The sequence below is a fragment of the Mesorhizobium sp. B2-3-14 genome (assembly GCF_006442175.1).
GTDB classification, from domain to species: domain Bacteria; phylum Pseudomonadota; class Alphaproteobacteria; order Rhizobiales; family Rhizobiaceae; genus Mesorhizobium; species Mesorhizobium australicum.
This window is the reverse complement of sequence record NZ_VFVP01000005.1, coordinates 55870-110525: the sequence shown is the minus strand read 5'-3', so window position 1 is coordinate 110525 and position 54656 is coordinate 55870. Positions and strand designations below refer to the sequence as shown.

Genomic DNA, 54656 nt, shown 5'->3' with positions numbered 1-54656 from the left:
GATCAGGCGTTGGATGAGCGAATGATTTTCCACTGGAACCCGCGACATGGTTGAGACGGGCCGCGAGCTCCACCGCATCGGGTGGCATGCCACGGCGCAGGAAGATATCTGGCGCCGTGCGAAAAACGCGCGGCGCCGGGGGATCGCGGATTATTTGCCGGACAGGATCTTGTCGTAGACCGCCGCAGTGTCCTTCTCATAGAGCGCGCCGGTGATGACGTTGAAGCCCGGAGGAATGCCGCTGGCCGCCATGTTGGCGAGCGACAGCGCCACATAGCTGGTCGCCTGCGGATCCTGCCACTGGCCGGCATTGACATAGCCGTTCAGCACTTCCTGGGTGGTGTCGAGCGAGTTGCCCCAGCCGACGACCGGGATTTCGCCCGGCTTGACGCCGACCTGGTCGAACACGCGCTTGATCGAACCGGTTACGAGGTCGCCCAGGCCGATGATGGCGTTAACCTTGCCCTTGTGGGCGGTGAGGTAGTCTACCATGCGGTTGATCACCTCGGCCTGGTCGAGTGTCGCTTCGGTCACTTCATAGGTGATGCCGAGCGGGCCGAAGACGCTCTTGATGCCTTCTTCTTCCTGCACGCCGTAGGTGGCGCCGGGGATCTCGACCGGCATCCAGACGAAGTCGCCCTTCTTCACCAGGCCCTTGTCGACCAGATACTGCGCCCAGTGCTTGCCGAAAGTGACGTTGTCACCGCCGACATAGGCGTTGAAATTGGCCTTGGGATCGGGCGTGTTGAAGTTGATGATCGGGACGTTGGCCGCGCGCGCTTCCTTGACGATCTCGACCAGGCTGCCCGGATCGGGGCTGGTGGTGACGATGCCGTCGGCCTTGGCCGAGAGGGCGGCACGGACCGCCTCCTGCTGCGAGGCGACGTCGCCATTGTGGAACGACGTGTTGACGGTGTTGCCGGTGTCCTTGGCCCATTGCTTGGCGCCGGCGAGGAAGTAGGTCCAGACCGGGTCGGCCGGCCCGCCATGTGAAATCCAGTAGAACGTCTTGGCCTGCGCGGCTGCCGGAATGACCGTCAGCGCGATCAGCAGGCCGTAGAGCACAAGTCTTAGTCTCGTCAGCATTTGATTTCCTCCCGATTGAAGATGATCCGTCCCTTGTTCCGGCTTCAGCCGGATTGCGTCTTTTTGCCAGCGCCGCTCGGATACCTAAGAGCATTCCCTTTTTCGGCGAATGGCAAGCCTCCATCTGCAGATGTAGTGGGCGCCTGACGCGGCGCCATCAGCGACCCCATCAGATCGCATCAGTCGGGCTGATTTTTCCCGGGCAGTCGGATGATTGTCGCCGAGAGCTCAGCCGGGCGGACTATCCCGATCACGTCTAGGCGGTCTCTGAGGGCGAAAGCCCCCAAAGAGCCGCTTAGAGCAGGCCGGCCTTGGCCAGGTCGCGCATCAAATGGCTGGCGCCGTAGGTCCAGTGCGGGCAATCGGGCGACAGCCGCACGCGGTTGACCAGCGCGCCGAATTTCTCCGACGAGATGGTGACGATGTCGCCGACCTTGTGCGTGAAACCCTTGCCCTTTTCGCCGCGATCCTTCGACGGCACGAACATGGTGCCGAGATAGAGCGCCAGCCCGTCCGGATACTGGTGATGCGGGCCCATGGCCGCGGCAACCAGCTCCTCCGGCGAGCGGCTGATCTCGGCCATCGAGCTTGCCCCCTCCAGCGAAAACCCGTCCTCGCCCTCGACCTTCAGGCGCACGACGGCCTGCTTCACGTCGGCGATGGAGAACGTGTCGTCGAACAGCCGGATGAAGGGGCCAAGCGAGGCCGAGGCGTTGTTGTCCTTGGCCTTGCCGAGCAGCAGCGCCGAACGGCCCTCGACGTCGCGCAGATTGACGTCGTTGCCGATGGTGGCGCCGACGATCCTGCCGCTCGAGGCGGCGATCATGGCGATCTCCGGCTCCGGATTGTTCCAGGTCGAAACCGGATGCAGGCCGACATCGGCGCCGAAGCCGACCGAGGCCATCGGCTGGCACTTGGTGAAGATCTCGGCATCGGGGCCGATGCCCACTTCCAGATATTGTGACCAGGCGCCGCGCGAAATCAGCTTGGCCTTGATCTCCATCGCCTCTGGCGAACCGGGCTTGAGCTTCGAAAGATCATGGCCGATCAGGCCCGCAATGTCGGCGCGGATGGCGTCGGCCTTCTCGGCCGAGCCACGCGCCTGTTCCTCGATCACCCGTTCGAGCAGGCTGACCACGAAGGTGACGCCGGAAGCCTTGATCGCCTGCAGGTCGACCGGCGACAGCAGAAAGGGTTTTGCCCGATCGCGCGTGGCTTCGAAACTGTTGGCCGCGATGGCGTCGAGTGAACCGATCGGCTTGCCCCTGGCCGAGCGCACATGGCCGGCCGGGTCGGCCAATTCGCAGACGTCACGCACGGTGGGCGCCGCGCTGGATGTGATGTCGAAGACGGTGCCGTCGCGCACCGTGACGACCAGGGGGTGCGAGGCATCGCCGCTCCTGGCGCGGCCGACAAACAAGCCTTCAGCGGGCAGATGTGTCGGGTTGGTCATGAGTTGGGTTCCTCGTTGAATCGAAAATGCTGGCCCGGTCGGCGCGGCACTTTCGCCGGATTCCATTCAAAGGTCTATCCCATCCAAGCAGTAGAGCGGTGGCCGCGAATATGCCGACTGGGTCATCCACGATGTCCGGATGTCAAGGACATCACCGGGCTTAGGGTCCGGTTACTCGAACTTGACTCAGAGAATTGTTCGTGTTTTGTTCTGGGTGCCAGAACAGAACGGAGGCGTTCCTTGGCGAGCGTATAGGGAATGTACCAAGGCGAACTAGATTTCGGAATTCCAGAACCGCCAAGGCGGCCCAAAAAACCGGATCGTGTCTTCTTCGGCGTGTTTCTGCAGGCAGGGGATTATTCTCGGTTTGCTGATTGTCAAAGCCGACTATGCCACAAATTTGGCATAGCCGGCTCACCGCTGATACCGGAGCGTTTTCATGTCAGCCAGCAGCATGTCGGGGACTACAAGCGGCTGCGGTCGAAAATCATCTTTGCGGCCACCCGATCGGGGCAGCGCGTCATGATGCCTGCTTTTGAGATCACCTTTCGCCACGCCAGGAGCTTTCCTGGCCGCCCGGCGACAAGAGGCCGACCGGCCAAGCATCCCTTCGTGCTTGTGGCCGATGACGGCCCGGTTTGTGAACTGAGCGGGAATCTCTGCGCCGAAATGCTGCGTGAAGGCCTGAAGGCATCAGACGGGTTCGTCCCTCATCTGACCCTTGCCTATGACCAGAAACTTATCCCACAACTGCCGATCGAGCCGATCAGCTTCGTGGCGCGGGAGTTCATTCTCGTGCACAGCCTGCGCGGGCTGACGCAATATGACTTCCTGGAACGTTGGCCGCTGATTGCGATGTAACGAAGGGGCCGCTGGTTCGCGCGACACCCCATCCTGACAGGGTCATGTCAGCTATCGACCTGTCCGCGATGGCAGGTCCGCAAGCGGTTCCCTACTTGCAATGCGTCTGAACAGGAGGAACAAAAATGACCGTCACGGAAATCGCCAAGGAGTTCACCGAACTTCTCAAACAGGGCAACAACGAAGGTGCTGCCGAAAAATACAATGCCGACGATATCATCAGCTACGAAGCGATGGAGGGACCGATGGCCGTCAGTCACGGCAAGGAGGCCCTCAGGCAGAAAAGCCAGTGGTGGCAAGAGAACCACGAAGTGCATGGCGGCTCGGTCGAGGGCCCTTATGTCAACGGCGATCAATTCGCGGTGCGCTTCACCTTTGACATAACGCCCAAGGCCACCGGCGAGCGTGTCACCATGGATGAGGTTGGCCTGTACACGGTCAAGAACGGCAAGATCACCGAAGAGCGCTTTTACTACTGAGGCCGGAAATCGGGTCTTCCCAGCTTTGCTCTCTTTGCGGCAAGGTTGAAAATGTGCACGGCGGCCAGAGCGATCCTCTGGCCGCTGGGAGCGTTCAAATCGTCTTCACATACCGCGCAAGTTGATCGGCCACCGTGCCCCAGCCGTCGAAGAAACCCATCTCTTCATGGTTGTCGCGGGTGGCTTGGTCACGGTGAATGGCTGTGGCGGCATAGCGCGTACCCTGGCCATCCTGATGGAGCGAAATGACCGCGGTGATGAAAGGCTCGCCCGAGGGTCGATAGCCGGGCAGCAGCGCATCCGTCCACACCAGCCGCTCGTTGGGCACGATTTCCAGATAGCAGCAGTGGCGGTCACTGACCTCCTTGCCGTCGGGCGACTGCATGCGTGTCCGAAACAGGCCGCCCGGCCTGAGGTCGATCTCGCAGTCGGTGATCAGCCACGGCTTCGGCGTGAACCACTGCCTGACATGCTCAGGTGTCGTCCAGGCTCGCCAAAGCAATTCGCGCGGCGCATCGATTACGCGCTCCAGCGTCAGGTCCAGTCTGGGATCCGGCTTGAACGGATAGCTCATTTTTCTGTCTCCTTGAGGGTCATGACATAGGCATCGAACCGGTCGAGGCGGCGTTCCCAAACTGTACGCTGTTCGGCCAGCCAGCTTTCGGCGAGCTTCAACGGTTCAGGCGCAAGCTCGTAAGTCCTGACCCGTCCGGTCTTTTGCGAACGAACCAGCCCGCAGCCTTCGAGAATCTTGAGATGGTCGATGAAGGATGGCAGGGCCATCTCGAAAGGCTGGGCCAGTTCGCTGACCGAAGCAGGGCTCCTGTTCAGCCGCTCGACCACGCGCCGTCGCGTCGGGTCGGCAAGCGCGCGAAAAATGCCGTCGATCGGCGGGAGGCTTGGATTTGCACTCTGGAGGCTGGTCATCGATCGGTCCCGGGTCGTCAAAAAGCGATTAGAAACACTTAGGTAATTGCCTTAGTGTTGGCAAGCGCCAAATTTCCGGCAACGCTGACCAAGCTGCTGGCCAAGCGGGAAGGGCGGTTTTAGGCTGCGAAACGGATTCGACTGTCAGCCCAAGGGAAGAGCACTTTGACGATCACCATGTACGGCATCACCAATTGCGACACGATCAAGAAGGCGCGCGTCTGGCTGGAGAGCCATGACCTTCCCTATCGTTTCCACGACTATCGGGCCGAAGGGATCGAGGCTGGCAAGCTGAATGGCTGGGCCGGCAAGGTCGGTTGGGAAAAGCTGCTCAACAAGGGCAGCACGACGTTTCGCGAATTGCCGGAGGCGGACAAGCAAGGCCTCGACGAGAAGAAGGCGAAAGCGCTCATGCTGGCCAAGCCGACGATGATCAAGCGGCCGGTCTTGGAGATCGGCGATCGGGTGGTGGTTGGCTTCAAGCCGGAGGTTTATGAGCAGACGGTGGGGAAGTAGGCGGAAGCGTCGCGACGTCCGATCTCCACCCTCGTGGGGGAGATGTCCGGCAGGACAGAGGGGGGGCGCTGTCCCGCCTGCTTGCGAAGGTCCGAGCGCCTCAACCCGCGCTCAAATACTCCGCCAGCGCCACCGCATTATTGTGCGCCTCATCATGCGCGCCGTAGAGCAGCGTTACCTTGCCCTCGCCAAGCAAGCCGCGCAGCTGCGCAACCGCCTCACCATTCCCGTCGAGCTCAGCCCCGTACCGCTTCCGAAATTCCGCCCAACGTGCCGGCTCGTGCCCGAACCACTTCCGCAGGTCGTCGCTCGGCGCGATCTCCTTCAGCCACAGTGCCAGCGCGGCATGCTCCCTGCTGACGCCGCGCGGCCAGATGCGATCAACCAACACCCGCTGCCCGTCATCGGCAGCGGGCGGCTCGTAAATCCGCTTGACCATCAGGTCGAAAGCCATTCGACCTCCCTACGCCGAACCCCTCAGGCCCACTCGCCTTTGCGCATCACCGGCACGCGGCTGCCATCCTTGGCGACGCCGTCAATGTCGATCTTGTCCGACCCGATCATCCAGTCGATATGGATGAAGCTCTTGTTGCCGCCGCGCGCCGCGATTTCGTCCTGGCTGAGCGAGGCGCCGTCGACGAAGCATTTCGAATAGCATTGGCCGAGCGCGATGTGGCAGGCGGCGTTTTCGTCGAACAGCGTGTTGAAGAACAACAGGCCGCTGGCCGAGATCGGCGAGGAATGCGGCACCAGCGCCACTTCGCCCAGACGACGCGCGCCCTCGTCGGTTTCGAGCACCTTCTTCAGCACGTCCTCACCTTTCGACGCCTTGGCCTCGACGATCCTGCCGCCCTCGAAGCGCACCGAGATGTCGTCGATCAGCGTGCCTTGGTAGGACAGCGGCTTGGTCGAGGAGACATGGCCCTCGACGCGCCGCGCATGCGGAGTTGTGAAAACTTCCTCGGTCGGGATGTTGGGATTGCAGGTGATGCCGTTCTTGGCGGTCGAGGCGCCGCCCATCCACTCATGGCCATCCGCCAGCCCGACCGTCAGGTCGGTGCCCGGTCCAGCGAAATGCAGGGCATGGAAATCATGGCCGTTGAGCCATTCGGTGCGGCCGCGCAGCGCCGCATTGTGCGCCGTCCAGTTGCCGATCGGGTCTTCCACATCCACCCGCGAGGCGGCGAAGATGGCGTCGGCGAGCTTCGCGACCGCCACGTCGTCGGCATCGCCGGGGAAAACCTGCCTGGCCCAGGCCAGATCCGGATAGGCGACGATGTTCCAGTTGATGTCGAAGCCGGTGATCTTCTCCAGCGCCGGCTGGTAGGCCATCGAATTGGCCTTGTTGGCGCGCGCCACCTTCGCCGGATCCTGCGCCGACAGGAGCGACGGATCCTCGCCGCGCACGGCAAGCCGGGCTGCGTTGTTGGAGAAGGCCTTAGCCATGCCTTCGTAGAGCCAGCCGGCGGCATGGTCGAAGCCAGCATCGGCGCCGAAGCGGTAGCGCGCCAGCGTCATCTCGTCATCGTTGAAGATCGGCGTCACCAGCCCGGCACCGGCCTTGTAGGCGTGTTCGACGATGCGCCTGGTCAGCGGCAGGGCCGCGATCGACGATGTCAGCACCAGGTCCTGTCCGGGCTGCAATTGCAGCCCCACCTTGATGGCGACTTCCGCCAGCCTGTCGAGCTTCACCGGGTCGATCGTTGCGGAAACGCCGCGCGAATGTGTGGTCATGATCCTGCCTGTCGTCTTGGGATGTTTGATTGAACATAGACCGGTGCCGCGGTGCTTTCCACCGTGATCGTGCCGCTGGGCTCCGCGACCGACGATCCGAACCGCGCCATCGTCGCCGCGATCTCTTCCTTGATCCAGATCATGAAGTCCCGGACCTTGCGGCTCTCGGCCTTGGTGGCGGAGGTCACCAGCCAGTAGCCGAGGCCGCTCTGGGCGCGAATTCCGAACGGCGCCACCAGGCGCCCGTCGGCCAGCGCATCGGCCGTCAGCAATTGCCAGCCGAGCATCACGCCATGGCCGGCGATCGCCGATTCCAGGCACAGCATCGGGTCGGTGAAGCTCGCGCCTTTCTGGAAGGTAACGGGTTGAACGCCGGCGGCCGCGAACCAGCTCTCCCAGTTGATCATCGCCCGCTCGTCGGTGATGGCGCAGGTCTGGGCGAGGTCGCAGATCGACGTTAGTTTTCTGGCAATCCCGGGCGCGCAGACCGGGAAGACTTCCTGCGCCAAAAGCAGCTCCGCCTTTCCACCCGGCCATTTGCCGTCGCCAAGCCGGATGGCAATGTCGACGTCCGAGTGATCGAGATTGGCCAGCCGCACTGAAGCGTCGATACGCAGCAGCACGTTGGGATGCCGGTCGAAGTGCCGCGACAGCCGTGGCAGCAGCCATTTGGAGGCAAAGGCCGGTGCCGCCGAAACGACCAATGTGCACTGGCTGGCTTCGTCGGCCAGTGCCACGGCCTGGGCAAGCTCGCGAAATCCAGTGCCAAGGCGGGCCGCGAAGACGGCGCCGAATTCGGTCAGGACGAGGCCGCTGGTCGTGCGCTCGAACAGTGCCTGGCCGAGCTGTTTTTCGGTGCGGCTGATCTGCTGGCTGACGGCGCTGACGGAAACATTGAGTTCGCCGGCGGCGGCGGCGAGCGAGCCGAGACGGGCGACGGTTTCCACGGCGCGAAGGCCGTTGAGATGAACGCGGTTGAGCATGGCCATTTGAGATTTTCTAAACCGATCCGGCCGAAATCTCAATTGAAACGGATATCGAAACGGCAGACCTTATGGGTGGAAACAGGCCCATGGAGCCGGAAATGCTGAGCATGTTGCTGAAGGCCCTGGTCGCGGCCACTTCGCCGGATGACACGGACTGCGACTTCGATACGCTGAGTTGGCTGACCGATCCGCTTGCCCATCCCGCGCTGGGTGTAATGTCGGAGCGCGAACTCGGTGATGTGCCGTTCCGGTTGACGGCGCGCCGGACCGCGTATGAGGCCGTTTCACCGAGCGCCGGTTTCGGCGATCGCTGCTGAGCGCGCGATCGCGATCAGGGCACTGGCCCAACACGAGGCGGATTGTTTCACCCGCTCGCACATCTATTGTGCACTGCAATGACTTCGCCCCAATCGACAGCGCTGCGTTACGCCTTCGCCGGCATGATCGCCATGGCCGTCGCCATGGGCATCGGCCGCTTCGTCTACACGCCGATCCTGCCTGGCATGATGGAGGAACTGCATCTGTCGCCGGCCAATGCCGGCTGGATCGCCTCGGCGAATTATCTAGGCTATCTCGTTGGCGCGTTGGCGGCGGCGGGCAGCTGGGCACATGGACGCGAGCGTTTGCTGATGCTGGGCGCCCTCGGTGCCAGCGCCGTGCTGGCCGCCTCGATGGGGCTGACCGACGCTATGGCCGCCTTCGTCGCCATTCGTTTTCTGGCCGGTCTGGCGAGCGCTTTCGTCATGGTGTTCATGGCCAGCATCGTTTTCAGCCATATCGCGGCCGCCGGGCGCGGCGACCTGCAGGCCTGGCATTTCGGCGGCGTCGGCCTCGGCATAGCGATATCGGCGGCGATGATGACGGTGCTGGTCACCGAGCATGCCGGCTGGGCGCAGGGCTGGCTGTGGTCGGGGGCGATTTCGGCTGGCGGCTTCGTCGCCGTGGCGCTGCTGGTGAACCAGGGTCCGCTCATCAATGGCGAGGTCGGCCGTGAACCGGCGCTGCCGAAAGATCGGTCGCTGATGAAGGTGATCGTCGCCTATGGCCTGTTCGGTTTTGGCTATGTGGTGACGGCGACCTTCCTCGTGGCCATCGTGCGCCAAGGCGGCGGCAGCCGCGTCTTCGAGGCCATGGTGTGGATGGTTGCCGGCCTTGCCGGTTTCCCTTCGGTCTGGCTGTGGCAGAAGATAGCGGCGCGGATCGGGCTTTATGCCGCCTATGCCTTGGGATGCTTCGTCGAAGTTGTCGGCGTTACCGCGAGCGTCGCCACCGGCGGGCGCATGGGGCCGCTGCTTGGTGGCGTGCTGCTCGGCGGCACGTTCATTGCCATCACGGCACTTGGCCTGCAGGCCGCCAGGCAGCAGGCCCCAGCGTCGCCCCGGCGCATCTTTGCCCTGATGACCGCCTCCTTCGGTCTTGGCCAGATCATCGGCCCGATCGCCGCCGGACTTTTGGCGCAGGCATCGGGCGATTTCTTCCTCGCCTCGATCGTCGCCGCGGCCGTCCTGGTCGTCTCCGGCGCCGTCACATGGTCGGCTGCGCCAAAATCGCCATGATTTGTGGTCTTGCTCTGCACCGGCATCGGGCAGGCATTTTCTTTCCCCCTAATGTGTGACCTTATGCCGGCTCAAACCTGCTGATTTGCGCATCGATCGAGGAATTCGCCACAGTGTTCGTATCCTTCTTCCCGCAGCCGAAGCTGTTCTTCTCTTCGGCCGCCATCTGGAGCCTTGCGGCGATCCTGTTCTGGTTTTTCGGCGGGGAGCAATTGGGGGCGGTTTTCGGCATGCCGCCTGCTGCTCCCGGAGCGCCACCCATCATCGGCATCGCCATTCTCGTATCGAAGCCATTCCTCTGGTTTTATATCTACTTCACGCTTTGCGTGGCCATCTTCTACGCGTTCTGGAGTTGGTATTCGCCGCACCCATGGCAGCGCTGGTCGATCCTGATGACGGCGGTCATCCTGTTCTTCATCTATTTCAACGTGCAGGTCAGCGTCGCCGTCAACGCGTGGTACGGCCCGTTCTTCGACTATGTACAGGGGCTGATGTCGGGGACCGGAAAGTCGACGAACGCCGAGTTCTACACCGGATTGGCCGACTTCTCATGGCTGGCCCTGGTCGGCATGAACGTGCAGGTGGTCAACGCCTTTATCGTCAGCCATTGGATCTTCCGCTGGCGCACAGCCATGAACAACTACTTTATCGAGAACTGGAGCAGGCTGCGCCATATCGAGGGCGCTTCGCAGCGCATCCAGGAAGATACGATGCGGTTCTCGCAGATCATGGAGGATCTCGGTTCCAGCTTTGTCCAGTCGATCATGACCCTGATCGCCTTCCTGCCGGTGATGATCCAGTTGCAGGCCCACATCAGCGAACTGCCGATCATCGGCGCGATCCCGCAGCCATTGGTGGTCGCGGCACTTGCCTGGTGTCTGTTCGGCACGATCTCGGTGATGATTGCCGGCATGAAGCTTCCCGGCCTGCAGTTCCGAAACCAGCGCGTCGAAGCCGCTTACCGCAAGGAGCTGGTCTATGGCGAGGATCATGCGGACAGGGCGCAACCCGCCACCACCGCCGAGCTGTTCGCCAATGTCCGGCACAATTATTTCCGGCTCTATTTCCACTACATCTATTTCAACGTCGTCCGGTACACCTACCTTCAGGCCGACAACATTTTCTCGCTGCTGATCCTGGGCCCGTCGCTGGTCGCGCACAAGATAACGTTCGGCGCGCTGAATCAGATATCGAACGCGTTCGGCAAGGTGACGGGTTCGCTGCAGTTCCTGCTTACCTCATGGTCGACCATCGTCGAGCTGCAATCGGTGCACAAACGCCTGCGCGCCTTCGAGGCGACGCTGCAAGGCGAGCCGTTGCCCGATATCGACCAGCGCTATCTGGCAAGGCAGGGGGCCGGGGATCCGGCCTAGGGATGCTCTGACGAAACGCCGGTTGGCGGCTCAGCCGCCAGCCGGCGCCTGCTTCTGGCCGCCATCCTGCCGCGAGATGTAATCTCGAAAGCTGATGCACTCGACATCTGATTTGACGCAGACTTCGCCGGCAAAACGCTCCAGCGCATTCCAGTAGGCGCCGTCATTCATCAGCGTGAAGTGGAAGCCGAGTTCCAGCGGAAGGCGCTTGCCCCGATATTGCGCGTCGAAGGCGGCGCGAAACGCCTGATAGGTCCGGTCCGCGAACTCGCCGGCGTTGCTCGGCCGCTCGAAGCCGCCGGAATGGCGGACGTACAGATTGTAGTCCATGGCGATCACCGGCCGTGATTTCGGCCCTTCGGGAATCTGCGGCAGGGAAAAGCGGGTGACGCCGCCAACGGTCGGCGGCAGGGCAGGACCCATTGAAACGCCGCTGGCGTCGAACCGATAACCGGCTGTCGGGAGTGCCTCGTAAAGCGCTTTGCCAGTCGACAGATACGGCGCCCGGAAACCCGCCACCGCATGCCGCGCGAATTCCCGCCAGCCCTCGGGTTCGGGCGCAATGCCGTTGATCGCATAGGCGTTCTCAAAAATGTGCTCGAAAGAGGCGAACTCTTTCAGCCAGTCTGCCTTGCTCCAGTCCTTGCCGTCGAAATGACCGCAAGCGTGGCTGGCAATGTCGTGACCCTCATGGGCGGCGAGGCCGATCTGTTCCAGCCGCTCGGCCACGTCCTGCCTGGAGGCGGCAAAGCCGATGTTGGATTTGCCCGCCGTCTTGCCAGGCGCGGTGTATTGGCCGCGTGTCTCGGGCGACAGCAGGAAGACGCAGGACAGGAAATAGGTGAAATGCGCGCCGGTGCGCTGGGCCAGCGCCCGGCTGCGCTTCCACTGCGAGATGTCGCGCGCGCTGTCGAAGGAGATGATCACGATCTGCTTCGGCCTTGCCGGTGCTGGTGGCGCGGGCGGATCGGCCAGGGCCACGCCGGCGGTGGCGAGTGAGGCAAGCGAGAACAAAACAACGCGGGACAAACAAGGCATCGGCAAATTCACGGGCTCCGGGTGGTCGGCAAGCCGGCTATCGCGCAAATGTGGCGCCGGTGCGATTGGGTTTTCGTGGGTTTGCCCCCGGGGACAAACATTGGTTTGCCCGGGGGACAAACAGTTGTTTGCCGGGGACAAACATTTGTTTGCCCCGGGAATAGCCGATTTTCCGGCCGAACCCCTTCCATGCCGACAAAATTTCGCTAAAACGCGGGCTCATGAACCGCCCCGGCCCGGGGCAGGAATGGTTTGATTGATGTCCGACGACAGTTTTATTCGCGAAGTCAATGATGAGATGCGCCGCGAGCAGGCGCAGAAGCTGTGGGACCGTTTTGGCCCGGCCTTGCTTGTCATTGCGGTGCTTGTGGTGCTCGGCACCGCGGCCTTCGTCGGCTATCGCTATTGGGACGAGACGCGCGCCAATCGCTCCGGCGATGCCTTCTCGCAGGCGCTGAAGCTCGCCAATGACGGTAAGAACGATGACGCGCTGGCCGCGCTCGATCAGCTGGAAAAGGATGGCTACGGCGCCTATCCGCTGCTCGCCCGCATGCGCGCCGCGACCGTCAAGGCCAACAAGGGCGACGTCGCTGCCGCCGTCAAGGACTTCGACGATGTCGCCGCCGACACCGCCATTCCCCAGGGCCTGCGCGACATGGCGCGGCTGAGGGCGGCGTTCCTGCTCGTCGATCATGGCTCCTTCGCCGACGTTTCGAGCCGCGTCGAGGCGCTGACGTCGGACACCAACACGCTGCGCCACAGCGCGCGCGAGGCGCTTGGCCTTGCCGCCTGGAAGGAAGGCAAGACCCAGGACGCGCTGAAGCTGTTCGATCAGATCGCCTCGGATGACGGCGCCCCGCGCAACACGCGCGAGCGGGCGACCTTGATGTCCGAGTTGATCCGCGGGTCGGGCAGTGCATCGTGACCCCTTGCCCAAGGCGCGCAGCGGTTTGGGACCACGACATGCATGGAAGATGTAGGGTCGGATGACATTCAAAGTCGCCATCATCGGCAGACCTAACGTCGGCAAATCGACGCTTTTCAATCGGCTGGTGGGAAGAAAGCTGGCGCTCGTCGACGACACGCCGGGCGTCACCCGCGACCGCCGCGTCCACGCCGCCAAGCTTTACGATCTGCATTTCGATGTCATCGATACCGCGGGCTTCGAGGACGCCGGCGCTTCGACCTTGCCGGGCCGCATGCGCGCGCAGACCGAAATCGCCATCCGCGAGGCGGATCTGATCTTTTTCACCATCGACGCCAAGTCCGGCCTGCTGCCGGATGACAGGACCTTTGCCGAGATCGTGCGAAAATCCGGCAAGCCGGTCGTGCTGGTCGCCAACAAGGCCGAGGCGAAGGGCGCCCAGGGCGGCATGCTGGAGGCCTGGGAACTTGGCCTTGGCGAACCGATCCCGGTTTCTGCCGAGCACGGCCAGGGCATGCCCGACCTGCGCGACGCCGTGATCGAAGCCCTCGGCGAGGCGCGCGCCTTCGGTGAAGACGAGGATACAGACGAAGACGCCGCCGCCAGCGAGGTGCTGATCGGCGAGGACATCGCCGATCCGGACGCCGAGCCATCCTATGACGACACCAAGCCGATGCGCATCGCCGTCGTCGGCCGGCCGAACGCCGGCAAATCGACGCTGATCAACGCGCTGATCGGCGAGGAGCGGCTGCTGACCGGACCGGAAGCCGGCATCACCCGCGATTCCATTTCGGTCGACTGGGACTGGCGCGGACGCCGCATAAAACTGTTCGACACCGCCGGCATGCGCCGCAAGGCCAGGATCCACGAAAAGCTGGAAGTGATGTCGGTGCAGGATGGCCTGCGCGCCATCCGTTTCGCCGAGATCGTCATCATCGTACTCGACGCCACCATTCCCTTCGAGAAGCAGGACCTGCAGATCGCCGATCTGATCATCCGCGAGGGCCGGGCACCGGTGATTGCCTTCAACAAATGGGACCTGATCGACAACCCGCAGGAACTGTTGGCCGAACTGCGCGAGAAGACCGAGCGGCTGTTGCCGCAGGCGCGCGGCATCCAGGCCGTGCCGGTCTCGGCCGAGACCGGACGCGGCCTGGACAAGCTGATGGATGCGGTGTTGAGAACGCACAAGGTCTGGAACAGCCGTGTTTCGACCGGCAAGCTCAACCGCTGGCTTGAAGCCATCCTGACGCATCACCCGCCGCCCGCCGTCGCCGGACGCCGGCTGAAGGTCAAATACGTCACCCAGGCCAAGACCCGGCCGCCGGGCTTCGTGGTCCAGTGTTCACGGCCGGACGCGATGCCGCAAAGCTATGTCCGTTATCTCTCCAACAGCCTGCGCGAAGCCTTCGACATGCCGGGCGTGCCGATCCGCATCGCGCTGCGCACTTCGGACAATCCGTTCGCCGGCCGCGCGAAGAAGCGTTGACGATAGGGGCGGCGACCCCCTCCGCCGACAGCTGCGGCTAAGCGACTTTCAGCAGGTTCTCTTTCATTTCGGCGCCCTCGGGCAACGCTTCGAACGCCGATTGCAGCAGGATGCCGGCCAGCCGCGCCGCGACCGGATCGAGCTCGGCGTCCTTCTGATGCAGATGCAGCGCCATCTTCGGCAGCGGCGGCAGTCCTAGCATTCCGGGCGCGAGCGCCCGGACATTCGCGGGCAGGCCGATATCGGTGCGGATCGTCAGCCCGAGGCCCGCCGCCACCGCAGCCCATATGCCGCCAAGGCTGGGGCTGGAGAACGCCATCCGCCAGGGCCGCCCGGCACGATCCAGCGTCTCGGTCGCCACGGTGCGCAGCAGGCAAGGCGCCTCGAACACGACCAGCTGCAGCGCCTCGCCATCGTGGGGGCCCGCCTCCATCGGTTTCGACGGGCCGATCCAGCGCGCCTGCACGTCGGCGACATGCCGGCTATACGGCAGCGTCGTACCATCATGCCAGGCGAGCGCAATGTCGAGGTTGCCGGAGAGGACACGCTCGGCCAATTCGTGGCTACGTCCAATCCGTGCTTCGATCCGAACCTTAGGGTGGGCGCGAGCGAAGCGACCGAGCACTTCCGGCAACACGGCCTCGCCGAAATCCTCCTGCAGGCCGAGCCGCACCCAGCCCTCCAGTTCGATGTCGCGGATTGCCAGGGCGGCCTCGTCATTGAGCTCGATCAGGCGCCGCGCATAGCCGAGCATCGTCTCGCCGGCTTCGGTCAGTGACAGGCCGCGCCCCGCTTTGCGGAAGATCGGCGTATCGGCCTGCTCTTCCAGTTTCTTCAGCTGCGCGCTGACGGCGGAGGTCGAGCGGCCAAGCCGCTCAGCTGCCCTGGCAAAACTTCCCAGTTCCATGCCGGTGACGAAAGTCCTCAGCACGTCGAGATCGAAGGTGACGCGGCGCATAAGATCATCCCTATTTTCAGGATTATTGGTCAAAATCTTCCTGATTTTATGGATGAAGCTATGGCGCTATATACCTCCCGTCAAGGCCGCTCGGCCGGCGTCACGGGAATGTAATCATGTCTGCCACCGTCATTCGCAACGATTGCCAGCTATCCGGGCGAGGCATCGCCACGACCGCAGCCGGCCGGACCTTCGGCCCCAACCACCGCTGGAAGGTCCTGGGCATCGGGGTTGCCGCGAATGCCGGTTTCTCGGCCACTTTCTCCGGCATACCGGCAACGGCGGTCGTGCTTCGCCAAGGCTATCACTTGAGCAATGCCGAGCTTGGCCTGGCGCTCGGCCTTCTTGGCCTGGGGGTTGCGCTCAGTGAGTTGCCATGGGGCCTGCTCACCGACCGCTGGGGGGATCGCCGCGTGCTTCTGATCGGCCTCGGTGCAACGGCGGCCTGGCTGCTTGCGATGGCGATGCTCGTCGTGCCGACAAGCTCAAGCATTCCCGATGTCACGTTGCTGGCGGCAAGCCTGCTCGTCACGGGATTGCTCGGCGGCAGTGTCAATGGCTCGAGCGGCCGCGCAATCATGGCCTGGTTCCGGCAGAATGAGCGTGGTTTTGCCATGAGCATCCGGCAGACGGCGGTGCCGCTTGGTGGCGGCCTTGGCGCGCTCGTCCTGCCTTCGCTTGCCCTGGCTTTCGGTTTCGCCGCGGTGTTCGGGCTTCTGGCGGCGGCATCCGCTCTCTCCGCCCTGTTCGCCTGGCGTTGGCTGCACGAACCGCCGATGGCGGGCGACGCCGTCTCATCTGATGTGGCCGGACCGGCACCGTTGCGCAACATCGAGGTCTGGCGCATCTCGACCGCCATCGGCCTGCTCTGCTTTCCGCAGGTGGCGGTCCTCACTTTCGCGTCGGTGTTCCTGCACGACTTCGCCGGGCTTGGCACGATGGCGATCAGCGCCAGCCTCGCCGTTGTACAGCTCGGCGCCATGGTCATGCGCGTCTGGAGCGGCCGCTTTACCGACCGCCACGGCAACCGCCGTCAATTTCTTCGCTTGTGCAGTGCGCTGAGCGCACTGGCCTTCGTGGTGCTCTGGCTGCTGGTTCTGGCCGCTGCCACGATGCCTGCCAGCCAATCCTTCCTGATCGCTGTCCTGCCCCTGGTGCTTGTCGTTGCCGGCATCTCGGTCTCCGCCTGGCACGGCGTTGCCTATACCGAGCTTGCCACGCTTGCCGGTGCAGGCCATGTCGGAACCGCACTCAGCCTTGCCAACAGCTTTGTCTTCGTCGGCTTCTTCCTGGTTCCGGTGGCCATTCCAGGGCTGCTGCACCTCTGGTCATGGCCCGGCGTGTGGCTGTCGGCAGCCGCCTGCGCCCTGGTCGCCTGGCCGATCTTCCTGCGGCGGACCTGAGCCTTCCGCCGCAAAACCGCCCGACTTCGAACCCACGACCTCTAGCCGACCGAGAAAACCTGACCGACCTCGTTAACGTCCCATCAAGGTTAATGCATCATTTTGCTCTCCAGTGGGGTCAGTTGCGTTCCTGGAGAGAGTTCCGTGCATCGACGTGTCTTGAAGCGGCTGATGGCCGCCGCCGGTGAGAAACGCAGCCTTGTGTCTCCGTTCATCATTGGTCTCGGTATCTGGATCGGCTTTCCGACCGTCGCTGCCTACCAAGACATGACCAGCCTCGTTTCCGGCCTTGAATCGCCGACCACGCGCTGGAATTCCTATGTCGAGAAATCCGTCGCCGGTTCGGTCCACGCCGCCGAGATGCCGTTCGTCGATTCCGACATCGCCAGCTCGATCTCGGGTTCCGGTGTTCGCCTTCCCGGTGTCGGCGCCGTCTCGTTTCGCGGCAAGGGCGGCAAGGTCAGCGGGTCGCCCGACGAGGATCGCGTCGTGCGCGCCGACAAGAAGGGCCGCATCGTCCAGGTCTCTCCCGTGGCGCCACCGAAGAACTTCAATGCCGGCTCGATCTTCCAGCGGACCTCCTCGCTGATGCGGCCGAGCATGGACGGCGACCTGAAAATGGCCTTCGCCAAGCCGCGGATCAAAGGCAAGGAAATCCAGATCGCCGCGGCATTCCATGCGCGTGAGGACAAGAAGCCGGATCCCGGCGTGCCGGCCATGCTTGCGGCCCTGGTCAACAACGACCATCCCGATGTGCTGGCGACCGCCTATGCGCAATCCGCGCCGGACTATGCCAAGGCCTCGCCCTTTGAAGCCCTGCTTCAGGATGAAGAGCCCAACAGCGGCCGCTTCATTCCGCCGATGGCCAAGGGCGACCATTCGTGGATCCAGAATCCGCTTCCGGCCAGCGTCTTCTCCAAGCCGGAGCAGAAGTGCCTGGCCAACGGCATCTATTTCGAGGCCCGCGGCGAAGCAGTGCGCGGTCAGGCCGCCGTTGCCCAGGTGATCCTCAACCGGGTCCGCAATCCCGCCTATCCCAATTCGATCTGCGGCGTCGTCTACCAGAACGACAGCTGGTTCAACCGCTGCCAGTTCTCCTTCGCCTGCGACGGCAGGAAGAAGCGCATCGACAATCCGGTCGCCTACAAGACCGCTCAGGATGTCGGCATGGCCGTCACCGCTGGCAAGATCTTCATTCCGGAAGTGGGATCGTCGACCCACTACTATGCCAATTACGTCCATCCCGGCTGGGCCCGCACGATGCAGAAGATGACCAAGATCGGCCTGCATATCTTCTACCGGACCTATGGTGGTGGCTGGAGCTGAACGGTCCGCCGCCCGCCCGTCTTTTCGCACGGTCGCACGGTCGATCGGAGAGACATTGTCGGGGGGATTCGCGCGGCGCATCCCGCCGATCGCAAAGGGCACGATGTCGCACCTTTCTAACCGATTGATTTTACTAGCTAAAATACACAGCGCGGAACTTCCCTCCGTGGCTTGACGGGCGCAAACCCTCTAACTATGTTGCCGGCGACTTTAGAAGCGGACGGACGGTGACGGTCTGCCCGGGCAGGGGGGTTGCGATGGCCGAGAAAAACAGGCCAGACGGAACCGGAGAAACCGGCCGCGGCAAGCAGCATGACCCCGAAATCCGCGACGACGATCTTGAGCGACGTCGGCGTGAACTTGGAGCATCGCTTGCGACAAGGCTGCCGAACCGGCTCGAGGGGAAAGACGACGCGAAACCAGTGACCGGATACGGTCAGGCGATCAAGCTATCCAGCGAGTTTATCGCCGGGGTGGTGGTAGGCGCCGGCATCGGCTGGATCATCGACCGTATGGCGGGGACATCGCCGTGGGGTCTGATCATTTTCCTGCTGCTTGGTTTTGGCGCCGGCGTGCTCAATGTCATGCGTTCAGCTGGCGTTGTGGCGGAATTCGGACAGGGCGATAAGTCGCGTCCTGACCGAGACGACAGCAAATAGCCGCCCTGGCGCGGCAATGGTAATTTAGCCGTGCGCGGCATTGACGGGGTTTGAACGTGGCAGCTGACAAGGTCGATCCGATCCACCAGTTCCATATCATCAAGCTGGTTCCGATCGAGATCGGCGGCTATGATCTGTCCTTCACCAATTCCGCGCTGTTCATGGTCGCGACCGTGGTCATTGCCGCGGCCTTCCTGTACCTGACGACGTCGAGCCGCAGCCTGGTTCCCGGCCGGCTGCAGTCGGTCTCCGAAATGGCCTATGAATTCGTCGGCAACATGCTGCGCGATGCCGCCGGCACGCAGGGCATGAAATTCTTCCCCTTCGTGTTCTCGCTGTTCATGTTCGTGCTGGTCGCCAATCTGCTCGGCCTGTTCCCGTATTTCTTCACCATCACCAGCCACATCATCGTCACCTTCGGTTTGGCCATCATGGTGATTGGCACCGTGATCGTCTATGGATTCATGAAGCATGGCCTTGGCTTCCTGAAGCTGTTCGTGCCGAAGGGCGTGCCCCTCCTGATGATGGTGCTTGTCGTTCCGATCGAGGTGATTTCCTTCGTGTCGCGCCCGGTCAGCCTCTCGGTTCGTCTGTTCGCAAACATGCTCGCCGGCCACATCACGCTGAAGGTTTTTTCGGGATTTGTGGTCAGCCTCAGTGCGCTGGGTGCGCTCGGCATTGCGGGATCGATCCTGCCGCTGGCCATGGCGGTGGCGTTGACGGCGCTCGAATTGCTGGTGGCGCTGTTGCAGGCCTATGTCTTTGCGGTGCTGACCTGCATGTATCTCAACGACGCCCTCCATCCCTCGCACTAATCAGGTTTCCGGCACGACGCCGGATGGAATAGCAACGGAATTTTCAGATCCAAAGGAGTTGAACAAATGGACGCAGAAGCAGCAAAGTACATCGGCGCCGGCATCGCTTGCCTGGGCATGGGTGGCGCGGGCATTGGCCTGGGCAACATCTTCGGCAGCTACCTCTCGGGCGCGCTGCGCAATCCGTCGGCCGCCGACGGCCAGTTCGGCCGCCTGATTTTCGGCTTCGCCGTGACCGAAGCTCTGGGCATCTTCTCGCTTCTCATTGCGCTGCTGGCCCTGTTCGGCTGAGTACTGAGAAGATTGGACAGGCCGGCCGCGCAAGCGGCGGGCCTGATATCTGGGGATAGTCCATGTTCGTGACATCTGCCTTCGCGCAAGAGTCCGCGCCATCAGCCGACACCAGCCACGCTGCGACCGGAGGAGACACGCATTCCGGCACCAGCGTGCCTGCCGAAGCGCACGGCACGTTTCCGCCATTCAATCCGGAGACGTTTCCGTCGCAGCTTCTGTGGCTGGCGATCACGTTCGGGCTGTTCTACCTGTTCCTGAAGCGGGTCGTGATGCCGCGCGTCGGCGGCATCATCGATGTCCGCAACGACCGCATCAGCCAGGATCTCGACCAGGCGGCCAAGTTGAAGGGCGAGGCCGACGCCGCCGTTGCCGCTTACGAACAGGAACTGGCGGAAGCCAAGAAGAACGCGAACTCGATCGGCCAGCAGGCCAGCGATGCGGCGAAGGCGGAAGCCGACACCGCGCGCAAGAAGATCGAGGCCGCGCTCGATGAGAAGCTTGGCGAGGCCGAGGCACGCATTTCTTCCATCAAGGCCAATGCCATGAAGGAAGTCGGCAGCATCGCCGAGGATACCGCTTCGGCGATCGTCGAGGCACTCGTTGGCGGCAAGGCCAGCAAGGCCGAGATCGCGGCCGCGGTCAAATCCGTGGCCCGGTGAGGAGCGCATCATGGACGCTACATCTCTCGCAACGCTCTGGGCCACGATTGCCCTGACCATCTTCCTGGCCATCGCCATCTACATCAAGGTGCCCGGCATGATCGCCAAGGCGCTCGACGCCCGCGCCGCCAGGATCAGCAGTGAGCTCGACGAGGCCCGCAAGCTGCGCGACGAAGCCCAACAACTGCTCGGCCAATACAAGAAGAAGCGCAAGGAAGCCGAGCAGGAGGCCGCCGACATTGTAGCGGCCGCCAAGCGCGAGGCCGAACTGCTGGCCGCCGACGCCCACAAGAAGACCGAGGACTACGTCGCCAGGCGCACCGCGCTTGCCGAGCAGAAGATCGGACAAGCCGAGCGTGACGCGGTTGCCGAAGTGCGCGCCAGCGCCGTCGACATAGCCGTCGAGGCGGCACGCGCATTGCTCGCCGCCAAAGTTGACGCCAAGGCCGGAGCCGACCTGTTCAGGTCCGCGCTGCAGGATGTGAAGGCCAAGCTGAACTGAACGTTCTTCAGTCGCTGCCATGAAGCCGCCCCGGGCAACCTGGCGGCTTCTTTTTTGGGAGAAAGCGGCGCGTCAAGCGGCCAATCTCCGCCCTCGTGGGGAAGATGGAATTGCCACTGCCGTCGCCTTACTCCAGCCCGGCCAAGCTCTCTTCCTCAACCACTTCAGTCCCGCCCAGCCGGAACGGCGCAAACGAGGTGCGATGCAGCCGAGCCACTGGCCCATGCGCCTCGATCGCCGTGCGGTGCCGGACCGTGGCGTAGCCCATATGGACTTCGAAGCCGTAGCGGTCGTGATGGTTGCCGCAGCCGCGCATCATGCGGTCGCGCATGACCTTGGCGACGATCGAGGCTGCGGCGATCGATTGGGAGCGCTGGTCGCCCTTGATCAGCGCGCGCCCCTCGCAGGGCAATCCCGGCGGCACGTCGCGCCCATCCGCGAGCGCGAGCTTAGCCTGCACCGGCAGCCCGACCAGTGCGCGGCGCATCGCTTCGAGGCTCGCCTTGAGGATGTTGGTGCCATCGATGCCCTCGGCGCTGATCGACGCCATCGATACGCCGAGAGCGGAGCCGATGATGTGCAGGAACAGCGCTTCGCGCTGCAGGTGGCTAAGCCGCTTGGAATCGTCGAGACCCTCGGGAATATTGGCGGGGTCGAGCACCACTGCCGCCGCGACCACGGGACCCGCGAGCGGGCCGCGACCGGCTTCGTCCATCCCCGCGACCGGCCACAAACCATCGGCCATCGCCTTCGTCTCGAAGGAGAAATCGGGTTTCTCGACGATTTCGAAGAGAGGCGGAGAATCAGAACGCGCGCGAGCCATGTTGCGGCGAGGTTCGCATCGGCTCCGATTCTCCGCAAGTCCCTCCGGGTCGGGTGGGGCGCCGGACCGGGAGGGCACCGTCTGCAGGCCGGGGCAGGCCGGACGGGATTTCTTTGCCACGGCGGCAATGAACAGCCGAGGCGATTTTCGGTTCAGAGCAGCATCAACTGCTCCTGGTCCTTGCCGGCAGCGACGAACTGGTCGGTCCGCAGTGTACGCCGCTCGGCATTGAGGCCGAGCCGCTTGGCGGTGATTTCGAAGCGCCGGCCGATCTGCCAGGCATAGGGCCCGGCGCCCTTCATGCGCTTGCCCCATTCCGAATCGTAGTCCTTGCCGTCGCGCATCGAACGGACCAGCGACATGACGTGGCGGTAGCGGTCGGGATAGTGGCGCAGCAGCCAATCCTTGAAGATCGGGCTGACCTCCAGCGGCAGGCGCAGCACCACATAGCCGGCTTCGCGCGCCCCGGCATGGTGCGCCGAGTCGAGGATGCGTTCCATCTCCTGGTCGGTCAGGCCCGGAATGATCGGCGCCACCATCACCGAAGCGGGGATACCGGCATCCGAAAGCTGCCTGATCGCCTCCAGCCGCTTGGTCGGCGTCGATGCCCGAGGTTCCATCGTCCTGGCCAGCATGCGGTCAAGCGTCGTCACCGACAGCGCCACCTTGGCCAAGCCCCGCTCCGCCATGCGCGACAGAATGTCGATGTCGCGCACGACCAGGGCTGACTTGGTGACGATGCCGACCGGGTGGCCGCGCGCCTCCAGCACTTCGAGGATTTCGCGCATGATCCGGTACTGCTTCTCGATCGGCTGGTAGGGATCGGTGTTGGTGCCGATGGCGATGGTGCGCGGCTGGTAGCCATCCTTTGACAATTCCTTGTCGAGCAGGCGTGCCGCGTCGGGCTTGGCGAACAGCTTGGATTCGAAGTCCAGGCCCGGCGACAGGCCCATGAACGAGTGTGTCGGCCGCGCGAAGCAATAGACGCAACCGTGCTCGCAGCCGCGATAGGGATTGATCGACCGGTCGAAGGAGATGTCGGGCGATTCGTTGCGGGTGATGATGGTGCGCGGCTTTTCCACCTGCACCTCGGTCTTAAAGGGAGGAAGTTCCTCCAGCGAACTCCAGCCGTCGTCGAAGACATGCCGGCTGACAGGTTCGAACCGGCCGGACGGATTGATGCCTGCCGACCGGCCGCGGTTGCGGTCCGGACGGACCCGCATGCCGCTCTGCTCGATCATCGCGTTGGCCATTTCGGCTCGCCCTGCTCCGAAGGCTGCAATGTCGGCGCGCATGATCGGTTCCATCTTCGCCCGCTCCCAGGGACTGTCCATGTTGTGTCGAATCGCTCTGCTCATGAAACTATTCCTATTTTGTCGATGAGAACAAATCAAGAACTTTCTATGGTGCGCTGCAAAAACTGGCGCCGACCAACGCTTTCCGCTATTCGGCTAACCATGCTCAGTGTTCTGATTGAAACGCACAATGACGAGGAGGGGCTCGCCCGTACGCTGGCGACGCTGATTGGCGGCGCGGTCGAGGGCGTGGTGCGCGAGGTTGTCGTCTGCGACACGGGCTCCAGCGACCAGACGCATCGCGTCGCCGAGCATGCCGGCTGCCACTATGTGGGGAGCGGGGGCATCGCCGCCGGCATCCGCCAGGCCAAGGGTGACTGGCTGCTGTTTCTCGAACCGGGTGCGAGGCTGGTGGAGGGCTGGATCGACGCCGTCGTCGCCCATACGGCCAGGCAGACAATAGCGGCCCGGTTCTCGCGGGCGCGGGGCAGCCGTCCACCGTTCCTGGCCCGGGTCTTTTCGGCAAACCGCGCGCTCGCCGACGGACTAGTGATCAGCAAGCGACAGGCGGCGTCGCTGTCCAAGAATGACGGCACCGCCGAGGCCTTAGCGCGCGGGCTGGCGACCAGGCGGCTCGACGCCGAAATCTGGCCAGCGCAGCCGAAGCACCGCTCTCGGGGGTGATTTTTGCAACGGCTCTGCGTGGCGTTGCTTACGACGCCGATTTGCCGCGCCGCAGATGTTCGTCCAGGCGCGGCATGATCTCGACGAAGTTACAGGGCATGTGCCGGTAATCGAGCTGTGGCTCGAGGATACCGTCCCAGGCGTCCTTGCAGGCGCCGGGCGAGCCCGGCAGCACGAAGACGAAAGTGGCGTTGACGACACCGCCGGTCGCCCGGCTCTGGATCGTCGAGGTGCCGATCTTGTCATAGGAAATGCGGTGGAACACTTCCGAAAAGCCGTCCATGCGCTTTTCGAAGATCGGCTCCAGCGCCTCGGGCGACACATCGCGTCCGGTAAAACCGGTACCGCCAGTGGTGATCACGACGTCGACGGCCTTGTCCCGCGACCACGCCAGAACGGCGTCGCGGATTTTTTCGCGGTCGTCGGTGACGATATCGCGGGCGGCCAGGATGTGGCCGGCCTTGGTAATGCGATCGGCCAGTGTCTGGCCAGATTTGTCGTCGGCCAGGCTGCGTGTGTCGGAAACAGTCAGCACCGCGATGCGCACCGGAATGAAGGCACGGCTCTCGTCAATTCTGGCCATCTCGCCCAGCCTCCGACGCCATGCTGCGCGTTGCCGCGACGAACCAGTCGGGCTGGCGGCTGCGGATCTCGGCCGCCGCGCGCTTGGCGACATTGCCGGTCTCGAACAGGCCGAAGCACGTCGCGCCCGACCCGGACATTCGTGAAAAGCCAGATCCGGCCTTATCAAGCCATGAAAGCGCCCTGCCTATGGCGGGCTGCATCGCAAGGGCTGGCCGCTCGAGATCGTTGCAGGTGATTTCCAGCCAGTTGCGCAGGCTGTGAAAATCGATGCTGCGCGGCAGCGGCGGCAGCGGCTCATTATCGCGACGGGAGAGTGCGGCGAAGATTTCCGTCGTCGAGACCGGCACGCCCGGGTTGACCAGCACGAGACCCAGTGCTGAAAAATCCGGCACCATCGACAGTTCCTCACCGATGCCGCGCGCGACCAGCGGCTTTGCCGCCAGGCACATCGGCACATCGGCGCCAAGCGAAAGACCGATCCGCGCCAGCTCGGCGCTGTCGAGCTCCAGCCCCCAGCTCTCGGTCAGCCCGCGCAGCACGGCCGCCGCGTCGCTCGACCCTCCGCCCACGCCGGATGCGACCGGAAGGTTCTTTTCGAGCCTGATGCTTACCGGCGGCGTGCTCCGAACGCCGGCGGCCTGCCGCAGGGCGTCGCGGCCCTTCAGCACAAGATTGCCGCCATCGAGCGGTACGTCCGCCGCATAGCGGCCGGACACGCTGAACTCATCGGCGTCGGCCGGCGCGATCTCGATCCTGTCGCCAAAGCGCGTGAACACAGCCAGGCTTTCGATGAGATGATAGCCGTCGGCGCGCCTGCCGGTGACGTGCAAAGCTAGGTTTATCTTGGCGGGTGCGGCCCATGTCCGGGCACGCTGACCGGATTCCACAGTCTCGATTGCGAGTGAAATGAGGGTCAGTCCTTGGCCAGCCGGTATTCGCCGGTCTGCGGATCCTTGACCAGCGTTCCCATCGCGCCGTTGGCCGCCTGTTTTTCGGTGCGCCGCACCTTGGCCGTCACGCGTTCAGCCTCGCGCACGAAGGTGCGGTAACCGAAATAGGCGGCGACGCCGACGACGGCGAAAAAAATGAGCTGCGGCATGTCAAACTCCTACCACGCTGGGCCGGTAAGACCGGCCGGTCGGGTCTTTCGGGCAACCATGCTAGACGCTTTCATGGCTTTTTCAAAGCCCGAAGCGCGCCCACGATGCGCGCTCTTCCGCCGCATCGATGACGCCGCTGGCGGCAACTGCGGCGATATCGGGTGCCGAAAAGCCCTTGCTCGAGCCGAACAGGCCAAAGCGGCCGAACAAACCGCGCGGCGCCGCCACCAGCCTGAGCTGGGTCTTCGGCCCGAAGCGGGTCTTCAGCACCGTGCGCATGTCGCCCAGCGCATCGACGAGGCCGAGCTCCAGGCCTCGCTTGCCGGTCCAGAACAGCCCGGTGAACAGGTCCGGATCGTCCGCCAGCTTCGTACCGCGGCGCTCCTTGACCAGATCGATGAAGGTCTCGTGCACTTCGAGCTGCAGCACCTTGAGCCGCTCGACGTCTTCCTTCTTCTCGGGCTTGAACGGATCGAGCACCGCCTTGTTCTGGCCGGCGGTGTGGACACGGCGCTCGACGCCGATCTTCTTCATCAGTTCCGGGAAACCGAACGAGGCCGACACCACGCCGATCGAGCCGACGATGGAGGAGGGATCGGCGAAGATCTCGTCGCCGGCGACCGCGATCATGTAGCCGCCGGACGCCGCGACATCCTCGACGAAGACCAGGACCTTTTTATTCTTCTCGACCGCAAGGTCGCGGATGCGCTTGAAGATCAGCCGTGACTGCACCGGCGAGCCGCCCGGCGAATTGATCGAGATCGCGACCGCCGGCGCCTCGAAGGAAAACGCCTTTTCGATCAGTCCGGCGGTGGAAGCAAGCGACAGGCTCGGCCGGAACTGGCCTCCGCCGGCCATGATGGTGCCGTGCAGTCGGATGACCGGAACGGTGACGACGGAGGAGCGCCAGGACTTCGGCAGCAGGCGGTTGAAAAGACGTTTCACGATGGCGTGGTCTCCGGCGATGGTTGCAGGCATGTAGGGATTTCCCGGCCAACGGCAATGTGTAGGCCGCCAACAGCTCAGTCTCCGAACAGCGAGGCGAGCCCGTTGGTGATCATTTCGCTGCGCTCGTCGGGGCCGTTGCCCGATCGCGCGTGAAGCATCAGGGGCGGACGGATGGCGAGCTTTCCTCGTGCCCCAAGTGCTGCCCGCACGATAATGCGGATTGCGGCCGCGTCCGGGCGAGGGTGCACGGCGAGCATCTCGGCTTCGCCGAAGCGGCCTGAAATCGCGTCGAGAATGGCGCCGAGCTGTTCGGGCCGGGCGATGACGGCAAGCCCGCCGCGCGGCCTGACAACCGCCGCCGCACTGCGGATCCAGCTTTCGAACAGTCCGTCCTCCATGACATGCGCTTCCTTTCTTAGCGGCTCGGGAGTGGCGCGGTCCCGTGCGGCGTTGAAAGGCGGGTTCATGATGACGAAGTCGAAATCATTGTCGGCAAGGCCGGTGGCGGCCCGGGCGCGGCCCGACACGGTGACATCGGCGACGAGCACGGCAGCGCGATCGCTGAGGTGCGCGTTGCCCGGATGGGCAAGCGTGGCTGCCGCGAAGGCCGCCATCTCAGGCGCGCGTTCGACCAGCACAGCCTGGGCACCCGGACAGCGCGACAGCACCGCAAGACCGGCAGCACCGGCGCCGGCCCCGAAATCGGCGAGCCGTCCGCCAAACGAGGACGGTACGGATGCGGCCAGCATCATTGCATCCATCCCGGCTCGATGGCCGCCATGCTTGGGCTGCACGAGCCAGAACCGGCCGCGGTGGAACGCGTCGACCGTGTGGGCCGGCGTATCCGGGACAAGGGCGGCTGGCGCGGCCGACATTATTTCCCCCGGATCTCGTTGGCGATGCCGGCATCGGTCAGGATGCGGCGCGCGGCGTCGGCCTGGTCGGCATCCACCATGACGCGTCGCGGCAGGATACCAAGCGAGCCGTCGAGCACGCTCATGTTCTGGTCGGCGACGAAGCAGCCGATCCCGGCATCGCGCATCAGCGATTCGACAAAGGAGATGATGACGGCGTCGTTGGTGCGGATGAGCTCTATCATCGCAAGAAACTCGCAGGTTGCGGCGTGCATGTAAACGTGCGGCCGCATTCCCGCATTTCCCGGCGTTGACACGCTGTCGCCGCCGCCGCGCCAATTCGCCACTTGCCGTGGCCGTGCCAGCGGCCCTAGAGTCTTGTCGGGACTAAGGGTGCCGTCGCACGCGTTATACCAAGACGGGAGTGATTGTCGTGGGTGTCGTTCTCAACATCGAAAACGGGAAGCGGGAGCCCGCCTCCATCAAGGATCTCATCGATCTGACTGCTGCCGATATGGGACGTGTCAACGAGCTGATCCTGTCCAAGGCCGGCTCCGACGTCGAGATGATCCCCGAGGTCGCCAATCACCTGATCTCGTCCGGCGGCAAGCGGCTCAGGCCAATGCTGACGCTGGCTGCGGCGCAGATGTTCGGCTATGCCGGCGAGGGCCACGTCAAGCTCGCCACTTCGGTCGAATTCATGCATACGGCCACGCTTCTGCATGACGACGTGGTCGATGAAAGCGGCATGCGGCGCGGCAAGAAGACCGCCCGCATGATCTGGGGCAACCAGGCCAGCGTGCTGGTCGGCGACTTCCTGCTCGGCCAGGCCTTCCGCATGATGGTCGATGTCGGCTCGCTCGAAGCGCTCGACATCCTGTCCAGCGCAGCCTCGATTATCGCCGAGGGCGAGGTCATGCAGCTGGCCGCCGCCAAGAACCTCGAAACCACCGAGGACGAGCATTTCGCCGTCATCAAGGCCAAGACCGCCGCGCTGTTTTCGGCCGCCGCCGAGGTTGGCCCGGTCATCGCCCAGGCGACCCGCAACGACCGTGCGGCGCTGCGTTCCTACGGCATGAATCTCGGCCTTGCCTTCCAGCTGATCGATGATGCGCTGGACTATGGCGGCACCAGCAAGGATCTGGGCAAGAATGTCGGCGACGATTTCCGCGAGGGCAAGGTGACCTTGCCGGTCATCCTCGCCTACCGGCGCGGCAGCAAGGCCGAACGCACCTTTTGGAAGCGCGCCATCGAGGACAATGTCACCGACGACGCCGGGCTGGAAAAGGCGATCGGCCTGATGACCCGCCACGGCGCCATTGCCGACACGATCGGGCGCGCTCGCCATTTCGGCGAGATCGCCCGCGACGCGCTGGCGCCGCTGGAAGAGACGCCGCAGAAATCGGCGCTGATCGACGTCATCGACTTCTGCATCAGCCGCGTGAACTGAGCGCCTGACGGCTTGCTACCGGCGGCCGTCAGTGAAAAGACGCCTGTGAATTCGCCCTGCCGTCTCGACAAGCCGCACCACCGCAAATTATCTATAAAACATGGCTAAGGGCACTGACGACACCATCGCCGTCCGCATCGGCAAGGTTTTGGCGGATCGCATCATCTCCGGCGCGATCGAGCCGGGGGCGAGGTTGCGGCAGGATCATGTCGCCGAGGAATTCAATACCAGCCACGTTCCCGTGCGCGAGGCCTTTCGCCGCCTCGAGGCGCAGGGCCTTGCCGTGAGTGAGCCGCGCCGTGGCGTGCGTGTAGCTGCCTTCGATCTGGGCGAGGTCAAGGAGGTCGCCGAGATGCGAGCCGCACTCGAAGTGCTGGCACTGCGCCAAGCCGCGCCGCATCTGACCTCGGCCATTCTCGACCAGGCCGAGGAGGCGACAAAAGCCGGCGACAAATCCCATGACGTCAGGTCGTGGGAGGAGGCCAATCGCGCCTTTCACCGGCTGATCCTGACGCCCTGCGGCATGCCCCGCCTGCTTGCCACCATAGACGACCTGCACGCGGCAAGCGCGCGCTTCCTGTTCGCGGCTTGGCGCTCGGAGTGGGAGACGCGCACCGACCAGGACCACCGGGCGATCCTCACCGCCTTGCGGCAGGGAAACACCGAATCGGCCGCGGCAACATTGGGACGGCATGTCCAATGGATTGGCCGCAAGCCGGTCAAGACAGCCTCCGGCGCCACGCGCGAAGCTTTCGCGATCGTGGGTTGAACGATCTTTTCCCAAGCCCAGGCTTGCTATCGCTCCAGAAATGTGGATTCGATAATAGATCGAAAACAGAAATTATCTATAATTTCGGATCGACCGAAGGGAAGCCTATGACCAACCTCGCATTCTCGTCCGCCAGACCGTCCTTCAGCCCGCTGCGTCTCCAGCAGCGATCGCTCGGTTGGCAAGCCGGCGCCGTCGTGCTCGGCACGCTGTTGCTGGCGCTGTCCTCCTACATCGAGGTTCCGATGGTGCCAGTTCCGGTGACCATGCAGACCTTCGCCGTGACGCTGATTGGCGCACTCTATGGCTGGCGGCTTGGCGCGGTGACGATCGCCGCATGGCTGGTCGAAGGTGCTGTCGGCTTTCCGATCCTGGCCGGCGGCGCTGCCGGCATTCAGCATTTCGTCGGCCCGACGGGTGGCTATCTCTTTGCCTTTCCTGTCACCGGCGCGCTGGTCGGCTGGTTGGCCGAGCGCGGCTGGAACGGCAACAGGGTTTTGCTTGCCTTCGCCGCCATGCTGCTCGGCAATCTTGCCTGCCTGGCTCTCGGCACAGCCTGGCTTGCCGTCATGATCGGCGCCGAGAAGGCCATCACCTTCGGCTTCGTGCCGTTCATCGTCGGCGGGTTGCTGAAATCGGCGCTTGGCGCCGCGACGCTGATGGCGCTCCCGCGCGGCAAGATGAACTTGCCGAAGCCGTGACGGTCAGGCTGCGCGCCCACCATCTCCTTTGCCTGCTCACCTATGTGGGCAAGGGATACAGCCCCGCTTTCACCGCCAATTATGACGGAATCGCGGAGCGCTTGAGCCGGGGCGAAGACATCCTCCTCGTTTCCGGACCAGACGACATCTGCGCTCCGTTGCTTGGCGAGCCGGAACCGCACTGCTTGCGTGACGGCGCGGCCGGGCGGGACCGGCAGGCCGCGGAAGACGTGGAAGCGCTGCTGGCTCGGCCGATCCGGGACGGCATCCGCGTCGATCTCGATGCCGCCATCCTGACAAGGCTGCGGCAGGCGTTTTCGACCGGCCACGTGCGCAAGGCGTGCGGCGGCTGCGAATGGAGCGGGCTGTGCGGCGCGGTGGCAAGCGGCGGCTATCGCGATGCGCGGCTGCGGCGGCCTGTTGACGCGCAAAACCGTCCCATTTAGCCATGGTTTGTTAATCGGGTGACCCGATTGTGAATTTCAGGCGGATTGAAGCGCGACCCCAAAAAGGCCATGCTTTGCCTGGAAAGATCGAGTCTGGGTCGATCCGCTGACGCGGAGATGGCGCCTGGCTGAAAGGGATATGATGCAGCAAGGACGTGCGCGCTGGCTGACAAGGCTGGCAATTGTGACGGGCATGGCGATTTCGGCATTGCCGGCCTATGCCAAGCAATCCACCGAACCGGTCAAGATCTCGTCATTCTCGGGCGCCTATCTGGCTGCCAGGATCGCCGAGGGCGACAACGACCTCGACAGCGCCATCGCCTATTACAAGCAAGCCCTGGCCTTCAATCCTGGTGACACAGCCCTGCAGCAGAGCCTGATGCTGTCGCTGATCGCTCAAGGCCGCTTCGACGAATCGCTGGTCTATGCCGACAAGCTCAAGGAAGTGCCCGATGTCGAACGCTTCTCGCGCCTGGCGCTGGCGGTCGACACCTTCCACAAGAAGGATTTCACCAAGGCACAGTACTGGCTCAAGCTGTCGCTGGAATCCGATCTCGATCGGCTGATCTCCGGCGTCATGTCCGGCTGGGCCGAGCAAGGTGCCGGCCAGGCCAGCGAAGCGATGGTTTCTATCGACAAGCTGCAGGGGCCGGACTGGTTCGGCCTGTTCAAATCCTTCCACCGCGCCCTGATCGCCGATGCGTCTGGTATGCCTGAAAAGGCCGAGGCTATCTATGCCGCGACGATGCAGGACACCACCGCCGGCGGTGCGGCGCCTGAAACCTGGATGCGCAATGCGCAGGCCTATGCCTCGTTCCTGGCCCGTAAGGGCGACAAGGCCAAGGCGATGTCGGTTCTCGACCAGGCCGAGGCGTTCTCGCCGGGCAAGCTGGAAATCGTCGCCTTGCGCGACAGGATCAGCAAGGGCGACAAGATCGCGCCCTTCGTGTCCGGTCCGTCCGACGGTGCTTCCGAAATCCTGCTCGATCTTGCCACCGCGCTCAACCGTGGCGGCGGCGAGCCATTCGTGCGCCTTTATTTGCAATATGCCTTGGCCCTGAAGCCCGACAGCGACGCTGCCCTCGTGCAGCTCGCCGCCGTGGCCGAACAGCTGAAGAACGGCGAGGGCGCCATCGCACTCTATCGGCGCATCCCCGACTCTTCGCCACTGAAGGAGATTTCGGACCTGCAGCTTGGCCTCAACCTTGCCGATCTCGACCGCCATGACGAGGCGATCACGCATTTGAAGGCCTTCGTCGAAGCTCATCCAAACGACATGCGCGCCTATCTGGCGCTCGGCGGTGTCTACTCCTCGAAGGAGGATTTCCGCTCCGCCGCCAATCTCTACGACAAGGCCGTCGAGGTGCTGAAGACACCGACCGCCGCCAATTGGAACATCTTCTACCAGCGCGGCATCGCCTATGAGCGGCTGAAGGAATGGCCAAAGGCCGAGCCGAATTTCCGCAAGGCCCTGGAATTGCAGCCAGACCAGCCGCAGGTGCTGAACTATCTCGGCTATTCCTGGGTCGACATGAACACCAACCTGAAGGAAGGGCTGGAGATGATCCAGAAGGCCGTCGATCTCAAGCCGAGCGACGGCTACATCGTCGATTCCCTGGGTTGGGCTTATTTCCGCCTCGGCCGGTTCGATGACGCGGTGCGCGAGATGGAACGCGCGGTCTCGCTGAAGCCGGAAGATCCGGTTCTGAACGACCATCTCGGCGATGCCTACTGGCGCGTCGGCCGCAAGCTGGAAGCCACCTTCCAATGGAACCAGGCCCGCGACCTGAAGCCGGATCCCGACGTGCTTGCCTCCTTGCAACAGAAGCTGATGAAGGGCCTGCCGCCGATCGAGTCCAACACGGCGCAGGAAACCCCGAAGGTCAAGCCGGAGCCGGTTCCCGCCCCGAAGGGGTGAAACGCCTTTTTGGAATCCGAACGGGGCTCTCGGAGCCCCGTTTTCGTTTTGATGTCCGTCTGCTCAGAACGCGCTCAGAACATCTTTCGATAGACGACGAAGCCAGAGCGTTCGCCGACCTTGTCATAAAGCTTCATCGCCGCGTGATTGGTTTCATGCGTCAGCCAGTATACTCGGCCGGAACCGGCCACCTGGGCGCGCTCGTAGACGCCTTCGATCAGCGCCCGGCCGACGCCTTTGCCGCGCGAGGCTTCGTTGGTGAAAAGATCCTGCAGATAGCAGTTCGGCGCGATTGCCGTCGTGCTGCGGTGGAACAGGTAGTGGACGAGGCCAAGCAACTCGCCTTCGTTTTCCGCGACCAGCGCATGCACTGGCTCATAGGCGTCGAAGAAGCGGGACCACGTCATTGCCGTGATGTCGCTTGCCAGCGCCGTCTCGCCCGAACGGCCATAGAAAGCGTTGTAGCCGTCCCACAGCGGCAGCCATCGGTCGAAATCCTGGCGCGTGACGGGGCGGATGGTGACGGGGTTGGACATGGCTTGACCTGTCGTCGTTGACATGGGTGATACAGGGCTTCGAAGAGAGCGCAGGTCGCCACGTCCGGCAATGGGCCAGCCGCTCGCAAAGCTTTCGACCGGTCCTGCAAAGGTCGCGGGCGCGCGCCTTGCTTGACGCTTCGCCGCCGTGTCTCTAGGACGTGGCCGCAAGCTAGCCTGTGTCGCCGAGGCCACCGTGACGATTGAAATCCCAGCCCATATGCATCCCAGCCGCTCATTCCAGGGGCTGATCCTCACTTTGCACAATTACTGGGCGGCTTATGGCTGCGTCATCCTCCAGCCCTATGACATGGAGGTCGGCGCCGGCACCTTTCACCCGGCAACGACGTTGCGCGCGCTAGGGCCCAGGGGCTGGAACGCCGCCTACGTCCAGCCTTCGCGCCGTCCCAAGGACGGCCGCTATGGCGAGAATCCCAACCGGCTGCAGCACTACTACCAGTACCAGGTGATCCTGAAGCCCAATCCACCGAACCTGCAGGAGCTTTACCTCGGCTCGCTTGCGGCGATCGGCGTCGATCCTCTGCTGCACGACATACGCTTCGTCGAGGACGATTGGGAAAGCCCGACTTTGGGCGCCTGGGGGCTTGGCTGGGAATGCTGGTGCGACGGCATGGAGGTGTCGCAGTTTACCTATTTCCAGCAGGTCTGCGGCATCGAATGCGCGCCGGTGGCGGGGGAACTCACCTACGGCCTGGAGCGCCTGGCCATGTATGTGCAGGGCGTCGACAATGTCTACGACCTCAACTTCAACGGCCGCGAGGGCGCCGACAAGGTGACCTATGGGGATGTGTTCCTGCAGGCCGAGCAGGAATATTCGCGCCACAATTTCGAATACGCCGACACGGCGATGCTGCTCAGGCATTTCGAGGACGCCGAGGCCGAGTGCAAGGCGCTGCTCGAGGCCGGCGCGCCGGCCTCGAACGACAATCTGCCGATGCACAAGATGGTCTTCCCGGCCTATGACCAGTGCATCAAGGCCAGCCATGTCTTCAATTTGCTGGACGCGCGTGGCGTGATCTCTGTCACCGAGCGCCAGAGCTACATCCTGCGCGTGCGCAATCTGGCGAAGGCCTGCGGCGAGGCGTTCTTGAAGACGCAGGCCGGTGGATTGGCGGCCTGAGCCTCAAGCGTCCTCGATCATTCCGAGGGAAGCATTGATCGGCGGCAAGATCTGGCCGCTCTGGCCAGCCATTGTCCGTAGCGCCTGCCGCACGCCCGGCATCGAGAAGGCGCCGTGGGCCTGCGCGGTGAAGCAGGCGCTGAGCGCAAGGATCTGAAGAAGTCTGGATGCCGTTTTCATCGTCGTTCAGCCAATAGTTCCCTGCCTGAGCGTGGGTCGCTTCAGCGCAGCTTTCGGTTCATGGAAATCTTTGATCCAAGGACGGGCGGGTTCGGCTCGTCCCGACAGAGTGGCCAAAATTTCTGGAAAGGGTGACAGCGGCCAGCCGAGTTGCTATGCCCCGCCCGGACCACTCTCCCGTATGAGCTGACCCCGATGCCTGACCTGCTTCTTGAACTTCGTTCCGAGGAAATTCCTGCCCGCATGCAGCGCAAGGCGGCGGGCGATTTGAAGAAGATGCTCACCGACGGCCTGGTCGAGGCGGGTCTCACCTATGAGGCGGCGCGTGAGTATTGGACGCCCCGGCGCCTTACGCTCGATATACGCGGGCTCACCGCGCGCTCAAAAGACATTCACGAGGAAATCAAGGGTCCGTCGACATCGGCGCCAGAACAGGCGGTCCAGGGCTTCCTGCGCAAGGCCGGCCTGTCTTCGATCGCCGAGGCGCATGTCCATTCCGACCCGAAGAAGGGCGACTTCTACGTCGCCCATATTTCGAAGCCGGGCAGGGCGGCCGAAGAGATCATCGCTGGACTGGTGCCTGACATTATCCGCGATTTTCCGTGGCCGAAGTCGATGCGCTGGGGACCGGCCTCGGCCAAACCGGGCTCGCTGCGCTGGGTGCGCCCGCTGCAGTCGATCCTGTGCACCTTCGGCCCCGAGACCGAGGAGCCGGTGGTGGTCGATTTCGAGATCGACGGCATCCGTTCGGGCAACATCACCTACGGCCACCGTTTCCTCGCGCCCGGCGAAATCACCGTGCGCCGCTTCGACGATTATGTGGGCAAGCTGGAGGCGGGCAAGGTCGTGCTCGACGCCGACCGTCGCAAGGAGATCATCCTCGCCGACGCCCGCAACCTCGCCTTCGCCAACGGGCTCGACCTGGTCGAGGATGAGGGGCTGCTTGAAGAAGTGTCCGGGCTGGTCGAGTGGCCTGTCGTGCTGATGGGCGAGTTCGAGCAGGCTTTCCTTGCCATTCCGGCGGAAGTGATCCGGTTGACCATCCGCGCCAACCAGAAGTGTTTTGTCACGCGGCCGCAGGGGGAAAGCGAGGCGCTTTCCAACCGCTTCATCCTCACCGCCAACATCGAGGCGAAGGACGGCGGCAAGGAGATCGCCCACGGCAACGGCAAGGTGGTGCGCGCCCGCCTGTCCGACGCGCTTTATTTCTGGACTACCGACCAGGGCGATTTGCCGGACCTTGACCAACTCCAGGCATCGGCCGAGAAGTTCGGGCTCGATCTGAAAAAGCCGCTCGACCAGCGCATGGCGCGGCTCGACCATCTCAATGTGACCTTCCATGCCAAGCTTGGCACGCAGGGCGAGCGGGTGCAGCGGATCAGGGAACTGGCCGAACAGCTAGCACCGATTGTCGGTGCCGATCCCGCCCTCGCAAGTCGTGCTGCTGTTCTCGCCAAGGCCGATCTCACCACTGAAGTCGTCGGCGAGTTTCCCGAATTGCAGGGCGCGATGGGCCGCAAATATGCACTGCTGCAGGGCGAGCATCCATCCGTGGCCGCGGCCGTCGAGGAACACTACAAGCCGCAAGGGCCGTCCGATTATGTGCCGAGCGATCCAGTGTCGGTCGCCGTGGCGCTCGCCGACAAGCTTGATACGCTGGTTGGTTTCTGGATCATCGATGAAAAGCCGACTGGGTCGAAGGACCCCTACGCATTGCGCAGAGCCGCGCTTGGGATGGTGAGGCTGACTCTGGAGAATGGAACACCGCTATCGCTTCTTTCCACCATGGCCAAACATCGAAAGACCACTGTTGACCAGATTGATAAAAGGCAAGCCAGGGAGCAGGCCGAGTCAGGCGGCGACCATGCGCACGGGCGCGGGCAAGTCGGCGACGGGAAGTCCGTGGATCGAGACCTCCTCGCCTTCTTCCACGACCGCCTGAAAGTCTACCTTCGCGACCAGGGCGCCCGGCACGATCTCATCGACGCGGTGATCACGCCTCAATCCGATGACCTGCTGCAGATCGTGCGCCGCGTCGAGGCGCTTGGCTCTTTCCTTGACACCGAGGACGGCAAGAATTTGCTCGCCGGCACCAAGCGTGCCGCCAACATTCTGGCCGCCGAGGAGAAGAAGAAAACGGCCGTCGCCGAAACCGTTGAGCCGGCGTTGTTCCGGCAAGATGCGGAGAAGTCGCTGTTTGCCGCGGTGAATCAGGCCGAGAAGCAAGCCGGCGAAGCAATTCAAAACCAAGACTTTTCGGCTGCCATGCTGGCGCTTAGCGTGTTGCGTGAACCCGTTGATTCCTTCTTTGAGCATGTTCTCGTAAATGATGAGGACCTGTCCGTGCGTGCCAACCGACTGGCGCTGCTCGCGCGCATTCGAACGGCTACCGGTCAGGTCGCGGATTTCTCGAAAATCGCTGGTTGAGAAGCACTTTTCGAAAAGTCGGCACCGATTTTCTCGGACAAACGGTTTCCGTTTGTCCTGAGATCACGCCGGGATAGAGGGGCCGCAGGCCCCGGGAAAAATATGTTCCGGCCGGCCCTTCGAGCCGGCTTACAGTCATATGAGGATGATCTCTCCGTGGCAAAAGGGGCGTGTTCCCCATCCCAACGGAGGCTTCCATGAATTCCGATCACGAAATCGAAGTGACAGAAGAAACCTCGGCTCCTGCCGAGCCGCTTGAATCCGCTTCCGAAACCGCCCTCGATCACGCCGCTGCGATCACGGTCGAAGCCGCTGATCTGTCTGACGAAGACGGAGATGGCGATGACGAGGAAGGCGACGATGAAGACGGCGAAGAGTCTGACGAAGACGACGCCGATGACACCGTGAAGGCCGAAGGCGATGACGCCGAAGAATCCGAAGACGGCGAGTCCGAAGACGACGACGACAAGGAAGAAGCAGCCTGATTTTCAGTTAACAGGTTCTCGAGGGCGGCGCTTTCGCGCCGCCCTTCCGCCGTCTTCCCAAATTGATTTGATCAGTTCTCCAGGATGCTGACGCGCACGCTGTTTTCAAAGACGTCGACCTGGATCAGCGGCTCGCCATTGACGATGGCGCGCTTGGTCGAGGAACTCATCGCGCCGGGGCGCTCCAGCATGCGCTGCAGGTCGGCGCGCTGGTCGTTGGTCCTGAACCAGGCGTCGCCCTCGTCGTCGCCGTCGCGGCGATGGAATTTGTGCCAGTTGGCGCGGTCTTGCCGCACCATCTGCGCGGCGCCATCCAGCGCATAGCCGTCGCTCGCCTGGTGGTCGCGATCGGAAATGCGCGCGACATAGGATCCCAGCATGTCGTCCGCTTGGGCCACGCCACCAAGCAATGACGCCAACAGAAGCCCTGCCACGGTAACGGTCTTCGAATTTTTCATGAGCAACCCCCTCTGCCTTGAACGATGCAATTGCGTCCGCTGGAGCCACTTGGCGAAAATCAGCCGCAGGGCCGCCGGCAAGATACTCTAGACGAAATTCGCCGGACAGTGGTGCGCAGGACGCCAGACCGCCGTCAAGCGGCCGAGCATTTTGCCCGTCCGGTTTGCGTGGTCGCTACTTGACCTTGCCGGCTCCTGAAGCAGGCTGGTGGGCTGGCGGTGGCGGCGCGGCTGCCGCCGGTGCCGCTGCTTTCCCGTGCGCTGCCGGCGCGGGGGCTGCCGAGGCTGTCGCCGTGGCGGGGGCGGTTGGGGTGGCTGGGGCCGTTGCCGCGGCCGGCGCCTTGGCCTGCATGGGTGTCGAGAAAGCGTCGCCGACGACGCCGCCCCTAATGATCATCGGGCTCTGCGCGAAGGAGTGCCTCGCCTCGGCCTTGCCGGGGATTGCCGCGACCTTTTCGTAGGTGACGTCAGGCTCGCCAAGCACAACGACGGACACAACATCGCTCGCCTTGCCGTCGGCCGCCTTCAGCGCAAGGATGGAGGGTGTCGAGGCCGGCGCACCGGGAAAGACCAGCGACGAGGCCTGAGCCCCGCCACCCATTGAGGCCAAAGTGATGGCAAGCGCTCCCCAGATACGAACAGACACCGACATAGCTCCCATTGCCCAGAAGCCGCACGATAGTACTCGGCGATTGATGCCGGCTTTCGTGGAAAGATAGCATTTTAGGAATTGATGAATTGCCAATGCCCGCTTGCCCCGGCGGCCCCGTCGTATTACGCAGCCGGCATCCGCGAGGTGACGAGAGTGGCTGAAATACTTGCCGTCGGCGAAGCGATGGAACCGGCGTTGGCGCTGCTCCTGGGCGGCGATGTCGTCGCCATCCCGACGGAAACCGTCTACGGGCTTGCCGGCGATGCCACCAACGGCATTGGCGTGGCGCGCATTTTCGAAGCCAAGGGGCGGCCGCGTTTCAATCCGCTGATCGCCCATGTCGCCGACATGGCGATGGCCGAGCGCATCGCCTCGTTCGATCCGCTGTCTAGGAAGCTCGCGCTTGCCTTCTGGCCGGGTCCGCTGACGCTGATACTGCCACAGCGCCCCGGCAACGGCATTCATCCGCTGGTCACGGCCGGGCTCGACACGATCGCCGTGCGCATGCCGAGGGGTTTTGGCGGCGACCTGATCGCCAGGCTTGGCCGACCGCTTGCCGCGCCCAGCGCCAACTCATCTGGCAAGATCAGCGCGACGACGGCGCAGGCGGTGGCTGCGGATTTAGGCGGGCGCATCAAACTGGTGGTCGATGGTGGCGCCACGCCGGTCGGGCTGGAATCGACCATCGTCAAGGCCGAAGGCGAAAGGTTGCGCCTGCTTCGGCCCGGCGGCATTGCCGCCGACGAGATCGAGGCGGCCATCCGCATGGAGCTACTGCGCGGCGGCATTGCCGGCGTCGAGGCGCCGGGCATGCTTGCCTCGCACTACGCACCGGGCGCGGCTGTTCGGCTCAATGCCGGCACGGTTGGTGAAGGAGAAGCGTTGCTTGCCTTCGGCGACCAGCGCGCGGAAGGCTGGCGCGGCGCGACCGCTTTCCTCAACCTCTCGCTGTCAGGTGACCTGCGTGAAGCGGCAAGCAATCTCTTTGCCTACATGCAGGATTTGGACCGTAGCGGCGCGCGGATTATCGCCGTCGAGCCAATTCCCTTTGACGGGCTCGGCGAGGCCATCAACGACCGGCTCTCCCGTGCCGCCGCTCCTCGTGACAACGCACAGCCCACAACGTAGTTTTCCCAGATGACCGCAACCGCAAAGACACTCGATCCCGCCCTCATCGATCGTTTCGCGGCGATCGTCGGCGACAAATATGCGCTGCGCGACCAGCAGGACATCGCGCCTTATCTGATCGAGCGACGCGGCCTCTGGCACGGCGCGACGTCCCTGGTGCTGCGGCCGGGCAGCGTCGACGAGGTCAGCCGGATCATGCGGCTGGCGACAGAGACCGGAACGCCGATCGTGCCGCAAAGCGGCAACACCGGGCTGGTCGGCGCGCAGGTGCCGGACAGATCCGGTCGCGAGATCGTCCTGTCGCTATCGCGGCTGAACCGCGTCCGCGAGATCGATGTGCTGTCCAATACGGTCACGGTCGAGGCCGGTGTCATCCTGCAGACCTTGCAGGAAGCGGCCGATGCCGCCGACCGGCTGTTTCCGCTGTCGCTCGCCGCGCAAGGCTCCTGCCAGATCGGCGGCAACCTGTCGTCCAATGCCGGCGGCACCGGCGTGCTGGCCTATGGCAATGCGCGCGAACTGTGCCTCGGCGTCGAGGTGGTGCTGCCGACCGGCGAGGTGTTCGACGATTTGCGCAGACTGAAGAAGGACAACACCGGCTACGACCTGAAGGACCTGTTCGTCGGCGCCGAAGGCACGCTCGGTGTCATCACCGCCGCCGTGCTCAAACTGTTCCCGAAGCCGAAGGGGAGGGACGTCGCCTTCGTCGGCCTGTCGTCGCCCGAAGCCGCCCTTTCCCTGTTCAGCCTGGCCATGGACCGCGCCGGGGCCGCACTCACGGCCTTCGAACTGATCGGCAAGCGCCCGTATGACTTTACCCTTGCGCACGCCCAGGGCGTCGTGCGGTCGCTGGCCGAAGACTGGCCCTGGTACGTGCTGATGCAGATATCGTCCGGCCGCTCAGCGGAGGATTCTCGGGCGCTGATCGAGGATGTGCTTTCGGCGGGTCTAGAGCAGGAATTCGTCGGCGATGCCGTCATCGCCGCCAGCCTCGGGCAGGGCGATGCCTTCTGGGATTTTCGCGAGCTGTTGCCCGAGGCACAAAAGCCGGAAGGCGCTTCGATCAAGCACGACATTTCGGTGCCGATCGCATCGATACCGCGCTTCATAAGGGAGGCCGCCGGCGCCGTGGCGTCAGTGAGCGCCGGCGCCCGCGTGGTCTGCTTCGGCCATATGGGAGACGGCAATCTCCACTATAACATTTCACGGCCCGTCGACGGCGACGACGAGGCGTTCCTGGCGCTCTATCATGCGATGAACAAGGCCGTGCATGACGTGGTGCGCAGCCTGCACGGTTCGATCTCGGCCGAGCACGGCATCGGTCAGTTGAAGCGCGACGAACTGATCGCCACCGCGCCGCCGATGGCCATCGATCTGATGCGCCGGGTAAAGGCTGCCTTCGATCCGGCGGGCATCATGAATCCTGGTAAGGTTATCTGATCCTTTCACCATCCTGTGGCTGGTGGCATTCCGATAACCATCCCTGAGATCAGCAAAATTTAACCGACTTTCTTAAGCGCGGCGGTAAGGAGCCGGCGCTACTGTTTCCCCATAACGAGGCCGGGAAAACTGGCCCGGAGAGAACCGGACACCGGCTCTCAGGAGACAGACAGGAAGGCGCTCTATGAACGTGAACACTGGACTGAAGCCAGTCTGGGCGGGACGCAACATGCGTCTCGACCCATTCCGCCTGCCGCAGGTGGTGAGCTATGCCACGCGCGACGATTATGGCGACGTAACCTTCACCATCGACCAGCGCGGCGCCGTGATCCGCCGCCTGCTCGAGATGAGCGGCCTGCCGGCGATCATCGTGCTGCCCGCCAATGCATTTCGCGGCGTCGCCGCCCGTGCGATGGAGGATCCGGAAGGCAATGTCACGGTGACCCTAGAACTCCTGCACAACGATCCGATGCTGTCGGTGCCGCTGCTGGTGGCCGACGATCTCGAAGACGTCGCCGCCGACTGGCGCGCCTGGGCCGACGCCTACCGTCTGCCGATGCTGCTGATCGAATCCGATGGCGTCGCCCGCACCCTGGAAGAATCGCTCGGCGCCGCCATCAAGACATTGCCGCCGCGGGAGCGCCGCAAGGGCCGCGTTTCCAATATGCGCCGCCCCCGCTTTCTTGCCCGCCGCAGAGCCGGTGACCTCGGCCTCAGGCTGGTGATCGGCGGCGAGGAGATCATTTCAAGAGACTAGCGTTCTTCTCCCCGTCACTATACGGGGAGAAGTGCCCGGCAGGGCGATGAGAGGCAGCGCTGGCATGATTTTTTGGCCTTAATTGCGTGTGCGCTGGTTCGTCGATGAACCCTCGCCTCGCCTCCAAAGGTCGGCGCTGCCCCTCATCCGGCTGCCGCCACCTTCTCTTCGTATAGAGACGGGGAGAAGGATAAGCCGCTACACCAGCGGCTTCAGCGTCACCCACAGCGCGCCGCCGATGAGGCCGAGGAAAATCAGCCAGCCGACCTGGTTATTCGACCGAAACAGCCGCAGGCACTGGTCTGGATCGTCGATATCCAGAACCGCGATCTGCCGCGCCATGTGGGCGCCGGCGGCGATCAATCCCGCCAGTGCCACCACCGGGGCTTGCGCCGAGGCGAAGGCGATGGCGAAGCAGATCAGCGTACCGCCATAGAGCCCCGCGAGCCATGCCTTGGTGTTGTCGCCGAACAGCCGCGCGGTCGAACGCACGCCGACAATGGCGTCGTCTTCCTTGTCCTGGTGGGCATAGATCGTGTCATAGCCGATCACCCACAGGATCGAACCGATATAGAGCATGATGGCGGGGCCATCGAGATCACCGAACTCGACCGCCCACCCCATCAGCGCGCCCCAGGAAAAGGCGAGGCCGAGAAACAGTTGCGGCCAGTTGGTTATCCGCTTCATGAATGGATAGACGGCGACGATCGCCAGCGAGCAGACGCCGAGCAGAATGGCAAAGCTGTTGAACTGCAGGAGCACCGCCAGGCCGACCAGGGCCTGCAGGACAAGAAACAGCCAGGCCCGCCGGCGCGTGGTCTGGCCGGACGGTAGCGGGCGTGAGCGGGTGCGTTCGACCTGGTTATCGATGTCCTGGTCGACAATGTCGTTATAGGTGCACCCGGCGCCACGCATGGCGATGGCGCCAATCAGGAAGAGCACAAGGTACAAGGGCGCCGGCAGCAGCGAGAGCAGCGGGTCGCCTGGGCGCGGATAGGCGCTCGCCGCAAGTGCCGCCGACCACCAGCATGGCCACAAAAGCAACTGCCAGCCGATCGGCCTGTCCCACCGCGCCAGCTGCGCATAGGGCCAGATGGCGCGCGGCAGCACGCGATAGACCCAATGGCGGTTCGGCGCATCGGCGACGCGACCCTGGGCCGCTTTCGACTGGACAGGTTCCATCGGCATGGAGTGGCAGCAGCGGCGGAAACCGTCAAGCGGCAAGCGGAGGAGCGGCGGCCCGCCAACCGTCACGACGCGAAGATGTCGCGTGTGGAAAACCAGACTTTCGCCACCGCGATGAAAGTCAGCGCCGCATTCGACACGCGCTGATGCGTATCATGGGTGAGAATGATGCGCTGCATGGGCAGCGGATCCGACAGCGGTTTGCAGACGAGGCGCAAGCCGTCATAGCTGCGGTCGCCATGCGGGCGGGTATAGCTGACCGCGACGCCGAAGCCGTTGGCCACCATGCTGCGCTGGAGTTCGAACGAACTTGTTCGCATGTCGGCCACCGGCGACAGGCCACGGCCGCGGAACAGGTCGAGCATATGCTGCCAGCTATGCGGCTGGTCGGTCGTGATCAGCGGGTAGGCGGCCAGATCCGCCAGGCTGACCTCGGGGCGGCCCGCCAACGCATGGCCCGCCGGCAGCAGCGCATGCGGCCGAAGCTCGTGCAACAGGATGCGGGCGAAATGCGACGGCAGGCCGAGATCGTAGCTGAGGCCGAGGTCGACGGTAGCATCCGCCAAGCGTCGCCCGAGCGTCTCGAACGTCTCGTCACGGACGACAACCGCGACCGCTGGATGACGTTCGGAGAAGGCGCGGATGAGGCCCGGCGCGAAAAAGGGTGCCAGATCCTCGAAGCAGCCGAGCACCAGCTCGCCACCGATGGCTGAATTGCCCGAACCCAGGCTCATGAGTTCGTCGGTCTCGGCAAGGACCTGCTTTGCCTTCGCTACCACGACACGGCCGAACGAGGTCAGCGAAACGCCGCTTCCCCGCTGGCGCACAAACAGCTTTTGGCCGAAATCCCTTTCGATGGCGTCGATGGCCACTGAAATCGACGGCTGCGAAATGTTGATCGCCCGCGCCGCGCCGGTAACGCTGCCATGGCGGGCGACGGCAATGAGATAGCGGAGTTGCGTGAGCGTAAGGCTCATAGCCAAAACCTATGTGTCAGATGAGAAGTTATTATTTTACTGAATGAGAGGAGATTGCGATAGTGGCCTCGATCCTGAGAGGAGGACCCCATGGCTTCCCAAACCGCAGCGCAGCCAATCGACACCGAAATCATCGATGCGCGGACAATTGCCGACTACCAGCGTGACGGCGCGGTCTGTATCCGCGGCGCCTTCAAGGGCTGGGTCGACACGATTGCCAGCGGCATCGAGCGCAACATGCGGAGCCGCAGCGCCACCGCGTCCGACATCGCTGGCGGCAAGGGCAGCTTCTTCGACGACTACTGCAACTGGGAGCGTATCCCTGAATTCGTCGATGTCGTGCGCAATTCGCCGGCGGCGCGACTGGCGGCCGCGGTGATGCAGTCGCGCACCGCGCAGTTCTTCCACGACCATGTGCTGGTCAAGGAGCCCGGTACGCAGAAACCGACGCCGTGGCACCAGGACATCCCCTATTATTTTGTCGACGGCCAGCAGACGGTGAGCTTCTGGATCCCCATCGATCCGGTGAAGGAAGCGACGCTGCGCCTGATCGCCGGCTCGCACAGATGGGACAAGATGATCCTGCCGGTGCGCTGGCTGGACGACGGCAATTTTTACGCGGCCGAGGGCGATTATCGTCCGGTGCCCGATCCCGACACCGATCCGTCGATGAAAGTTATCGAATGGGAGATGGAGCCGGGCGACGCCATCCTGTTCGACTTCAGGACGGCACACGGCGCGCGCGGCAATATGACCGCGGCCCGGCGCCGGGCGTTGTCGCTGCGCTGGGTCGGCGACGATGCCCATTATGTCGAGCGACCGGGCCGCACCTCGCCGCCCTATCACGGCCATGGCATGCAGCCGGGACAGAAGCTGCGCGAGGATTGGTTTCCGGTGGTCTTTCAGGGCTGAACGAGCGCCGGAATAGGGGCGGTGGTGGCCGGCGCCCTATTCGACAGGGATAACGTTCCCGTGCGCAATCCACCCTGATGCCTTGACCCGTCGCCCAGAGAGCAATAGCGGGTTGTTTTCTCTATGGGATAGGCGGCATCAAGAGGTGGCCATGAACGTTCTTCTTCTCGGCTCCGGCGGCCGCGAACATGCGCTGGCCTGGAAGATCGCCGCTTCGCCGCTGCTGACCAAGCTCTACGCGGCCCCCGGCAATCCGGGCATCGGCGGCGAGGCCGAACTGGTGAAGCTTGATATCACCGATCATGCCGCGGTCGTTGCCTTCTGCCGGGAGAAGAAAATCGATCTCGTCGTGGTCGGCCCGGAAGGGCCGCTCGTCGCCGGCATCGCCGATGATCTGCGCGCCGAAAACATCCGCGTCTTCGGGCCTTCGAAGGCCGCCGCGCGGCTGGAAGGTTCGAAGGGTTTCACCAAGGACCTCTGCGCCCGGTACAACATTCCGACCGCCGCCTATGGCCGGTTCGGCGACCTGGCCTCGGCCAAGGCCTATGTCGAGAAGACGGGCGCGCCGATCGTCATCAAGGCCGACGGGCTCGCAGCCGGCAAGGGTGTCACCGTCGCCATGACGATGGACGAGGCACGGGCGGCACTCGCTTCCTGCTTTGACGGGTCCTTCGGTGCTGCCGGCGCGGAGGTGGTGGTCGAGGAATTCATGACCGGCGAGGAGGCGAGTTTCTTCTGCCTCTGCGACGGCACCACGGCGCTTCCCTTCGGCACCGCGCAGGACCACAAGCGCGTCGGTGATGGCGACGTCGGTCCCAACACCGGCGGCATGGGCGCCTATTCGCCGGCCCCGGTAATGACGCCTGACATGATCGAGCGCACCATGCGTGAGATCATCGAGCCGACCATGCGCGGCATGGCCGAGCTTGGCGCGCCTTTCGCCGGGATTCTGTTCGCCGGACTGATGATCACGGAAAGCGGGCCGAAGCTGATCGAATACAACACCCGCTTCGGCGATCCGGAATGCCAGGTGCTGATGATGCGGCTCAGGGATGACCTGCTGGTGCTGCTCAATGCCGCGACCGATGGCCAGCTCGCGCATATGTCGGTGCGCTGGCGTGACGAGGCGGCGCTGACCGTCGTGATGGCGGCCAGGGGCTATCCCGGCACACCGGAGAAAGGCTCCGTCATCCGCGGCGTCGAGGACGCCGCCGGTGAAGGCGTCCAGATTTTCCATGCCGGCACCGCAATCAATGGCGGTGCGCTGGTCGCCAATGGCGGCCGTGTGCTCAATGTCACGGCGAGCGGCGCCACCGTCGGAGAGGCGCAGGCGCGGGCCTATGCCGCCCTCGACCGCATCGACTGGCCGGACGGGTTCTGCCGCCGCGACATAGGCTGGCAGGCCGTGGCGCGCGAGCAGGCCGGCTGAAGCTCCGACCGGGTGGCGGCTATTGCTGACTTCGGTCGAGGGTTGTCGAAGCGGTGCTGACCGGGTCGGCCGCGGCAAAGGCGGCGTCAAGCTGTTCGGGGGAACGCTGCCCGCCCCGCTTCCAGGCCACATATTGGACAATGCCGAACCCCGGCCGTCGCGGCACCGTCTTCACGACTGGCATGCGGAACCCGTCGCGAAATTTTGACCACCGCGAACCAAGCACGGCGACCATTTCCTCGAAGGTCGGCGGCGTCGCCACATCGGCATAAATGATGGTGGCCTTGCCGGCGAGCGCGGCTTCCCGCGAGAGCGGCACTGGTACGCTGGCAAGATAATCGGCAGGCACGTCGATCAGGCCACCGAAAGGCCATTGCTGGCGCAGAGTGACGGCATCCGTGGGCGCCACGTTGACGTCGATGTTGTCGGGTGTGCCGGCAACCCTGTAGGGACAACGGAAGCGGCCGCAATTGGCCTGCGCCGAGAACTGCCAGAGCGCGTAGCCCTGCCAGTTGCCCATCGGAAAATGCACGTCGATGTCAGGCTTATAGCGCGCGTACCAAAGCGGCAGCCGCGACAAGAGCCGGTATTTGTAGCGGTTGTCGGCGATATATTGGGCGGTCTTGCCGTTGGTGTAGAGCACCGGGAAACGGCCGATGCGCCGATGCACCTGGCGGGCGAACTCCTCGGCATCGTCGAGCGACATCCATTGCGAGGGATCGATGCCCTCGATGTCGAGGGCCATGAGGTCGTCCGGTGCGGGGTCGGCGAAATCGAGGAAATTGTTGGCCTGCTCGACCGGATTGCCGGGACGGGCGAGATGATAGGCGCCCCATTTCATGCCGAGCGCCTTGGCCACGACCCTGCGTGTCTGGAACAATTCGCGCGTCACCGCGTGACGTTTCCACAGTGCCTTGCACAGTTTCACGTCAGTGTCGCCGCCGAAACAGAAATAGGGCGGCGGCATGCCGTCGGAAGCCTTGTTGATGAAGGCGACGATGCGCTTGTCGGTGACAAGCTGGGCCCAGTCGATGGAATTGTATTCGTAGGCGTCGATGACGAGCGCGCGGTCAGCGCTCTTCCACGGCTCGGAGAAGTCCGAAGCCTTTGCCGCCGTGCCCAGCACAATCGCTGCCGCGAAAGCGAGAAGCGCCGTGCGGCGAAGGAGGCGCGCCGTCCTTTTCAAAACAGGGAATCCCCGTTGATCAAGGGTAAATCCTGGACCGCTATGGTTAAGAAAATGCTTCTCGGACCCTGGTGCGGGATAAGCTAGCGCAGGCTGAACGGTTGAAATTCGAACGGGTCGGGCGCGGGCTCCTGTTGCAGCGTACCTTCGACGGCGCGTTTGCGGTGGTGGGAAAGCGAGCATCGCGGCGAGCACAATATGCCGCGATCCGACCAGTAGGCGGCACCATTTCCCAGGTCGCCGTGATAATAGGAAAACCCGGTTGCCCGATAGGGCAAACCGCATTCGATGCAGCGATAGGCGTCAGGTCTGGCAAGCATGAGAATCTTCCGGTCGCTGGTTTTCCGTCGCCGGTCGATTTGGTCCGGCTATCTGTCGAATTTAATACAGCCCCGCCTGATTGCAAAATCAGCGTGACAAAATTTGACGTTTACGTAAAAAGGCGATGGGAGACCGCCCAAAGGCGGATGGTTTTGCGGCGGCACTGGCCCTAGGGTCGGCGAGGCCGATGCATAAGGGAGGATCGAGCGGCATGTATCGGGCACCGGTCGAGGATATCGCGTTCACCCTGAAGCATGTGGCCGGCATGAAATCCGCCATCGATACGGGAGCGTTCGGAGACCTCAGCGAGGATCTGGTCGACGCCGTCCTCGGCGAGGCGGGCCGTTTCGCCTCCGAGGAGGTGGCCCCCCTTTATAAAATCGGCGACGAGCATGGCGCCGTGCTCGGCGATGGCGCGGTCACCACCCCGCCGGGGTGGAAGGAACTCTATCGCCGCTGGATCGAAGGCGGCTGGAATGCGCTCTCCGGGCCGGAAGAGTATGGCGGCCAGGCGCTGCCGACCATGCTCGGCGTCGCCGCACTCGAAATGTGGAACTCCGCCGCCATGGCCTTCGGCATCGGCCCGACGCTGACCATGGGCGCGGTCGAGGCGCTCGACAAGCACGCTTCCGAGGAACTCAAGGCGACATATCTGGCAAAGCTCGTCTCCGGCGAATGGATGGGCACCATGAACCTGACCGAGCCGCAGGCCGGATCGGACCTCGCCGCCTTGCGCGCCCGCGCCGAGCCCGCCGGCGACGGCACCTACCGCCTCTTCGGCCAGAAGATATTCATCACTTACGGCGAGCACGATTTCACCGACAACATCATCCATCTGGTACTGGCGCGGCTTCCCGATGCGCCGGCCGGAACGCGTGGCATCTCGCTGTTCCTGGTGCCGAAATTCCTGGTCGGCGACGATGGCTCGCTCGGTGCGCGCAACGACGTCTTCTGTTCCGGCCTCGAGCACAAGCTCGGCATCCATGCCTCGCCGACCTGCACCATGATCTATGGCGATGGTTTTCAGGGCGCCAGGCCTGGCGCCATCGGCTGGCTGATCGGCGAGGAGAACAAGGGCCTCGCCTGCATGTTCACCATGATGAACAATGCCCGCCTCGCCGTCGGGATGCAGGGCGTCGCGGTCGCGGAAGCAGCGACCCAGAAGGCGATTGCCTATGCCAATGAACGCCGCCAGGGCAAGGCGGCGGATTACGCCGGCGCCGGCATGGCGCCGATCGTCCACCACCCCGACGTGCAGCGCAATCTCCTGACCATGAAGGCGCTAACCCAGATCGCGCGGTCGATCGGTTATTCCTGTGCCCACGCCATCGACATGGCGCGCGTGTCGTCAGGCGGCGAGGCGGCGCATTGGCGCGACCGTGCAAATTTGCTGACTCCGCTCGCCAAGGCGTTTTCGACCGATGTCGGCGTGGAAGTTGCCTCGCTTGGCGTCCAGGTGCATGGCGGCATGGGCTTCATCGAGGAAACGGGTGCGGCCGCGTACTATCGCGACGCGCGCATCGCGCCGATCTATGAAGGCACCAACGGCATCCAGGCGATCGATCTGGTGACCCGAAAACTGCCGCTCGGTGGCGGCGAGCATGTGCATGGCTACATCGACGAACTGGCCGGTATCGCCAATGCCGTGCGAACGTCGAACCTCGAAGGTTTTGGCCGCACCGCCGACACTCTCGATCAGGCGCTCTCCGATTTGACGCAAGCGACGCGTTTCCTGCAGAAATTGTCGGCCGAGGGCCGGACGGAGGAGGCGCTGGCTGGCGCCACGCCGTATCTCCGGCTGATCTCGCTTGCCGCCGGCGGCGCTTATCTGGCGCGGGCCGCTCTTGCCGACCAGGGCCGCATCGCGCTTTGCCGCTTCTTCGCCGAGAACCTGCTTGGCGAAGCCAGCGCTTTGAAGGAGCGCGTCATCGATGGCGCCGTCAGCCTGGCTGCTGCCGCCGAGGCACTGATTTCCGCCTGACCTTCACAAGGAAAACACCGTGACAGACCACATCCTCGTCGACCGCCAGGGCGCCATCCAGATCATCCGCATGAACCGGCCGGACAAGAAGAACGCGCTGACGCGTGCCATGTATGCGAAAATGTCGGCGGCCCTTGCCGAAGGCGACGCCGATCCGGCGGTCCGCGTTCATGTCTTTTTCGGCGTGCCGGGCGCCTTTTCCTCCGGCAACGACCTTGCCGATTTCATGGTCGTGGCCACCGGCGGCGATGGCGGCACCGAAGTCTGGGATTTCCTGATCGTCCTGGCCGGGGTCGAAAAGCCCATCGTGTCCGGCGTCGACGGTATCGCGGTCGGCATCGGCACCACGATTAACCTGCACTGCGACCTGACTTTCGCCACTCCGCGCACCGTGTTTCGGACCCCCTTCGTCGATCTCGGCCTCGTGCCCGAGGCAGGGTCGAGCCTTTTGGCGCCCCGCATCCTGGGCCAGCAGGGTGCTTTCGCCCTGCTCGGTCTCGGTGAGGGCTTTTCGGCCGAGCGCGCGAAGGCCGCCGGGCTGATCTACGAGGTGGTCGAGGAAGGTGGGCTGGAGGCTTCGGTGCTTGCAGCGGCCGGCCAGATCGCGGCCAAGCCACCGCAAGCGCTCAAGATCGCGCGCGACCTGATGCGTGGCTCACGCGACGATCTGGTTGCCCGCATCGGGATAGAGAGCGAGCATTTCCGCGAGCGGCTGAAATCCGACGAGGCGCGCGCCGCTCTCACGGCATTCATGACCAGGAAAAAGGGCTGAAGGTTTTTTCAGGGATAGAGCCTGGCCTTGTCCCAGCCGCCTGCCGCGTTGCGTGAAAAGACCACGCGGTCATGCAGCCGGAACGGCCGGTCGTGCCAGAATTCGATCGTCTTCGGCACGATCCGGAAGCCCGACCAATGTTTCGGTCGCGGGATTTCGCCGATGGCATAACGCGCCGTGTATTCTGCGACCGCCTTTTCCAGCGCGAAGCGGCTTTCCAGCGGGCGCGATTGCTTCGACGCCCAGGCGCCGATGCGGCTGCCGCGTGGCCGCGTGGCGTAATAGCTGTCGGCTTCCGCATCGCTGACGAGCTCCACCGGACCGCGAATGCGCACCTGGCGGCGCAGCGATTTCCAATGGAAACACATCGCCGCCTTCATGCTGCCAAGAATCTCCTGGCCCTTGGCGCTCTCGAAATTCGTGTAGAACACAAAGCCGCTTTCATCGAACCCCTTGAGCAGCACCATCCTTACGTCCGGCATGCCCTCGGCATCGACGGTCGCCAATGCCACGCCATTGGCATCGTTGATTTCGCTCTTGGTAGCGTCGTCCAGCCATGCGGCAAAGAGGCGAAACGGCTCGGCCGCCTCGGTAAAGTCACTGCTTGTTAACTCTGTGTCACTCATAGTTTTTCTCAAATTGTCACGAGATCAGGGAGGTTGCCGATTGTCGCGTATCGCGCAAGCTTTTGACAGCAGGCAATGGGGCGTTATCGCTTCAGCCAGCACGAAAGCGGCGATGGTGGCAGTCGCCCTGCCGCTCGCGGCCTGCGGTGCTGGTGGCTTCAGCCTGGAGAAGGCCGAAGTCGACCGCTCGATCCTGACCAGCAGCACATCGGCTTCGCCCAAGCCGGCCGATTCGGATCGCGACTCCGACCAGACGACGATCGGCAATGCGGTGTCGTCCGCCGATATCGAGCAACTCGGCGGCCAGGCGGTGCCGTGGGCGAACACCGGCACCGGGTCGCGCGGCTCCATCACCGAACTGGCGGAATTGAAGGACCGCGGCCAGACCTGCCGCCGCTTCAAGGTTTCGCGCGAAAGCTTTGACGGCGTTGCCATGTTCCAGGGCGAACTCTGTCTTGCCGGTGCCGGCGGCTGGCGCATGCAGGGCTTCAAGGCACTCTGATTTTCCGCCGTTGATATGAAGGTCCGCTACTGGAATTTCTTCCTATGCGAGCGCATATAGGGGCAAGTATGGACTCAACTCATTTCCAGGGCAGGAAGCATGCGCGACCCCTATGAGGTGCTGGGCGTTGCAAAGAACGCATCGGCCAAGGACATAAAATCGGCGTACCGGAAACTCGCCAAGAAGCATCATCCGGACCAGAATCCGAATGATCCCAAGGCGAAGGACCGTTTTGCCGCGGCCAATCAGGCCTATGAGGTCATCGGCGACGAGAAGAACCGTGCGGCTTTCGATCGTGGCGAGATCGACGCCGACGGCAAGCCGCGTTTCCAGGGCTTTGAAGGTGCCGCGGGCGGTGGCGACCCCTTTGCCGGGTTCCGCCGCCAGCAACAGGGCGCCGGAGGCTCTCGATTCGAGTTCCGTTCGGGCCGTCCGGGCGGCGATCCATTCGACGGCAACAGCGATATCTTCAGCCAGATCTTCGGCGATGCCTTTTCAGGCGCGCGCGGGCCAGGAGCGGGCGACCGCCGCCAGGCGGCGACGGCATCCGACCTGAACGTCACGCTCGACGTCACCATCGAGGAAGCGGCCAATGCCGAGAAGGTGACGGCGATGTTCCCGGATGGCCGCAAGGTTGCGGTCAAGCTGCCGGCCTATGTCGAGGATGGCCAGACCATCCGGCTGAAGGGCCAGGGCGAGCAGGGACCGGGCCAACCCGGCGACGCACTGGTCAAGATCCATATCCGCCGGCATCCACGTTACCGCATCGAAGGCCGTGACCTGCACGCCGACCTGCCGGTTTCGCTGGCCGATGCGGTGCTGGGCGCCAAGGTGCCGGTCGAGACGCCGACAGGCAGGCTTGCGGTCAACGTTCCCGCCTGGTCGAGCTCGGACAAGGTCCTGCGGCTCAAGGGCAGGGGCTTGCCGGAGAAAGCCGGCGGCCATGGCGATCTCTATGCCCATGTGCGCATCATGCTGCCGGAAGGCGGCGACAGCGCGCTGGAATCGCTGTTGCGCGGTCAAAAAGGCTGATCGAGAGCTTTTGTCCCCCGAACTGTCCGCTTTGAACGCTTGAAGGGGCTGTATGCCTGTGCGATAGGCACTCCACAAAGCAGATATCTTGCGGAGAACACGCATATGGCGGGTGGACAGGGCCTGATGGCCGGCAAGCGCGGCCTGATTCTTGGCGTCGCCAACAACAGGTCGATCGCTTATGGCATTGCCAAAGCCTGCGTCGATCACGGCGCCGAGATCGCACTGACCTATCAGGGCGAAGCCTTCAAGAAGCGCGTCGAGCCGCTGGCGACGGAACTGGGCGCCTTTGTGGCCGGCCATTGCGACGTAACCGATCCGGCGAGCCTGGACGAGGTCTTCGCCAATGTCGCCGAGCATTGGGGCAAGCTCGACTTCCTCGTGCACGCCATCGCCTTTTCCGATAAGGACGAGCTGACCGGCCGCTATGTCGAGACGACGCGCGACAATTTCCTGCGCACCATGGACATTTCGGTCTATTCCTTCACCACCATCGCCAAGCGCGCTGAAGCGCTGATGACCGAGGGCGGTTCGCTGCTGACGCTGACCTATTACGGCGCCGAGAAGGTCATGCCGCACTATAACGTCATGGGCGTCGCCAAGGCGGCACTGGAGGCCAGCGTGCGTTATCTCGCTGTCGACCTTGGCGCCAAGAAAATTCGTGTCAATGCCATCTCGGCCGGCCCGATCAAGACGCTTGCCGCCTCCGGCATCGGCGACTTCCGCTACATCCTGAAGTGGAACGAATACAATTCGCCGCTGAAGCAGACGGTCACGCAGGAAGAGGTCGGCGATTCCGGCGTCTATTTCCTGTCCGACCTGTCGCGTGGCGTCACCGGTGAAGTGCACCATGTCGATTCCGGCTATCATGTCGTTGGCATGAAAGCCGTCGACGCGCCGGATATTTCGACGGTCAAGGATTAGGTCTCCCCGCCCTTCCTCCTTCCAGGCCCTGGCCCGATCTCCGGAAGAGCTGATGTACCCGCTGGTTTATATCGTGCGCCACGGCCAGACCGCGTGGAACGCCGAGTTCCGGCTTCAAGGCCAGGCCGATACCGATCTCAATGCTCTCGGCCGCGAACAGGCGAGCGCAAACGGCCGTCGGCTGGCCGAACTCGTCGGCGCTTCCCAGGAATTCGACTTCGTCGCCAGTCCAATGAGACGCACGCGCGAAACGATGGAACGCATCCGCGCCGCCATGAGGCTCGATCCGCTCGCCTATCGAACCGATATCAGACTGATTGAAGTCAATTTCGGCGATTGGCAGAGTTTTACCTTCGCCGAGCTTGAGAGGCAGTCGCCCGGCGCGAGCCGATCCCGCGCACTGGACAAGTGGAATTTTCAGCCGCCAGGTGAAGGCGCGGAGAGCTACCAGATGCTGCTCGAACGGGTGAAGCCATGGTTCGACGAGCTTCGGGGGCAGACGATTTGCGTGACGCACGGGGGCGTCATGCGCACCCTGTTTCGCTTCGTGCTTGATATGCCCGAGGACGAGGCCGCGAACCTGGAGATACCGCAGGATCGCGTGCTCAAACTTGAAGGCAGGAGCCTGGAGTGGCTTTAGGACGCCGGTGACGCCAACTCCTAGTTCGTGTCGCTGTCACCCGGCAGCTGCATGTCTGTGACGACGTTTTCGCCATCGGTCACATCGTAAGCGATGACGATGTCCATCCCCGGCTTCAGCGCATCGAGATCGGTTTCGGCATTCAACTTGTAGGATTTGCCGTCGTCCAGCGTCAGTGTCAGCGCGTCCTTGTCGATCTTCTTGATCAGGCCTTCGGTCTGCCCGGCAAAGGCGGCGGTGGAGAGCAGCAGCGTGGCGGCAACAGCGCCAATCAGGGTACGCATCATCGTCCTCTTTGGTCATTGCGCCGGCCTGGGTGGCGGCGGATCCTCAACGGCGAATGGAGGAGAGCA

Annotated in this window: 63 protein-coding genes (1 of these 63 running past the window's edge); 35 read left to right on the top strand and 28 right to left on the bottom strand. The window is 63.6% G+C overall.

What is annotated here, in order from left to right; genetic code table 11:
* From FJ950_RS15055 to FJ950_RS15045, 3 genes are all read right to left on the bottom strand, one after another.
* A protein-coding gene (locus FJ950_RS15055) for an ABC transporter permease (protein WP_015318876.1) crosses the window boundary here: on the bottom strand, positions 1–33 show its 5' portion. Its footprint begins 954 nt before the window's first position; the window shows 33 of its 987 coding nt (coding positions 1–33); its start codon is at positions 31–33; the stop codon falls past the left edge of the window.
* A gap of 117 nt (positions 34–150) precedes the next feature.
* The gene (locus tag FJ950_RS15050; RefSeq protein WP_015318875.1) at positions 151–1086 is read right to left on the bottom strand and encodes a substrate-binding domain-containing protein; all 936 of its coding nucleotides are present in this window, start codon (positions 1084–1086) and stop codon (positions 151–153) included.
* Between the two features lie 295 nt (positions 1087–1381).
* Entirely contained in the window at positions 1382–2539 is a 1158-nt protein-coding gene (locus tag FJ950_RS15045) for a fumarylacetoacetate hydrolase family protein (RefSeq protein ID WP_140617347.1), read from the bottom strand.
* A gap of 258 nt (positions 2540–2797) precedes the next feature.
* On the opposite strand from FJ950_RS15045, the gene FJ950_RS15040 reads away from it, so the two are divergent.
* Positions 2798–3400, top strand: coding sequence for a 2'-5' RNA ligase family protein (locus FJ950_RS15040; protein ID WP_140617346.1), 603 nt, complete (start codon positions 2798–2800; stop codon positions 3398–3400).
* 125 nt (positions 3401–3525) lie between these two features.
* Positions 3526–3879, top strand: coding sequence for a nuclear transport factor 2 family protein (locus FJ950_RS15035; RefSeq protein WP_140617345.1), 354 nt, complete (start codon positions 3526–3528; stop codon positions 3877–3879).
* A 94-nt stretch (positions 3880–3973) separates the two neighbouring features.
* On the opposite strand, the gene FJ950_RS15030 is transcribed toward FJ950_RS15035, so the two are convergent.
* Positions 3974–4453: an SRPBCC family protein gene (locus tag FJ950_RS15030; protein ID WP_140617344.1), complete on the bottom strand. Its 480-nt coding sequence runs from the start codon at positions 4451–4453 to the stop codon at positions 3974–3976.
* On the bottom strand, positions 4450–4806 hold the full coding sequence (locus FJ950_RS15025) for a metalloregulator ArsR/SmtB family transcription factor (protein ID WP_140617343.1): 357 nt from the start codon (positions 4804–4806) through the stop codon (positions 4450–4452). The genes FJ950_RS15030 and FJ950_RS15025 overlap by 4 nt, the downstream gene beginning before the upstream one ends.
* A 165-nt stretch (positions 4807–4971) precedes the next feature.
* Between FJ950_RS15025 and FJ950_RS15020 the strand changes: the two genes are divergently transcribed.
* Positions 4972–5322, top strand: coding sequence for an ArsC family reductase (locus FJ950_RS15020; RefSeq protein WP_140617342.1), 351 nt, complete (start codon positions 4972–4974; stop codon positions 5320–5322).
* A gap of 100 nt (positions 5323–5422) precedes the next feature.
* On the opposite strand, the gene FJ950_RS15015 is transcribed toward FJ950_RS15020, so the two are convergent.
* From FJ950_RS15015 to FJ950_RS15005, 3 genes are read right to left on the bottom strand one after another with little or no spacing between them, the layout of a single operon-like run.
* A complete protein-coding gene (locus tag FJ950_RS15015) occupies positions 5423–5776 on the bottom strand; it encodes a DUF488 domain-containing protein (RefSeq protein ID WP_015318868.1) in 354 nt (117 codons plus the stop codon).
* Positions 5777–5799: 23 nt separating this feature from the next.
* Positions 5800–7056: an aminopeptidase gene (locus FJ950_RS15010; RefSeq protein WP_140617341.1), complete on the bottom strand. Its 1257-nt coding sequence runs from the start codon at positions 7054–7056 to the stop codon at positions 5800–5802.
* Positions 7053–8045 carry a LysR substrate-binding domain-containing protein gene (locus FJ950_RS15005; protein ID WP_140617340.1) on the bottom strand — a complete coding sequence of 331 codons (993 nt, stop codon included), beginning with the start codon at positions 8043–8045 and terminating at the stop codon, positions 7053–7055. Before FJ950_RS15005 ends, FJ950_RS15010 begins: the two co-directional genes overlap by 4 nt.
* 95 nt (positions 8046–8140) lie before the next feature.
* On the opposite strand from FJ950_RS15005, the gene FJ950_RS15000 reads away from it, so the two are divergent.
* The 3 genes from FJ950_RS15000 (at position 8141) to sbmA (ending at position 10971) form a co-directional block, all read left to right on the top strand.
* Complete coding sequence (locus tag FJ950_RS15000; protein ID WP_140617339.1) at positions 8141–8359, top strand: hypothetical protein; 219 nt, start codon at positions 8141–8143, stop codon at positions 8357–8359.
* A gap of 78 nt (positions 8360–8437) precedes the next feature.
* On the top strand, positions 8438–9598 hold the full coding sequence (locus FJ950_RS14995; RefSeq protein WP_140617338.1) for a YbfB/YjiJ family MFS transporter: 1161 nt from the start codon (positions 8438–8440) through the stop codon (positions 9596–9598).
* A 113-nt stretch (positions 9599–9711) separates the two neighbouring features.
* On the top strand, positions 9712–10971 hold the full coding sequence (sbmA, locus tag FJ950_RS14990; RefSeq protein ID WP_015318863.1) for a peptide antibiotic transporter SbmA: 1260 nt from the start codon (positions 9712–9714) through the stop codon (positions 10969–10971).
* Positions 10972–11001: 30 nt separating this feature from the next.
* On the opposite strand, the gene FJ950_RS14985 is transcribed toward sbmA, so the two are convergent.
* The gene (locus FJ950_RS14985) at positions 11002–12009 is read right to left on the bottom strand and encodes a polysaccharide deacetylase (RefSeq protein WP_140617337.1); all 1008 of its coding nucleotides are present in this window, start codon (positions 12007–12009) and stop codon (positions 11002–11004) included.
* Positions 12010–12268: 259 nt separating this feature from the next.
* Here FJ950_RS14985 and FJ950_RS14980 point away from each other — a divergent pair, with 259 nt between their 5' ends.
* Together FJ950_RS14980 and der are read left to right on the top strand one after the other, a co-directional pair.
* On the top strand, positions 12269–12934 hold the full coding sequence (locus FJ950_RS14980) for a tetratricopeptide repeat protein (protein WP_140617336.1): 666 nt from the start codon (positions 12269–12271) through the stop codon (positions 12932–12934).
* A gap of 61 nt (positions 12935–12995) precedes the next feature.
* A complete protein-coding gene (der, locus tag FJ950_RS14975; protein WP_140617335.1) occupies positions 12996–14423 on the top strand; it encodes a ribosome biogenesis GTPase Der in 1428 nt (475 codons plus the stop codon).
* Positions 14424–14460: 37 nt separating this feature from the next.
* Here der and FJ950_RS14970 read toward each other — a convergent pair whose 3' ends face one another.
* Entirely contained in the window at positions 14461–15381 is a 921-nt protein-coding gene (locus FJ950_RS14970; RefSeq protein WP_140617334.1) for a LysR substrate-binding domain-containing protein, read from the bottom strand.
* 116 nt (positions 15382–15497) lie between these two features.
* On the opposite strand from FJ950_RS14970, the gene FJ950_RS14965 reads away from it, so the two are divergent.
* The 7 genes from FJ950_RS14965 to FJ950_RS14935 all read left to right on the top strand — a co-directional run bounded on the left by FJ950_RS14965 (position 15498) and on the right by FJ950_RS14935 (position 21039).
* Complete coding sequence (locus tag FJ950_RS14965; RefSeq protein WP_140617333.1) at positions 15498–16784, top strand: MFS transporter; 1287 nt, start codon at positions 15498–15500, stop codon at positions 16782–16784.
* Between the two features lie 144 nt (positions 16785–16928).
* Complete coding sequence (locus tag FJ950_RS14960) at positions 16929–18110, top strand: cell wall hydrolase (protein WP_140617332.1); 1182 nt, start codon at positions 16929–16931, stop codon at positions 18108–18110.
* A gap of 257 nt (positions 18111–18367) precedes the next feature.
* Positions 18368–18769, top strand: coding sequence for an AtpZ/AtpI family protein (locus FJ950_RS14955; protein ID WP_140617331.1), 402 nt, complete (start codon positions 18368–18370; stop codon positions 18767–18769).
* A 56-nt stretch (positions 18770–18825) separates the two neighbouring features.
* Complete coding sequence (locus tag FJ950_RS14950; RefSeq protein WP_140617330.1) at positions 18826–19584, top strand: F0F1 ATP synthase subunit A; 759 nt, start codon at positions 18826–18828, stop codon at positions 19582–19584.
* Between the two features lie 66 nt (positions 19585–19650).
* The gene (locus FJ950_RS14945; RefSeq protein WP_013896722.1) at positions 19651–19875 is read left to right on the top strand and encodes a F0F1 ATP synthase subunit C; all 225 of its coding nucleotides are present in this window, start codon (positions 19651–19653) and stop codon (positions 19873–19875) included.
* Between the two features lie 62 nt (positions 19876–19937).
* Positions 19938–20537 (top strand): F0F1 ATP synthase subunit B, encoded by a 600-nt coding sequence (locus FJ950_RS14940; RefSeq protein WP_140617329.1) that lies wholly within the window; start codon positions 19938–19940, stop codon positions 20535–20537.
* Positions 20538–20547: 10 nt separating this feature from the next.
* Positions 20548–21039, top strand: coding sequence for a F0F1 ATP synthase subunit B (locus FJ950_RS14935; protein ID WP_140617328.1), 492 nt, complete (start codon positions 20548–20550; stop codon positions 21037–21039).
* 127 nt (positions 21040–21166) lie between these two features.
* Here the strand turns inward: FJ950_RS14935 and FJ950_RS14930 are convergent, their stop codons facing one another.
* Both FJ950_RS14930 and FJ950_RS14925 read right to left on the bottom strand, forming a co-directional pair.
* On the bottom strand, positions 21167–21862 hold the full coding sequence (locus tag FJ950_RS14930; RefSeq protein ID WP_140617327.1) for a ribonuclease HII: 696 nt from the start codon (positions 21860–21862) through the stop codon (positions 21167–21169).
* Between the two features lie 152 nt (positions 21863–22014).
* The gene (locus FJ950_RS14925; RefSeq protein ID WP_041163509.1) at positions 22015–23169 is read right to left on the bottom strand and encodes a PA0069 family radical SAM protein; all 1155 of its coding nucleotides are present in this window, start codon (positions 23167–23169) and stop codon (positions 22015–22017) included.
* Between the two features lie 150 nt (positions 23170–23319).
* Here FJ950_RS14925 and FJ950_RS14920 point away from each other — a divergent pair, with 150 nt between their 5' ends.
* Positions 23320–23841, top strand: a complete 522-nt coding sequence (locus tag FJ950_RS14920) for a glycosyltransferase (protein ID WP_140617326.1) — start codon at positions 23320–23322, stop codon at positions 23839–23841.
* Positions 23842–23869: 28 nt separating this feature from the next.
* On the opposite strand, the gene moaB is transcribed toward FJ950_RS14920, so the two are convergent.
* The 6 genes from moaB to FJ950_RS14890 all read right to left on the bottom strand — a co-directional run bounded on the left by moaB (position 23870) and on the right by FJ950_RS14890 (position 27573).
* On the bottom strand, positions 23870–24424 hold the full coding sequence (gene moaB / locus FJ950_RS14915) for a molybdenum cofactor biosynthesis protein B (protein ID WP_140617325.1): 555 nt from the start codon (positions 24422–24424) through the stop codon (positions 23870–23872).
* Entirely contained in the window at positions 24411–25313 is a 903-nt protein-coding gene (locus tag FJ950_RS14910) for a 4-(cytidine 5'-diphospho)-2-C-methyl-D-erythritol kinase (protein WP_140617324.1), read from the bottom strand. The genes moaB and FJ950_RS14910 overlap by 14 nt, the downstream gene beginning before the upstream one ends.
* Before the next feature lie 26 nt (positions 25314–25339).
* Entirely contained in the window at positions 25340–25525 is a 186-nt protein-coding gene (locus tag FJ950_RS14905) for a membrane protein (RefSeq protein ID WP_015318848.1), read from the bottom strand.
* Between the two features lie 82 nt (positions 25526–25607).
* Entirely contained in the window at positions 25608–26471 is an 864-nt protein-coding gene (locus tag FJ950_RS14900; RefSeq protein ID WP_140617598.1) for a S49 family peptidase, read from the bottom strand.
* A gap of 77 nt (positions 26472–26548) precedes the next feature.
* Entirely contained in the window at positions 26549–27349 is an 801-nt protein-coding gene (locus tag FJ950_RS14895) for a methyltransferase (protein ID WP_015318846.1), read from the bottom strand.
* Positions 27349–27573 carry a DUF2007 domain-containing protein gene (locus FJ950_RS14890; protein WP_015318845.1) on the bottom strand — a complete coding sequence of 75 codons (225 nt, stop codon included), beginning with the start codon at positions 27571–27573 and terminating at the stop codon, positions 27349–27351. The genes FJ950_RS14895 and FJ950_RS14890 overlap by 1 nt, the downstream gene beginning before the upstream one ends.
* Before the next feature lie 188 nt (positions 27574–27761).
* Here FJ950_RS14890 and FJ950_RS14885 point away from each other — a divergent pair, with 188 nt between their 5' ends.
* The 5 genes from FJ950_RS14885 to FJ950_RS14865 all read left to right on the top strand — a co-directional run bounded on the left by FJ950_RS14885 (position 27762) and on the right by FJ950_RS14865 (position 32612).
* The gene (locus FJ950_RS14885; protein WP_015318844.1) at positions 27762–28778 is read left to right on the top strand and encodes a polyprenyl synthetase family protein; all 1017 of its coding nucleotides are present in this window, start codon (positions 27762–27764) and stop codon (positions 28776–28778) included.
* A gap of 100 nt (positions 28779–28878) precedes the next feature.
* Positions 28879–29547, top strand: a complete 669-nt coding sequence (locus FJ950_RS14880; RefSeq protein WP_140617323.1) for a GntR family transcriptional regulator — start codon at positions 28879–28881, stop codon at positions 29545–29547.
* Positions 29548–29654: 107 nt separating this feature from the next.
* Complete coding sequence (locus FJ950_RS14875; protein WP_140617322.1) at positions 29655–30248, top strand: biotin transporter BioY; 594 nt, start codon at positions 29655–29657, stop codon at positions 30246–30248.
* Positions 30245–30694 carry a DUF1284 domain-containing protein gene (locus tag FJ950_RS14870; protein ID WP_140617321.1) on the top strand — a complete coding sequence of 150 codons (450 nt, stop codon included), beginning with the start codon at positions 30245–30247 and terminating at the stop codon, positions 30692–30694. The genes FJ950_RS14875 and FJ950_RS14870 overlap by 4 nt, the downstream gene beginning before the upstream one ends.
* Before the next feature lie 142 nt (positions 30695–30836).
* Positions 30837–32612, top strand: coding sequence for a tetratricopeptide repeat protein (locus FJ950_RS14865; RefSeq protein ID WP_140617320.1), 1776 nt, complete (start codon positions 30837–30839; stop codon positions 32610–32612).
* A 74-nt stretch (positions 32613–32686) separates the two neighbouring features.
* On the opposite strand, the gene FJ950_RS14860 is transcribed toward FJ950_RS14865, so the two are convergent.
* A complete protein-coding gene (locus FJ950_RS14860) occupies positions 32687–33148 on the bottom strand; it encodes a GNAT family N-acetyltransferase (RefSeq protein ID WP_015318839.1) in 462 nt (153 codons plus the stop codon).
* Between the two features lie 196 nt (positions 33149–33344).
* Here FJ950_RS14860 and FJ950_RS14855 point away from each other — a divergent pair, with 196 nt between their 5' ends.
* Positions 33345–34289: a glycine--tRNA ligase subunit alpha gene (locus tag FJ950_RS14855; RefSeq protein WP_140617319.1), complete on the top strand. Its 945-nt coding sequence runs from the start codon at positions 33345–33347 to the stop codon at positions 34287–34289.
* A 3-nt stretch (positions 34290–34292) separates the two neighbouring features.
* Here FJ950_RS14855 and FJ950_RS29525 read toward each other — a convergent pair whose 3' ends face one another.
* Positions 34293–34469, bottom strand: a complete 177-nt coding sequence (locus tag FJ950_RS29525) for a hypothetical protein (RefSeq protein ID WP_181171252.1) — start codon at positions 34467–34469, stop codon at positions 34293–34295.
* A gap of 195 nt (positions 34470–34664) precedes the next feature.
* Here FJ950_RS29525 and glyS point away from each other — a divergent pair, with 195 nt between their 5' ends.
* Positions 34665–36896, top strand: a complete 2232-nt coding sequence (glyS, locus tag FJ950_RS14850; RefSeq protein ID WP_140617318.1) for a glycine--tRNA ligase subunit beta — start codon at positions 34665–34667, stop codon at positions 36894–36896.
* A 197-nt stretch (positions 36897–37093) separates the two neighbouring features.
* Positions 37094–37381 carry a hypothetical protein gene (locus FJ950_RS14845; RefSeq protein WP_015318835.1) on the top strand — a complete coding sequence of 96 codons (288 nt, stop codon included), beginning with the start codon at positions 37094–37096 and terminating at the stop codon, positions 37379–37381.
* A 71-nt stretch (positions 37382–37452) separates the two neighbouring features.
* On the opposite strand, the gene FJ950_RS14840 is transcribed toward FJ950_RS14845, so the two are convergent.
* Entirely contained in the window at positions 37453–37839 is a 387-nt protein-coding gene (locus FJ950_RS14840; RefSeq protein WP_140617317.1) for a hypothetical protein, read from the bottom strand.
* 175 nt (positions 37840–38014) lie between these two features.
* Positions 38015–38491 carry a hypothetical protein gene (locus FJ950_RS14835; protein ID WP_246681320.1) on the bottom strand — a complete coding sequence of 159 codons (477 nt, stop codon included), beginning with the start codon at positions 38489–38491 and terminating at the stop codon, positions 38015–38017.
* A gap of 153 nt (positions 38492–38644) precedes the next feature.
* On the opposite strand from FJ950_RS14835, the gene FJ950_RS14830 reads away from it, so the two are divergent.
* From FJ950_RS14830 to FJ950_RS14820, 3 genes are all read left to right on the top strand, one after another.
* Positions 38645–39619 (top strand): L-threonylcarbamoyladenylate synthase, encoded by a 975-nt coding sequence (locus tag FJ950_RS14830; protein WP_181171250.1) that lies wholly within the window; start codon positions 38645–38647, stop codon positions 39617–39619.
* A gap of 9 nt (positions 39620–39628) precedes the next feature.
* Positions 39629–41059, top strand: coding sequence for an FAD-binding oxidoreductase (locus FJ950_RS14825; RefSeq protein ID WP_140617314.1), 1431 nt, complete (start codon positions 39629–39631; stop codon positions 41057–41059).
* A 190-nt stretch (positions 41060–41249) separates the two neighbouring features.
* Positions 41250–41816, top strand: a complete 567-nt coding sequence (locus FJ950_RS14820; RefSeq protein ID WP_041163896.1) for a DUF6101 family protein — start codon at positions 41250–41252, stop codon at positions 41814–41816.
* Between the two features lie 198 nt (positions 41817–42014).
* Here the strand turns inward: FJ950_RS14820 and ubiA are convergent, their stop codons facing one another.
* Both ubiA and FJ950_RS14810 read right to left on the bottom strand, forming a co-directional pair.
* Positions 42015–42998, bottom strand: a complete 984-nt coding sequence (gene ubiA, locus FJ950_RS14815; protein ID WP_181171270.1) for a 4-hydroxybenzoate octaprenyltransferase — start codon at positions 42996–42998, stop codon at positions 42015–42017.
* A 68-nt stretch (positions 42999–43066) separates the two neighbouring features.
* Complete coding sequence (locus FJ950_RS14810; RefSeq protein WP_140617312.1) at positions 43067–43978, bottom strand: LysR family transcriptional regulator; 912 nt, start codon at positions 43976–43978, stop codon at positions 43067–43069.
* A gap of 90 nt (positions 43979–44068) precedes the next feature.
* On the opposite strand from FJ950_RS14810, the gene FJ950_RS14805 reads away from it, so the two are divergent.
* Entirely contained in the window at positions 44069–44890 is an 822-nt protein-coding gene (locus tag FJ950_RS14805; RefSeq protein ID WP_140617311.1) for a phytanoyl-CoA dioxygenase family protein, read from the top strand.
* Positions 44891–45041: 151 nt separating this feature from the next.
* A complete protein-coding gene (purD, locus tag FJ950_RS14800; protein ID WP_140617310.1) occupies positions 45042–46319 on the top strand; it encodes a phosphoribosylamine--glycine ligase in 1278 nt (425 codons plus the stop codon).
* 19 nt (positions 46320–46338) lie between these two features.
* Here the strand turns inward: purD and FJ950_RS14795 are convergent, their stop codons facing one another.
* Both FJ950_RS14795 and FJ950_RS14790 read right to left on the bottom strand, forming a co-directional pair.
* Positions 46339–47448, bottom strand: a complete 1110-nt coding sequence (locus FJ950_RS14795) for a glycoside hydrolase family 25 protein (protein ID WP_140617597.1) — start codon at positions 47446–47448, stop codon at positions 46339–46341.
* A 140-nt stretch (positions 47449–47588) separates the two neighbouring features.
* Positions 47589–47825, bottom strand: coding sequence for a hypothetical protein (locus tag FJ950_RS14790; RefSeq protein WP_140617309.1), 237 nt, complete (start codon positions 47823–47825; stop codon positions 47589–47591).
* Between the two features lie 212 nt (positions 47826–48037).
* On the opposite strand from FJ950_RS14790, the gene FJ950_RS14785 reads away from it, so the two are divergent.
* Both FJ950_RS14785 and FJ950_RS14780 read left to right on the top strand, forming a co-directional pair.
* Positions 48038–49807 (top strand): acyl-CoA dehydrogenase family protein, encoded by a 1770-nt coding sequence (locus FJ950_RS14785; protein ID WP_140617308.1) that lies wholly within the window; start codon positions 48038–48040, stop codon positions 49805–49807.
* A 19-nt stretch (positions 49808–49826) separates the two neighbouring features.
* Positions 49827–50579, top strand: coding sequence for a crotonase/enoyl-CoA hydratase family protein (locus FJ950_RS14780; protein WP_140617307.1), 753 nt, complete (start codon positions 49827–49829; stop codon positions 50577–50579).
* A gap of 8 nt (positions 50580–50587) precedes the next feature.
* On the opposite strand, the gene pdxH is transcribed toward FJ950_RS14780, so the two are convergent.
* Positions 50588–51205 carry a pyridoxamine 5'-phosphate oxidase gene (pdxH, locus tag FJ950_RS14775; protein WP_140617306.1) on the bottom strand — a complete coding sequence of 206 codons (618 nt, stop codon included), beginning with the start codon at positions 51203–51205 and terminating at the stop codon, positions 50588–50590.
* Between the two features lie 40 nt (positions 51206–51245).
* Between pdxH and FJ950_RS14770 the strand changes: the two genes are divergently transcribed.
* The 4 genes from FJ950_RS14770 (at position 51246) to FJ950_RS14755 (ending at position 54303) form a co-directional block, all read left to right on the top strand.
* Complete coding sequence (locus FJ950_RS14770) at positions 51246–51707, top strand: RT0821/Lpp0805 family surface protein (RefSeq protein WP_140617305.1); 462 nt, start codon at positions 51246–51248, stop codon at positions 51705–51707.
* Positions 51708–51806: 99 nt separating this feature from the next.
* Positions 51807–52739, top strand: coding sequence for a J domain-containing protein (locus tag FJ950_RS14765; protein WP_140617304.1), 933 nt, complete (start codon positions 51807–51809; stop codon positions 52737–52739).
* Positions 52740–52844: 105 nt separating this feature from the next.
* A complete protein-coding gene (fabI, locus tag FJ950_RS14760) occupies positions 52845–53663 on the top strand; it encodes an enoyl-ACP reductase FabI (protein WP_140617303.1) in 819 nt (272 codons plus the stop codon).
* Positions 53664–53715: 52 nt separating this feature from the next.
* The gene (locus FJ950_RS14755) at positions 53716–54303 is read left to right on the top strand and encodes a histidine phosphatase family protein (protein ID WP_140617302.1); all 588 of its coding nucleotides are present in this window, start codon (positions 53716–53718) and stop codon (positions 54301–54303) included.
* Between the two features lie 20 nt (positions 54304–54323).
* On the opposite strand, the gene FJ950_RS14750 is transcribed toward FJ950_RS14755, so the two are convergent.
* Positions 54324–54587, bottom strand: a complete 264-nt coding sequence (locus FJ950_RS14750) for a DUF1344 domain-containing protein (RefSeq protein WP_015318816.1) — start codon at positions 54585–54587, stop codon at positions 54324–54326.
* Positions 54588–54656 lie beyond the last annotated feature (69 nt).

Coding starts and splice junctions, on each gene's coding strand:
- FJ950_RS15050 (WP_015318875.1), bottom strand. CDS start 1,086: ATGCTGACGAGACTAAGACTTGTGCTCTACGGCCTGCTGATCGCGCTG.
- FJ950_RS15045 (WP_140617347.1), bottom strand. CDS start 2,539: ATGACCAACCCGACACATCTGCCCGCTGAAGGCTTGTTTGTCGGCCGC.
- FJ950_RS15040 (WP_140617346.1), top strand. CDS start 2,798: ATGTACCAAGGCGAACTAGATTTCGGAATTCCAGAACCGCCAAGGCGG.
- FJ950_RS15035 (WP_140617345.1), top strand. CDS start 3,526: ATGACCGTCACGGAAATCGCCAAGGAGTTCACCGAACTTCTCAAACAG.
- FJ950_RS15030 (WP_140617344.1), bottom strand. CDS start 4,453: ATGAGCTATCCGTTCAAGCCGGATCCCAGACTGGACCTGACGCTGGAG.
- FJ950_RS15025 (WP_140617343.1), bottom strand. CDS start 4,806: ATGACCAGCCTCCAGAGTGCAAATCCAAGCCTCCCGCCGATCGACGGC.
- FJ950_RS15015 (WP_015318868.1), bottom strand. CDS start 5,776: ATGGCTTTCGACCTGATGGTCAAGCGGATTTACGAGCCGCCCGCTGCC.
- FJ950_RS15010 (WP_140617341.1), bottom strand. CDS start 7,056: ATGACCACACATTCGCGCGGCGTTTCCGCAACGATCGACCCGGTGAAG.
- FJ950_RS15005 (WP_140617340.1), bottom strand. CDS start 8,045: ATGGCCATGCTCAACCGCGTTCATCTCAACGGCCTTCGCGCCGTGGAA.
- FJ950_RS15000 (WP_140617339.1), top strand. CDS start 8,141: ATGCTGAGCATGTTGCTGAAGGCCCTGGTCGCGGCCACTTCGCCGGAT.
- FJ950_RS14995 (WP_140617338.1), top strand. CDS start 8,438: ATGACTTCGCCCCAATCGACAGCGCTGCGTTACGCCTTCGCCGGCATG.
- FJ950_RS14985 (WP_140617337.1), bottom strand. CDS start 12,009: ATGCCTTGTTTGTCCCGCGTTGTTTTGTTCTCGCTTGCCTCACTCGCC.
- FJ950_RS14980 (WP_140617336.1), top strand. CDS start 12,269: ATGTCCGACGACAGTTTTATTCGCGAAGTCAATGATGAGATGCGCCGC.
- der (WP_140617335.1), top strand. CDS start 12,996: ATGACATTCAAAGTCGCCATCATCGGCAGACCTAACGTCGGCAAATCG.
- FJ950_RS14970 (WP_140617334.1), bottom strand. CDS start 15,381: ATGCGCCGCGTCACCTTCGATCTCGACGTGCTGAGGACTTTCGTCACC.
- FJ950_RS14965 (WP_140617333.1), top strand. CDS start 15,498: ATGTCTGCCACCGTCATTCGCAACGATTGCCAGCTATCCGGGCGAGGC.
- FJ950_RS14955 (WP_140617331.1), top strand. CDS start 18,368: ATGGCCGAGAAAAACAGGCCAGACGGAACCGGAGAAACCGGCCGCGGC.
- FJ950_RS14945 (WP_013896722.1), top strand. CDS start 19,651: ATGGACGCAGAAGCAGCAAAGTACATCGGCGCCGGCATCGCTTGCCTG.
- FJ950_RS14940 (WP_140617329.1), top strand. CDS start 19,938: ATGTTCGTGACATCTGCCTTCGCGCAAGAGTCCGCGCCATCAGCCGAC.
- FJ950_RS14935 (WP_140617328.1), top strand. CDS start 20,548: ATGGACGCTACATCTCTCGCAACGCTCTGGGCCACGATTGCCCTGACC.
- FJ950_RS14930 (WP_140617327.1), bottom strand. CDS start 21,862: ATGGCTCGCGCGCGTTCTGATTCTCCGCCTCTCTTCGAAATCGTCGAG.
- FJ950_RS14925 (WP_041163509.1), bottom strand. CDS start 23,169: ATGGAACCGATCATGCGCGCCGACATTGCAGCCTTCGGAGCAGGGCGA.
- FJ950_RS14920 (WP_140617326.1), top strand. CDS start 23,320: ATGCTCAGTGTTCTGATTGAAACGCACAATGACGAGGAGGGGCTCGCC.
- moaB (WP_140617325.1), bottom strand. CDS start 24,424: ATGGCCAGAATTGACGAGAGCCGTGCCTTCATTCCGGTGCGCATCGCG.
- FJ950_RS14905 (WP_015318848.1), bottom strand. CDS start 25,525: ATGCCGCAGCTCATTTTTTTCGCCGTCGTCGGCGTCGCCGCCTATTTC.
- FJ950_RS14895 (WP_015318846.1), bottom strand. CDS start 27,349: ATGTCGGCCGCGCCAGCCGCCCTTGTCCCGGATACGCCGGCCCACACG.
- FJ950_RS14890 (WP_015318845.1), bottom strand. CDS start 27,573: ATGATAGAGCTCATCCGCACCAACGACGCCGTCATCATCTCCTTTGTC.
- FJ950_RS14880 (WP_140617323.1), top strand. CDS start 28,879: ATGGCTAAGGGCACTGACGACACCATCGCCGTCCGCATCGGCAAGGTT.
- FJ950_RS14875 (WP_140617322.1), top strand. CDS start 29,655: ATGACCAACCTCGCATTCTCGTCCGCCAGACCGTCCTTCAGCCCGCTG.
- FJ950_RS14865 (WP_140617320.1), top strand. CDS start 30,837: ATGCAGCAAGGACGTGCGCGCTGGCTGACAAGGCTGGCAATTGTGACG.
- FJ950_RS14860 (WP_015318839.1), bottom strand. CDS start 33,148: ATGTCCAACCCCGTCACCATCCGCCCCGTCACGCGCCAGGATTTCGAC.
- FJ950_RS29525 (WP_181171252.1), bottom strand. CDS start 34,469: ATGAAAACGGCATCCAGACTTCTTCAGATCCTTGCGCTCAGCGCCTGC.
- glyS (WP_140617318.1), top strand. CDS start 34,665: ATGCCTGACCTGCTTCTTGAACTTCGTTCCGAGGAAATTCCTGCCCGC.
- FJ950_RS14845 (WP_015318835.1), top strand. CDS start 37,094: ATGAATTCCGATCACGAAATCGAAGTGACAGAAGAAACCTCGGCTCCT.
- FJ950_RS14840 (WP_140617317.1), bottom strand. CDS start 37,839: ATGAAAAATTCGAAGACCGTTACCGTGGCAGGGCTTCTGTTGGCGTCA.
- FJ950_RS14835 (WP_246681320.1), bottom strand. CDS start 38,491: ATGTCGGTGTCTGTTCGTATCTGGGGAGCGCTTGCCATCACTTTGGCC.
- FJ950_RS14825 (WP_140617314.1), top strand. CDS start 39,629: ATGACCGCAACCGCAAAGACACTCGATCCCGCCCTCATCGATCGTTTC.
- ubiA (WP_181171270.1), bottom strand. CDS start 42,998: ATGGAACCTGTCCAGTCGAAAGCGGCCCAGGGTCGCGTCGCCGATGCG.
- FJ950_RS14810 (WP_140617312.1), bottom strand. CDS start 43,978: ATGAGCCTTACGCTCACGCAACTCCGCTATCTCATTGCCGTCGCCCGC.
- FJ950_RS14805 (WP_140617311.1), top strand. CDS start 44,069: ATGGCTTCCCAAACCGCAGCGCAGCCAATCGACACCGAAATCATCGAT.
- purD (WP_140617310.1), top strand. CDS start 45,042: ATGAACGTTCTTCTTCTCGGCTCCGGCGGCCGCGAACATGCGCTGGCC.
- FJ950_RS14790 (WP_140617309.1), bottom strand. CDS start 47,825: ATGCTTGCCAGACCTGACGCCTATCGCTGCATCGAATGCGGTTTGCCC.
- FJ950_RS14785 (WP_140617308.1), top strand. CDS start 48,038: ATGTATCGGGCACCGGTCGAGGATATCGCGTTCACCCTGAAGCATGTG.
- pdxH (WP_140617306.1), bottom strand. CDS start 51,205: ATGAGTGACACAGAGTTAACAAGCAGTGACTTTACCGAGGCGGCCGAG.
- FJ950_RS14765 (WP_140617304.1), top strand. CDS start 51,807: ATGCGCGACCCCTATGAGGTGCTGGGCGTTGCAAAGAACGCATCGGCC.
- fabI (WP_140617303.1), top strand. CDS start 52,845: ATGGCGGGTGGACAGGGCCTGATGGCCGGCAAGCGCGGCCTGATTCTT.
- FJ950_RS14755 (WP_140617302.1), top strand. CDS start 53,716: ATGTACCCGCTGGTTTATATCGTGCGCCACGGCCAGACCGCGTGGAAC.
- FJ950_RS14750 (WP_015318816.1), bottom strand. CDS start 54,587: ATGCGTACCCTGATTGGCGCTGTTGCCGCCACGCTGCTGCTCTCCACC.